This window comes from Ochrobactrum sp. PL_is483, from assembly GCF_055816855.1.
This window is the reverse complement of the sequence record NZ_JBVPGS010000036.1, coordinates 223,411-279,599: the sequence shown is the minus strand read 5'-3', so window position 1 is coordinate 279,599 and position 56,189 is coordinate 223,411. Positions and strand designations below refer to the sequence as shown.

The following is a 56,189-nucleotide window of genomic DNA, read 5'->3' as shown; positions in this document are numbered from 1 at the left end:
GGCGGTGGGGGTTCTCGACCGCTTGGCGAAGGGCTGGAAGCCGGCCGTATCGCCGCAACCCTCGCGGAACTTGAAATCGAGTGCCTCGAAGCCATGAGCCGGGCCGGTGTCACGGCGTCGGATGTCAGCCTGGTGCGCACAGCGGACCTGCGCTACCGGCGACAGACCAATGATCTGATCATTCCGTTGGACGACGGCGCCGTCACCGACGCTGCGATCGCAAGCCTCGTCGACAGCTTCGAACAGACCTATGAGCAGACCTACGGCAAAGGCTCGGCGTTCCGTGAAGCAGGGATAGAGTTGACGAATATCCGCATTGAAGCTTTCGGCAAGACGCGCCGTCCGGAAATTGCCCTGCGAACGCCGACCGAGGCGCCGACGGCGGGCAGACGCTCGATCTTTGAGCCGGTGGTCGGGCGCCGCATGGATTGCGCCGTCTACAACTGGCGTGACCTACCCACGGGGTTCACCGTGGAGGGACCAGCCGTCATCGAGCATCCCGAAACCTCGGTCTTCGTAGCGGCGAGCCAGGTCGCGCAGCTCGACAGCCATTCCAACATCACCATCGAGCAGCGGGAGGAGATCTGACATGGCCGCGACCGACAAGAACACCATCGATCCGATCACTTTCGAGGTCGTGCGCAACAAACTCCAGGCGATCACCGAAGAGCAGGCAATCACCCTGAAGTCTGTTTCCGGCTCGCCCGTTGTCACTGAGGCGACGGACTTCAACAACGGGCTCTACCTTGCCGACGGTTCGATCGTGACGATGGGACCACAGGTTCTTTTCCATACCGGGACGATGTCCTCGGTGATCCGCTCGATAAACGAGAACTTCTCGGAAAACCCCGGGATTGGCGAAGGGGATATGTTCATCCTCAACGACCCCTATCGCGGTGCGATTCACCAGCCGGATGTTTCCATCGTCGCGCCGGTCTTCCACAATGGCCGGCATGTCGCCTGGGCAGGCTCCTGCGCTCACCAGCTCGACGTCGGCGGGATGAGCTTCGGCTCCTGGGCGATCGGCGCCACCGAGATCCAGCAGGAAGCGATGCTGCTGCCTGGTATCCGGATCGTCGAAGGCGGCGTCCTGCGCCAGGACCTCTGGCAGATGATCATGGGGATGACACGCTTGCCCCATGTGCTCGGCCTCGACCTCAAGGCAATGATCGCGGCCAACAACGTTGCCGTGCGCCGGCTTGTCGAACTGATGGACCGCTATGGCGGTGATGTCGTCGACTCCATCATGCGCGAGGAGATCGCCAGCTCCGAGCGGCAGGTACGGCAGGTGCTGTCGTCCCTACCCGACGGCGTGTTCCGCGCCCGCGATTACATTGAGCACGATGGCCACGACAACGTGCTCTACCAGGTTTGCGTGACGGCCACCAAGAAAGGCGACCGGCTCACTCTCGACATGACCGGGACCTCGCCGCAGGCGCCGGGTTTCATCAACTGCACCGCCTCCGGCATGCGTGGGGCAGCGTTGACCGGACTCCTGCCCATTCTCGCGCCGCGTATCCGCTGGAACGAGGGCATCATGCGGGCCGTCGACTTCGTCGCACCCGAAGGCATTCTGTGCAACGCGACATGGCCGGCTCCGATTTCCTCGGGAACGATTTCGACGGCTTGGATCGTGCAGAACGTCGTGGTCGCGGCCCTGTCACGCATGGTCGCCTGCTCGCCGGAGCACCGCAATGAAGGCCAGGCGGTGACCAAGGGCCATATGATGGTGATGACGCTCGCAGGCAAGGACCGTGACGGTGCCCTATTCGGCACGTTCCTGCTTGACTCGACGGCCGGCGGCGGCGGTGCATTTCCGGACCACGACGGCCTCGACGGTTCTGGCGACTATTGTGTCCCGCGCCCCGCCATCGCCAATGTCGAGGCGAACGAAGGCAATGGACCGTTTCTTTACCTGTTCCGTTCCTTTGTTCGCGATACTGGCGGGCCGGGCCGACAGCGAGGTGGTGCGGGCACAGCCCTTGCCATCGTTCCCTATGGCACGGACGGATTGCAGGCGATGATGCTCGGCCATGGCGTCGAAGTTCCCAATTCGGCCGGTCAGTTCGGTGGCTTGCCGGGCGCGTGCGGTCGCAATGTCCTGCTTCGTGACGCCGGTGATCCGGCGACAATTGCCAGCCTTGCCGGAAACATCGCAGAGCTTCTGGATGCGGGCGTCGAACACCTGGGGCCGAAGCCGGGTCGGATGGGACTCAGCCAGCGCGACGTGCTCGGATACGCCTTCCAAGGCGGTGGTGGCTACGGCGACCCCCTGAAACGTGATCCAGCCGCGGTGCTGGCAGATGTCCTGAACGGTCATGTGAGCATCGAGGCTGCGCGTGAGCAATATGGCGTAATCATCGTGAACGATCAGGTTGCCGCTTCCGAAACTGAGGCTGAGCGCCATGCGATCCGGACCCGACGGCTTGGCGGCGACGCACCGCGAAGGCTTGCGAGTGCGGGCGAGATGCAGGCCGCGAACGGCAGGTTCAGGTGTGGCTGCGGCTGCGATCTCGGCCCTACCGACGAAAACTGGAAGGTGCGGGCGCGTTGCTATCGCGTGGAGCCCTCGTCCTATGGCCAGCACATTCGCACCCACGCGGATCTGGAACTGCGCGAACATGTCTGCACCGACTGCGGCTCCCTGCTTGAAGCCGAAACCGTGCGCAAGGGGGAGGCGTCACTCGTCACATGCCTGCTCGACATAACCGACAAAACTGACGCTGCGGCCTGACTGGGAGAAAGTTATGAATCGTTATCCTGAAAACGGCGCTGTTGTCGTCACCGGTGCGGCGCAGGGGATCGGCCGGCGGCTGGCGCTGAGCCTGGTGGCCGAGGGCGTCGATGTCCTGATCGCCGACTGGAATGCCGAAAAGGGCGAGGCCGTCGCGGTTGAGGCGTCACCTGGCACCGGTCGCCGGCTCTTCGTTCGAACGGATGTCGCCAGCGAGGAGAGCTGCCGCGCCACCATTCAAGCGGCCACGGACGCCTTTGGCGGCGTCTTCGGCCTGGTGAACAATGCCTCCATCTTTTCGACGCTTGAAATGCGTCCCTTCTGGGACATCCCAAGTGAAGAATGGGACCGCGTGCAGGCTGTCAACCTGAAGGGCGTATTCAATATGACGCGCGCGGCTCGCGAGGCCCTGGTGGCTTCCGGTGAAGGATCGGTCGTCAATATTGCGTCCTCGACCATTCATTTCGGACGGCCGAACTACGCCCACTATGTCTCGTCAAAAGCTGGCGTCATGGGCCTGTCCCGGGCAATGGCGCGCGAACTGGGCGCCTTCGGCGTGCGTGTCAATACGCTGACGCCGGGCCCAACGTTTACCGAAGTGGAGCGGGCAACCGTCACACCGGCGCAGAAGGAAGCGATGATCGAGCAACAGTGCCTCAAACGGGCCGGCGGCCCGGATGACATTGCGGACGCTATTGCATTTCTGCTCTCGCGACAGGCGCGCTGGGTGACCGGCCAGCTTCTGAATGTCGATGGCGGCATGATCACACACTGACGATCCGATGGCGCCCGGCGCCACACATTAACAGGAAACATTGTCATGGCTTACGTGACCGCATCCGATCGTATGCTGATCGGTGGCGAGCTGGTGCACGGCTCGACCGGGGAATTCGACGACTCCATCAATCCCGCGACCGAGGAAATCATCGGCCGCTCTCCGCGCGGCACACGCGACGACGTCGCCCGTGCAGTTGCGGCAGCGGAAGCCGCGTGGCCCACTTGGGCCGCGTTGACACCCGCAGAACGCGGGGGGCGCCTGCGAGCCTTCGGCGCAGCACTGAAAGCGCGGGCAGAAGAGATACTCCAAGTCGAAGTTGCAGATACCGGCAACACCATCACGCCGATGCGCGGCGATGTCGGCATGGCTGTGGAGAGCTTGGATTATTATGCAGGCCTCATCCATGAATTGAAGGGCGAGACCATTCCGGCAACCGCCGAGAACCTGCATCTCACGCTACGCGAGCCTTATGGAGTTGTCGCCCGGATCGCGCCGTTCAATCATCCGCTGATGTTTGCTGTCGCCCGCACCGCCGCGGCACTTGCCGCCGGCAATGCTGTCATTGTCAAACCGCCGGAAACCAGCCCTCTCTCTGCCCTCGTCCTGGCGGAAGTTGCGCGCGAGGCGTTGCCACCCGGCGTGTTTAACGTTCTGACAGGAACTGGCGCCACTGTTGGAGACGCGATTGTGCGCCATCCCGATATCAAGCGCATCGCTTTCATTGGCTCTCCTGTGACCGGGCGTGCGATCCAGCGGGCAGCCGCCGAGGTCGCGGTCAAGCACGTCACGTTGGAACTGGGTGGCAAGAACCCGCTGATCGCGTTTCCGGACATGGATCCCGACGTGATCGCCGCCGCCGCCGTTCGGGGCATGAACTTTACTTGGCAGGGGCAGTCCTGCGGTTCGACCAGCCGCCTTCTGTTGCACGAGGATATTCACGATGCCGTGCTGGCGCGCGTGGTCGAACGCGTTGCAGCACTGAAGGTCGGCGACCCCGCCGATCCGGCCTCCGATATGGGACCGCTGAACTCCCGTGTGCAGTACGACAAGGTGCTGTCCTTCTTCGAAACAGCCCGTCACGACGGTTCGCGACTGATGACCGGAGGCAAGCGACCTGCAGGGCGCGGCTTCGAAAAGGGTTTCTGGGTCGAGCCGACGGTCTATGCCGACATCAAGCCCGGCATGCGGCTCTGGCAGGAAGAGGTCTTCGGTCCGATTCTGTCGGTCGGTCGCTGGAAGACTACGGAAGAGGCCGTCGCGCTCGCCAACAGCACGGAATACGGCCTGACGGGCGCCGTCTGGACCAACGACATCAAAAACGCGCTCAACGTCGCGCGCCGCGTGCGTTCAGGTCATATGTGGATCAACGGCTGCTCCAACCATTTCCTCGGCGTTCCCTTCGGCGGAATGAAAAATTCCGGCGTCGGTCGCGAAGAGGGCATCGAGGAGATGCTGTCCTACACCGAAGCGAAGACGATCAACATCATGCTCGGCTGATCGGCCGGGCCGGAAAGAAGTCGATCTGTTTTCATAGACTTGCCAAGGATTACGCTCATGTGTTCGCCTGACAATCCGCATCAGCCCATCGCCGTCGCGATTACCGACACTGCCGAGGCGGCGCCACCACCATCCCCACAACTGATCGAGGACCTGGTCGCGGCCAACCATATCCTTTTCGATCAAGGCGTGGTTGATGGCTTCGGCCATGTCAGCGTCCGTCATGACAAGCGGCCGGACCGGTTCCTGCTTGCCCGCAACATGGCGCCGGGCCGTGTGAGCCGAGAGGATATCGTCGAATTCACGCTCGATGGCGATGCGGTCGACGCTGCTGGCCGCAAGGTCTATCTCGAACGCTTTATCCACGGCGAAATCTACCGTCGCCGGCCTGACGTCAAGGCCGTGGTGCACAGCCATTCCCACGCCATTGTACCGTTCAGCATCGCCAAGAACTTCCGCATGAAGGCCGTGTTCCACATGGCCGGTTTCGTCGGTCAGAATGTGCCGGTCTACGAGATCCGTGAGGCGGGCGGCGACGCGACCGACCTGCTTGTCAGTAACAACCATCTCGGGCGCGCGCTCGCCGAGAAGTTCGATGCCAGCGATATCGTGCTGATGCGCGGCCATGGTTCCACCGTCGTCGCCGACAGCATCCAGCGCGCGGTCTATCGGGCAATCTATGCTGAACTCAATGCCCGCTACCTGATGGATGCCAGCAAGCTCGGTGAGGTCGTCTATCTCACCGAGGGGGAATGCCGCGCGGCAGCCGAGAACATCGAAGCGCAGGTTCATCGGCCCTGGGACCTCTGGGTCGAGCAGGCCCGTGCCCGGCGCTCAGGCCGGTGAACAGGAGGAGGAACATCATGACGATGAAGGATCACGCGGCGGTCAAGAACGCCATGCAGCCGGACGATACGCCGGAACTGCGCAAACTCTATGCGGGCTTCGAACGCGAGCATCTGAAACCCCTATGGACGCAGCTCGGGAATCTCATGCCGATGCACCCCAAACCGAGGGCCGTGCCGCATGTTTGGAAATGGGCCAACCTTTATCCGCTGGCAAAGCGCTCCGGCGATCTTGTGCCCGTTGGACGCGGCGGCGAAAGACGAGCGCTCGGACTGGCAAACCCTGGCCTCGATGGCAACGCCTATGTGAGCCCGACGCTCTGGGCGGCGATCCAGTATCTCGGGCCGCGGGAAACCGCACCCGAACATCGTCATGCCCAGAATGCTTTCCGTTTCGTGGTGGAAGGCGAAGGAGTCTGGACAGTGGTGAATGGCGACCCTGTTCGCATGAGTCGCGGTGATTTCCTGCTCACGCCGGGATGGCATTTCCATGGGCATCACAACGACACCGACCAGCCGATGGCCTGGATCGACGGGTTGGATATTCCCTTTTCCTACCAGAACGATGTCGGCTTCTTCGAGTTCGGTTCTGAGCGGGTGACGGACTATGCGACGCCGCGTTTCTCGCGCGGCGAGCGCCTGTGGTGCCATCCAGGTCTGCGTCCGCTGTCCGGCTTGCAGAACACCGTCAGCTCGCCGATCGGCGCCTACCGCTGGGAGAACACGGACAGGGCGCTGACCGAGCAGCTCCTTCTGGAGGATGAAGGCCAGCCCGCTACGGTCGGACAGGGCCATGCCGCCATACGCTTCGTCAATCCAACGACCGGCGGCGACGTCATGCCGACCATTCGCGCCGAGTTTCACCGGCTGAGGGCGGGCGCGCAGACGCCACCGCGCCGCGAGGTGGGATCTTCTGTCTTTCAGGTGTTCGACGGTCGCGGCTCGGTTGTGCTCGGCGGCATGGAACACCAGCTGGATATTGGTGATCTGTTCGTCGTGCCTTCCTGGACACCCTGGTTCTTGCAGGCCGAAACGCGGTTCGATCTCTTCCGCTTTTCCGATGCACCGATCATGGAACGCCTGCATTTCGACCGCGTGTTCATTGAGGAAGAACCGAGATGAGCGCGAAAGAGCGGCCGCAAGACGAGCGGGAGGCGCTCGCCGCGCTCCGGGTTCGGCAAGGCAAGGGCGCACGGTATGATTCAGCCGCCGCCCCGGCTTCTGACCTTCTCCTGGCGCGAAGGGGAGCGGCCTATTTCGCCCGCAAGCTTAACGAACTCGACGACGTGGCGCTCGACGGCAGTTCGTCCCTGAGCGGGATCGGTCGTCGGTTGATTGTCGCTCGTGTCGGGTACGAGGCCCGAGCGATGGCGCGTATCGCAGAAGCCGCGCGCGAAGGACGCGGGGAGGAAAGTCTTGGTGACCCCGAACAGGAGCCCGACGACGAGGTGCTGGGCGCCTGCCTTCCGGCCCACGCGTTGCGCTACCTCTTCGAGCATTCCCAGGCGCATCTCAATGTCGAATGGCGTGATCTGACAGATGCGGCATGGGACCGTTCGGTCGTTTCGCTGACGGGCCGCCGGGTGACGCCGAGGCAGATGGTTCGCGAACGCGCCGTCACGCTTTGGCTCAGTGCCGTGGCTCTCGGAAATGGCGGCCGATTAAGCGACGTCCCGGGCGAGATCCACTCAACGAGCATCAGTACGAACCATCAACCGAGCTAACCACGCCTCGGCAGGCAATTCCATGGCGCCGCGCGGGCGCCTCAGACAGGAGAACATCAATGACGTCCCGCAAACTGTTTCCGTCTCCGGCGTTTCCCTCCATCGCTGTCCTTGGAGAAGAGGCAACCTATCCCGTTCATCGCATATTCTGTGTCGGCCGCAACTATGCAGAGCATGCCAAAGAAATGGGGGTGGAGGTCGACCGCGAGGCGCCTTTCTACTTTCTGAAGTCGCCGCTATCGACCGTGAGCAGCGGGCTGACTTTACCTTATCCACCGGGCACCGCAAATTTTCACTATGAGATGGAACTGGTGGTCGCCATCGGCAGGCCAGCCTTCCGCCTCCGCCCGGACGAGACTGAGCCTGCCATCTACGGCTATGCCGCCGGGCTCGACATGACGCGCCGCGATCTGCAGCTTGATGCGCGCGCCAAGGGGCGACCGTGGGATTTAGGCAAGGACTTCGAACAGTCGGCGGTGGTGTCGGACATCGTCAAGGCAACCGACTTCGGCGTTGTTGGAGAACAACGCATCCGCCTTGACGTGGATGGCGCGACTCGCCAGGACGCGCGTCTTTCCGATCTCGTCTGGTCTGTGCCCGAAATCATCGCGCACCTGTCGGGCTTCTACCATCTTGATGCCGGCGACCTCATCTTCACGGGTACACCTGCGGGGGTTGGAGCCGTTATGCCGGGCAATGTCGTCGTCGGGGAAATCGACGGTCTTCCCCCAGTGTCCCTGACGATCGGGGAGGCCGAAGCGTGATTCTGCACGGCTATTTTCGCAGTTCGGCAGCCTATCGTTGCCGCATCGCCTGTAACCTAAAAGGCGTTTCCTACGATACCGTCTCCGTCCATCTGCGGCGGGATGGCGGTGAACAGAAGGCGCCAGCTTACCGAACGCTCAATCCTCAAGCCCTCGTGCCGACCCTTGAGGTCGACGGTGCGGTTCTCACGCAATCGCTTGCGATTGTCGAATGGCTGGATGAAACGGTTCCCGAGCCACCGCTCCTGCCGGCGGATTCGATTGGCCGCGCCCAAGTCCGAGCCTTCGCGCTGGCGATCGCCTGCGATATCCATCCGCTGCAAAATCTGCGGGTGCTGGATTACCTGAGGACAGAACTCAATCAACCGCAGGAAGCACTCGACGCCTGGTGTCGCCGATGGATCGGCGACGGGCTTGCCGCTTGCGAAGCTCTGCTGACGAAGGCAGATCGTTCCGGGCCTTTTGCTTTTGGAGCGCGCCCGGGCCTCGCGGACATCTGCCTCGTCCCGCAACTCTATTCCGCAAACCGCTTCGGTGTCGACCTCTCGGCCATGCCGCGCCTCATCGAAATCGGACGTGCCTGCGATGCGCTACCGGCCTTTGCGTCCGCACATCCGTCCCGTCAATCCGACAGCGAATGAAAGAGAATTTTGCCCGTTGCGAAGGCACGGGCTGCTTGTGGAGGAAATACCATGTCCGAACAGCTTCCCATCATCATCGCCGGAGGTGGCATTGGCGGCCTTGCAGCAGCCCTCGGCCTCGCCCGCAAGGGGTATCGTTCCATAGTTCTGGAGAAGGCGCCACAACTTGGCGAAATCGGCGCAGGTATTCAGCTTGGGCCAAATGCCTTCCACGCTTTCGACTATCTCGGCGTCGGCGACATGGCGCGGCGCATGGCCGTATACATCGACAGCTTGCGCTTCATGGATGCAATGACCGGTGAAGAAGTCACCCGTATCCCGCTCGACGATACATTTCGCACACGCTTTGGAAACCCCTACGCAGTCGTCCATCGTGGCGAACTCTTCGGCGTCTTTCTGCGAGCGTGCCAGGAAAACCCGTTGATTGAGCTACGCACCGGGTCCGAGGTGAAGACCTATGATCAGGATGGCTCCAGTGTCACAGCATTTTTGGCCAATGGTGAAGCAGTTGTCGGTAGGGCTCTGATTGGGGCCGATGGACTCTGGTCGAACATACGCCGCAAGCTTGTCGGTGATGGCGCCCCTCGTGTTTCGGGGCATACCACTTATCGTTCCGTCATTCCGATCGAGGACATGCCCGAGGACCTGCGTTGGAACGCGGCAACCCTTTGGGCTGGGCCCAAATGCCATATTGTGCACTATCCCCTTTCCGGTTGGAAGACCTTCAATCTGGTGGTGACCTATCATAACGACGCAGCTGAACCCGTCGCGGGCCTGCCGGTCACGAAGGAAGAGGTTGCAAAGGGTTTCGCGCATGTGGCTCCGGTCGCTCGCCAGGTCATCGAGCGCGGCAAAGACTGGAAACTCTGGGTTCTTTGTGACCGGGATCCCGTGTCAAATTGGGTTGATGAGCGGGTTGCTCTGCTGGGTGATGCGGCACATCCGATGCTGCAATATTTTGCCCAGGGAGCGTGCATGGCCATGGAGGACGCCGTCTGCCTTGCGGCAGAGTTGGAGGAAAACGAAGGGAGCATCGAAGCCGCTCTGCTAGCCTATAACTCGAAGCGAGCACTTCGAACGGCGCGCGTTCAGCTTCAATCACGTGAGATTGGTCAACACATCTATCATCCCTCTGGCGCCCATGCGCGGCTTCGCAATGCGATGATGCGCGCGAAAACCGCTGAGGACTGGCATGATTCAGTTGCCTGGCTTTACGGAACGACAGGTCTCGACGGAGCTATCTCGTCAGAGATTATGAAGTAGTTGCACTGCTCGCCCGGCCGTTTTGACTTCACTGTCTTGCCCGAAACATCCAGCTGCCGAGGAGACCGCGTGAATATCTCCAGATTGTTCCGGGCATTTGTGATGAGATCATTTGTTGCACTTGAGGAGTTCGTGGATTCTACGCTCACTCATAGCTCCCAGGATATGCGTCGAAGGGGATAATATATTTTTCTTCTAGGCGTGAGCAGCTTATTCGTTGCGGTACGGCTGGAGGATAAGGCCGACAAGGGAGGAAACCAATGCGTCATCTATTGTGCGCCGGAATAGCGCTCGCAATGTTGTCATCTCTTTCCGCTGCAACGCGTGCGGAAGGGGTCGTGCTTCGCGCCATCTCGGCATTTCCCGCGAATCTCGAGTTTACCAAGCAATTCAAGGCATTTATCGATCGCGTGAACGAGAACGGCGAGGGCGTCGTCTCGATCCAGCTCGTGGGCGGCCCTGAAGTGATACCGCCACAACAACAGGATACGGCCCTGCGCAACGGGGTCTTTGATATCCAGATGGGGCCTGCATCCTATTACAACGGCACAGTGCCAGAGGCGGATGCGCTTTTCGGCGCCACGATCGGTCCCGTGGAGGCGCGCAGTAACGGAGCGACGGCACTCTTGAACCGCATATGGCGCAAGAAGTTGAATACCGAATTCATTGGCTGGCAAAGCGGCAATATCCCTTTTTACATCTACCTCGTCGATAAACCGAAATTTGCCGATAATGGAGCCCTCGATCTTACCGGCATTCAGATGCGCTCGACACCTGCATACCGCGAATGGTTTGAGAGCCTGGGGGCCAATAATGTCATGCTGCAAACCTCGGACATGTTCACGGCTCTCGAGCGGGGAGTCGTGAAGGGGCTTGGTTGGCCCGCGATCAGCTTCACCGACATCGGCGTTCACAAGTTTCTAAAATACCGTGTCGCGCCCCCGGTATGGCAACTTGATCTCGTCATCATGATGAACTCTGCGAAGTGGGATGGGCTGTCCGACGAAGCGAGAAACATTATCACTACTGCAGCGATCGAGCACGAGAAACAAACCCAGAAGGATTTCGCTGCCATCGCCGAGAAGGAGCTGCAAATTCTGCACGATGCGGGCCTGGGAACCGTTGACGTGCCTGATCCCGCTATGCACCGGAAGTCTGCACATGACCTTGTCTGGAAGCGGTTGGAGGAACGAGACGCGACCAATGCCGCCGCTTTGAAAGAGAAGTTATATCAAGAATAGACCGGCATCAGGGCGGAGGAAAAATTGTCATGTCCATAATTCTGCGAAGTGTGACGAAGGTGTATGACTGGCTTGTGTATTCCATGGCATGGCTTGCTGGAGGAGTCATTGTCGCGACGTTCATGGCGATCATCGTCGACGTAGTGTTGCGCAATGCCGGTGTAAAGGCACCAGCCTGGACAAGCGCTTTCTCCGAATATGCCATGCTGATAGCCGCTATGGCCGCCGCCCCGCTCGTCATCCGTGAGCGTGGTCATGTCTGGGTTGAGATCATCGCCACCGTTACTGGGCCGCGTTTACAGCGGATACTCGGTTTGATAGCTGTTCTGCTTTGCATTGCAATCTCGTTGGTGATGGCCTGGTACGCCACAGTAATGGCGTTCGATGCCGGCATGCGCGGAGAGGTCGATATTCGTTCTGTCATTATGCCGCGATGGTTCCTGTATTCGGTGCTCGCGGTCGGCTTCACCTTGTGCGCGACAGAATTTGCGAGATTCCTCATCCGAGGCGAAGATATGTACGTCCGGTCATCCGAGTTGCAGGAGGGCTTGTGATGGCATGGTACGAAGCTGGGGGCCTTCTCGTCGGGATAATCCTCGTTTTGATGGCTATACGGATGCCGGTGGCGATGGCATTTCTCGCGGCAAATCTGGTCGCAGCCCTCATCTTTATTGGCGGCGAGGTCGCAATTATGCAACTCGTCGCGAACGCAACAACATCCGTAACCACGTTCACGCTTGTGCCAGTCCCGCTTTTCCTCCTGATGGGGGAACTGTTCTTTCATACTGGTGTGGCTTTGCGCGTGTTTGACGCAATTGATCGACTATTGGGGCGGATTCCCGGACGGCTTTCCTATTTGACGGTGGGAGGCGGGACATTGTTTGCGGCGCTGTCAGGTTCGAGCATAGCCAACATTGCGATGCTCGGATCGACACTCTTGCCGCAGATGCAGGCTCGTCGCTACAAACCAGTTTTGTCGATGGGGCCAATTATCGCAACTGGCGGTCTCGCCATCATGATCCCTCCATCGGCGCTTGGCGTTCTGCTCGGAAGCATCGCCCAGATCGACATCGGCAAGCTCTTGATCGCCGGTATCGTGCCCGGGCTGCTGTTGGCGTCGGCTTATGTCGCTATCATTGCCTATTCCACATGGCGTGATCCGGAGGCCGCGCCGCGCTACGCGGTCGAGCCCTTGTCACTCGGTGCGAAGCTGCGTCTCGCGGCGACCAATGTGCTGCCGATGGCGGGCGTCATCTTTATGGTAGTCGGGCTGATCATTCTTGGTATCGCGACACCGTCGGAAGCTGCTGCCTTTGGTGTCCTGGGTGTCCTGGTCCTGGCAATCATCTTCCGATCACTGACATGGAAAAGCGTGCGCAAATCTGTATTAGGCACGGTGCGGGTCACCGGTATGGTGTTCCTCATCATCGTAGGTGCATCTACCTTCAGCCAGATGCTCGCCCTCTCGGGCGCTTCGAGCGGACTGATCGGGTGGGTGACGACGCTTTCTTTCCATCCACTGTGGGTTTTGGCCGGCATGCTGTTGATCGTTCTTTTGCTGGGTATGCTCATGGAATCCGTCTCGATCATCATGCTGGTTGCTCCGATCTTCTTTCCGTTGGCGGCCGGACTTGGCTATGATTCCGTCTGGCTGGCAATCCTGATACTCCTGATGTTGGAGATCAGTCTGGCGACCCCTCCATTCGGTATCGGTCTGTTTGTTCTGGCAGGCGTTGCGCCCCGCGATGTCACTCTTTCAACAATTGTGCGAGCATCATTGCCCTATATAGCTGCGGCGGTGCTGATCGCCTGCCTTCTTGTGGCCGTTCCCGAATTGGTGACGTTCCTGCCGGGCCTCATGGGTTGATGCACCTGGGTGCATCCTGCGCTGATGACCGCTGCGGCTTCCATGCAAGGCAAGATGTGGTGTTCTATGCCATCGGGTGGTCGCCAAGCCGAAGCGAAGGCGGCCCCCATTTTGCCAAGTCTGACGTTGCCACATGAAAAAGTCAGCGGTTCCCCCTAGTGCAGGTCACGATCGTAGACGAATTTCGGCATGCTCCAGTCGAAGCGCAAAGCGAGCAGCCGCAAAATCAATCCGGTTGCCATTGCTGCAAGCATGACGCCATCGTGATTGAAACCAACGGACAGCCCTAGGACATAAATGCCGCCTGCCACAACCGAAACAGTGGCATAGAGCTCGCTCCGGAACAGCAATGGAATATCGGCGCACAGGACATCGCGAAGCACACCACCTACGCATCCGGTAATCATACCGGACGCGATGACGATCAGGATTGGAAGATCCAGCGCCAGCGCCACATTGCAACCGATCACCGTGAAAACGACAAGTCCGATCGCGTCGAGCAGCAGGAATAGCTTACGCAGATGATGAACGAAACGAGCGATGACGATTGTCGCGAGCGCCGCCCCGCCAGTGATTAGCAGGTAGGACGGATGTTCAACCCATGACAACGGATGATGACCCAGAAGGACATCGCGGGCAGAGCCGCCCCCAAGGGCGGTCACGCAACCGAGCAGGCACACACCTACCCAGTCCATGCTGCGACGCCCAGCGGCAAGCGCCGCCGTCATCGCCTCCGCGACAATTGCGATCAAGTAAAGCGAATGCATGAGAAATGGCAGCTCTGCAGATAGATTCATGGCGAGTTCCCTGGCCCCCAATTATCCGGAGAGATGCTCAAGGCAACGCAGGCTCCAGAAAACGACGATTGATAAATATGCGAGACTATGACCTGTCTAAAAAGGATTGTCTCGCATTCAGTTATCACACGGGTTGCGGGTGCAGTACTGCAAGAGTTGACAGTGTTGCAGGATGGAATGCACGAATAACAGTTGCATTTCTATATATGTCGGCGCGCGCACCGCGATTTCAGGGTGATCAACGCTCCTGTCATGCTAAGCAGGCTGATAACACTCTGTTTTTTGAGCCGGATGCGATTTCGAGGGCTTCCTTGAGGATTTCACCTTCCATCGTCTTCTTGCCCAACAGGCGTTGCAACTCCTTCACCTGGTTCTGGAGCGCCCGGTATTCGGAAGCCGGAACAACCTCCTCTTCGGCGGCCGTCGCCGTCAGGGCACCTTGGGACGCTAACTTGCGCCAGGCGAACAACTGCTGCGGCTGTGTGCCATGACCACGGGCCACGATACCCACCGTCGCGTCCGCCTCGTAGGTTTCCTGGATAATGGCCAGCTTCTCCGCAGTGCTCCAGCGCCGCCGCCGTTCAGGCCCGGAAAGGACCTGCATCTTCTGGTGGTGATAGTCATAATACCAACATTACTCCTAACACTTAACAAGTGGGAGATCGTGGCCGGGGATTTAAGGGGCCGCTACAACCGCCGTATACATTATCTATTGAGACCCTCTACGAACCAGATTGGGCGCACCACGCGATGTTCCTTTGAAACATGCAATAGTCCATGGGTCCTTAAAGGAATCCGTCGAAAACGTCGGAGCTTTAGTTCAATGAGTTCACAACTGTGCATGGAAAGTAACTCGGTTGTAATTGCTTCGCCGTAATAACAACCGGCCTCAATTCCAGAAAATCCATTCCTGAAAGAGCCAAGTCGTGCAACATCTCGTTGCTGATGATGGTTCGGAGCCGTTGATAATACGGGTTTACTTACGCAAACTGTCCCGCCTTATCTGGCCCGGCGTTATCAGCCATTTATGATGCATGGTCGCGGTCATATGGCTCTGGCTGGAAAATCCGGTCAACTTCGCCACGTTGCCAAGCGGGATGTCGGTGTTCGACGCCAGTCGTTCAACCTCTCGCAGCCGCAGGCTCAGAACGAATTCGTGCGGTGCCTGACCTACGCTTTGGCGGAAGGCGCGGGTAAAATGGCTTGGAGAGAAACCGGCAACCTCTGCCAGATTGGCCAGGCTGATTTTCTCGGCAATATGGGCATTAATATAATCAGTCACCCGCGACATAATCTTTGGAGGAAAGCCGCCTTGCCTGCGCGGGACGCGTTGCTGTCCGATCTTGGAATAGCTGCGCAACAGATGCGTGGCGAAAACGGTGATAAGCGAATCCACATAGAGCTCATTCACAGCGTTGTGCCGCGCTCGCCTGAACTCGCTCTCGAGCATCTTGGCCAGCCGTAATGCAGTGTGATCGACATGGCCCGGCTGAAGGAGCTCCAGATCGATAGTGTCGTTGTCGAACTCGGCGATCGCCAACTGCTGCACCCGCTCCGGTGACAAGGCGAACAGAAAATTCTCCTTTGGAGTTTCCCACCCTGCGAATAGCTCTGATTGCGCCGGCACAAGTTCAAGAGTTCCAGCTGTCGCGCTGAACTTCTTGCGGCTATCGCTATTGAGTCCAACAATCCGACGCGGCTGTGGGCTCAACATGACGATGGCAAAATGGCTCGGAGCTATGAACGAAATAGCATTTGGCCCGGTTCGTGTCCGCGTGACACTTCCCGCCGGCGAGTGAAGCTTTGGCCCCCACACGTCTGGTACCATGCTAAGCATATTCATCCACTACCATCAGCTACCCTCCCCAATCTCGATTATGGTGCCAACAGCTTGCTTCCACCCCACCGAGTATCGTTACGTAGTTGTATACACGAAAAATACGATAAATGCATTCAACTTAATTGCACCGCAGCCCGGATTTCGCGATTTATCTGTTCTCCCATTCGACCAGAAAGCCGACCATTGCGCCCACCAATGGCGCCACAACGAACCCGGTCCAGAAACTATCGCCCGCCAGTTGAACAGCGGCAACCGAATAAGCACGGGTCGTGACGAACTCGCCATGGGTGAGATTGATCACCCCGAACAGGCCATAGATGACCGCCAAACCGATGGCGATCAACATCACGATGCTGACAAGTGTCAGGCTGTTCAGCTGTAAGCTGACAACAATCTCCTTGCTATTGTTCCGCTTGCCCATTTTTTGAGCTTTTCGCGCGGTTCAGGGTGGACGGCGACTTGTTTGCCTCAGTGGCGTAGTCGGCGGATGATCAACGCGCAGGTAGCTCCTACGGCCTATTGTGTTGAATCGCCGTATCGTCCGGACTTCCTGCGGCATCCTCCGGGATATCCTTCAAAAAGCTTCGGCCGGACTGCAGATGCTTGCCGAGCGTGTCGACGAATCCCTCGAATCGCTCTCGGCCCTTGGCTTGGGCTGCGGAATAGGCTTCGGGCGCTATGGGCGGGGTGACGGTGAGCCAGAAGCGCACGAACAGCGCAAGTGTTTCGGCCGAGATGCCGAGATCCCGCTCGATCCGGGCGACCTGTCGGGAAAGCCGGTCGAGGCGTCTGGCAAGTGCTGCCTCCTGCATCTGGGAATTGTCGGGCGAGAAAAAGGATTCGAGCGCCGCCTCGACAATTGAAGAGCGCGTTATTTTCTTGCGTGCGGCAAGTTCGGTCACCTGATCGATAAGGGCAACTGGCAGGGAGGCGTTGAGACGATCGCGCATGGCCGTTCCTTACAGTTCGATACCGTCATCGGGATTGAGGGAAGCCTGGCGGGCGATACCGCCCATCTGGCGGCGTATCGCCTGTCGCTGGCGGGCGTTGTCCTCCTGATCATCGTCGAGCATGATCCTGAACTCGTTTTCGGGAGCGGGTTCGGTCTTCTCGTGGACGATCTCGACATGGTCGGGGAGTTCGGGCTCACGCCGCAGGCTGGAATTGGCCTTGTCCTCCTTCTTCTTCCTGGCCTCTTCGGCGGCAGCGATCAGTGTTTCGTCCGGTTTGACCGGCTTGAGCACCGACCAGCCATCCGGCCGTGCGGTGACGACGAGTTTTGCGGGATCTGGCGGTGGCAGAATGCGTTCACTGAGACGCTGATCTTCAAAATACCGCGCCTTCTTCGCCCGGATCGGCGGCGTGCCGGCCACCATGACGATCTCGTCGTCGGGCGGAAGCTGCATGATCTCGCCGGGCGTCAGGAGCTGTCGGGCGGTCTCGGAGCGTGAGACCATGATGTGCCCCAGCCAGGGCGCAAGCCGGCTGCCGGCATAGTTCTGCATAGCCTTCATCTCGGTTGCTGTGCCAAGAGCATCGGAGACACGCTTTGCCGTGCGCTCGTCATTGGTGGCAAAGCTGACACGCACATGGCAGTTGTCGAGGATGGCGTTGTTCTGGCCGTAGGCCTTTTCAATCTGGTTGAGTGACTGGGCGATTAGGAAGCTCTTGATACCGTAGCCAGCCATGAAGGCCAGCGCGCTCTCGAAGAAGTCGAGCCGGCCGAGCGCCGGAAACTCGTCGAGCAGCATCAGGACGCGATGTTTGCGCTTTTTCGTATGGAGGTCCTCGGTCAGTCGGCGGCCGATCTGGTTGAGCACGAGGCGAATGAGCGGCTTGGTGCGGGAGATGTCGGATGGCGGCACCACGAGATAGAGTGTGGAAGGCTTTGCGTCGGCAATCAGGTCCTCGATGCGCCAGTCGCAGCGCGCGGTGACGGCCGCAACGACAGGATCGCGATAGAGGCCGAGAAAGCTCATGGCGGTCGAGAGCACACCGGAACGCTCGTTGTCGGATTTGTTCAGGAGCTCGCGGGCGGTCGAGGCGACCACGGGGTGCGGGCCGGCCTCGCCCAGATGCCGGGTGGCCATCATTCCATCCAGCGTTGCTTCGATCGTGCGACGGGGATCGGAAAGAAAGGCCGCGACACCGGCAAGCGTCTTGTCTTTCTCGGCATAGAGGACGTGGAGGATGGCGCCAACCAGGAGCGAATGGCTGGTCTTTTCCCAGTGGTTGCGCCTTTCGAGTGAGCCCTCGGGATCGACCAGCACATCGGCGATGTTCTGGACGTCGCGAACCTCCCATTCGCCGCGCCGCACTTCGAGCAGCGGATTATAGGCGGCCGATGCCGCATTGGTCGGATCGAACAGGAGCACGCGCCCATGCCTGCCGCGGAAGCCCGCCGTAAGCTCCCAGTTCTCGCCCTTGATGTCGTGGACGATGGCCGAGCCGGGCCAGGTCAGCAACGAGGGCACCACGAGGCCGACACCCTTGCCCGATCGGGTCGGCGCAAAGCACAGCACATGCTCCGGCCCGTCATGGCGCAGATAATCCCGGTCGAGCTTTCCGAGCACAACGCCGTCGGGGCCGAGCAGCCCGGCCTTTTCGATCTCGGGCCGCTCTGCCCATCGCGCCGAACCATAGGTATCGATATCGGCCGCCTCGCGGGCACGCATCACCGACATAGTGATGGCGATGCCGATTGCAAGGAACCCGCCCGAGGCCGCGATGATGCCGCCCTCGGCGAAGATGCGCGGGGCATAGGCGTCGAAAAAATACCACCACCAGAAGATCGCCGGTGGATAATAGACCGGCCAGCCCATCACCTCGAACCAGGCCGGGCCGAGCTGAGGCTGGAAGCCGAGCCGCCAGGCCACCCATTGCGTGCCTGACCAGACCGAGATGAGCACAATCAGGAAGACGATGGAGATCTGGCCCCAGAGGATTTTCGTGCCGGACATGAGAGGTTCCTTTCGTCAAAGGCCGAGATCGCGTTTGCGTCCCAGCGACCATTCGATGCCGCCGCCGGATTTCGCGACGCCGGTAATGTGCTGGCCGAGTTTGTCGTCGATCTCGCGTGACCAGGGCACGAGCTGGAAGCCCAGCCCGCCATCAGGACCGCGTCCCTCGATCATGGCGAAGCGCCCTGAGGTAAGCGTGATCTGGCGACTGTAGGTGCCGGATACGTATTCGCCGGCCTGCGCCGTCACATGCGGCATTCCGGTCTCGGCCGAAAGTTCAGCACCGACGGCATCGAGTTCGCGGCGGCGGAGGGTGCTCAGCAGATTTCGCTGCAGGACAATGCGCTGCCCGTCACGCCTGGCAAGGCCTTCGTCAGCGAGGTGCTCGGCACGGGCGTCCATGGCCTCGCGAACCTCCTTTCCGAAACCGCCGGTGGCGAGCGGCATGGGTTCACGCTCGACCAACCGGTGATCGAGCCACGTCGCGCCGGGTGCGGTGATCTGCTCGTTCAGATCGAGATGCGAACGGTTGGCGAGGATCAGGGTTGGACGTGGATCGTCCGGCCCGCCGAAGCGCCGGACTTCGACGATGCCGCCAAGATCGGGCGCGTGTTCGAACGCCTCGATGCCGCGCAGGCGAACATGATGGGCACGGCCATCGGTGCTGTCGATCACGGCATAGGCTTCGCCGGTCAGCTCGTCATGGAGCCCCTTGTCGATGAGCCGTCCGATAATCGGTGGTCCCTCGCGCGCCGCATCGATCACGAAGTCCGCGGCGCCGCGCTCGGCTCCGCGTTCGGCGAAGGCACGGTGCATGGTCTTGATGATGTCGCCGCGGGCACCCTGATCGCGCAATGTGCGTTCGGCTCCGGGCTCCACAAACCATTCGTTCATGCCCGCGTCGGTCGCGAGGCCAGCCTTTTCGAGATGGCGCAGCCGCGCGATCATCAGCCTGCGGATTTCGGGATCGTCGGGGCCTTTCACCTCGGGCCGCAGATCGATGTAGCCCAGTTCGTTGGCTTGCCGGGTGATCTCACGATCAAGCCGGGTCCAGCGGTCTTGGTCAACCTCTCGTGCGATGCCTGCACGGATCTCGTGTTCGGGCTTGGGGCCGAGCTCGAGATCGACCAGATCGCAGGCGCGGGAGACAAGGCCGCGACTGATGTAGTCGCGGGAGATAACTAGGTCGGCTCCCGTTTCGTCGACCCCGCGCACCAGGAGGTGAACATGGGGATTGTCGGTGTTCCAGTGATCGACGGCCACCCAGTCGAGCTTTGTGCCGAGATCGGCCTCCATCTGCTTGACCAGATCGCGGGTGAAGCCCTTGAGGTCGTCCATGTCGGCGGCGTCTTCGGGCGAGAAGATGAAGCGGAAGTGATGCCGGTCCTCTTCGCAGCGCCGGGCAAAACCGAGATCGTCGGCGCGATCGGTCTCGGCGTCGAACATGATCCCGCGCTCGCCGTCCCGGCTGACGCCCTCGCGCTTGAGATAGGCGAGATGCGCCGCCATCGGCGCTGCACGGAAGGCGCGGCCTTTGTGGCGGGCGATGCGGGCCTTGACGATGACGCGGCGGCTGGATGCGAACAATCGTGAGCGGCCGAACTTGCTGTGACCGCGCCCGAAGGTGGATGGGGCGGAACCGGATGAACAGCCCGAAGAGCGCGATGCGCCTGGAGAACGGGTGTGGCCTGCCTTCTGGGCGGCGCGTAGCACCTGGTTGACGAAGCTTTTGGCCTGCGGCGCGCGGGTGCACCGCGGCTTGCCAAGGCGGATGCGGAATTCGCGCTCGCTGTCGGTCATCGCCGAGCACCTCGCGCAGCCCGGCTGGCTCCTGCCACGCCGAGTCCTTGAATTCCTTCCCCAAAATCGTGCTTCTTGCACGCGACCAACCCGCCTGCCACGCAAAAGCCGAGCCTCGCCAGAGGCTTAGGGCGTTCGTGGCAGGCGCTTTTAACTTGCCCTACCGTTCGCACTATCGCTAACGCTGCCCTTCCTGCCGCACCTCCTTTCCGGCATTGCGCCACGATGCGAGGTTGCACGCTGCGTCTCATGGCCGGGCTCCCTGGGAAGTCCGCGCCGGAAACAGGGCGTCCGGTTGTGCGGGCACGAGCGGATTGTGGTGCGATGTCGATGCCACCAGTGTGCCGCTCACGTGACGCTCGCCGTGCAAGCCGGGCGCAGTTTCCGGGCTGCTGGCGGACACCGCGAAGAGGCCGGCTTCGCGCCAGTCGGTGACCGATGGCGAAGCATTTGCGAGATTATAAGGAAGCAGTTCCCCGCCGAGAAGAGGGACGAGTGCCGCGATATAAGCACGGGTTTCTGCTGGCAAGTCGCGGCCGGTCGAAACATATTCGTCGTAGCGCGCCGGCCCGGCATTATAGGCAGCGAGCATCGCGCCGATATTGCCGTATCGGTCGAGCATCTCGCGCAGATAGGCGGTGCCCGCGAGGATGTTGTCTCGCGGCGCAAACGGGTCGCTGCCGAAGCCGTAACGCAAGCGCAGTTCCGTCCACGTGTCGGGCATGACCTGCATCAGACCCATGGCACCGGCCGAGGATACGGCGGAGCGGTCGCCGACGCTTTCCGTCTGCATGACGGCGCGAATCCAGTGCTCGGGAATCGAGAAGCGCTCTGCGGCTTCCGTCACATGGGCCGCAAGCGGATCGCCTGTCGTTTGCAGGACGGATGGTGGGTTCTGTGCTCTCGCGGCCGCCGCCGATGTGGCGGCGAGGAAAAGGCCGGAAAGGAGAAGGAACGCAATGCGCCGGGCGGCGTGATGCCGCCCGAACATACGCGCCTGATGATGCCCGATGCAAGGCAGTGGCATCGCTCAGTCCTTTCCATCGCCTTTGGGGGGCCGGTTCCAGTGCAGTGACCAAGAGACGGCGTCGCTGCCATTCTGGAACAGGTTGGCGCGGATCGGATGCTGAAGGGACGGATCGTCGAGCAGCACCGAGAGATACTCGCCGGCTTTCTCGCCGGTGCGGGTCCATGCCGCGCCGATCTCCGGCCCGTCACCGTCGCCGCCGAGGTAGACGCGGTGGTTGGGCGCGTTCTCGACCTCCAATGGCTCGGCTGGAAGAATTGCGATTGTCCGGTCGAGGAAGAGCGTTTGGAGACGGCCGGAAAAGCCGAAACTCTCGCGGGTGAATTCGCCGATCTGTGGCATGGGTCTGGTCCTTTCTGTTGCGGTGACGGTGACGGCCGGCAAGCGGAGCGCCGGCCGACGGACGGGGCGCTTACCGCGTTGACGCCCGCCATTGGAAGCGCCCGTCGCCGTTCTCTTCGGTCCAGACCGGCGTGACGCGGGCGGTGATGGAGGAAAGCGGCAATGGTCCGAAATATCGGCCGTCGAGGCTGTCGGGAGCGTCCCAGTTCATCAGGAACACTTCGCCTTCGGCGAGTGTGCGGCAACCTTGCCAGGAAGGCAGGTCGCGATCGAAGCGGTCACGCGCCTGCGCTTCGCCATAGGCGTGATCGTAGGCAATGATCGTTGCCGCGTGGCGGCAGACCTTTGTGCCGGAAAGTGCGAGCACGCGTTTGATGAGCGGCACACCGCGCGGCAGGTAGCCGCGCGTGTCGAGGAAGATGGCGAGGTCGTCGGGCGGCAGCACCGCGACCAGATCGCCGACCTCGATCTCTGTCGCCGGGGTGACTGCGTGGAGCCCGATCGGCACGCTGGCCGATGCGTTCCAGATGAGCCGTGGCGCATGCCCGGTCCATGCCGGCAGCGCGATGAGCGCTGCACCGGCGAGCATCGCGCCCAGTGTGGCCTTGCGCGCGGTCATGGCTTGTCCCCGGCTGGCTCACGGCGCGCGGGGCCTCCGCCGTGCAGCGGCAGGACGGCGGCGATGCGCGCACGCGCAAGCGCAGCCATGTCGGCATCGAGCTCGCAGCCGATATAGTGCCGGCCGGACAGCCGGCACGCTTCTCCCGCGGCGCCCGATCCGGCAAACCAGTCGCCAACAAGGCCGCCTTCAGGACAGCTTGTCCGGATCAGGATTTCGAGGAGCGATGTCGGTTTCTCGGTCGGATGAATGGCGCGGCCGTGCGCATTGCGGATGTAGATGACCGATCGCATGATGCGCGGACCGCCGTCTTGGCTGATGTAATAGCCAGCGTCTATATGGCCGGTATGGGGAGGACGGCGTTTGCGGCGAACGGTGCGGGCGACCGCATCAGGAGTGGTCTGCACATCGTTGTAAATGTCGCGCCATGGCGTCTCGGCGCGATAGAACTGGACGGCCAGCTCATGCACGCGCTTGAAGCGGTCGGCGTGGAAACCGGAGCCATTCTGCCTCTCCCAGACGATTTCCTGTGCGTAGCGAAGACCTGCATCGGCAAAGCGGTCGGCCGTGGCCATGAAGCAGCGCAGCGAGCCGAAAACCCAGAGCGATCCGGTGCGGCCGAGGGCTGCCCGCGCAAGCGGCAGCCATCCTTCGACGCCCCGATCCCATGCAAGCGATGTGTCGCCATAAGGCGGATCGGCGATGATCATGCCGAAGGGACCGTGCGCGGGCATAAGCTCTCGGCAATCGCCGGCGAGGATCGTCATGACTGAATCCTCCGCCGTTTGAGCCAGGCGTTGTGCTGCGCAAGCGTATAGGCGTGCGGCTCCAGACCGACGGTCAGGCGATTGTGGACATGGCGCCAGTGATCGGGCGCAACATCAGCCGGATCGAGGCCGAGCGCCTCGATGGCGTCGATCGCCTGGAGAACCTTTTCCACCTGCGGCCAGCCGTCGAGGCGAAGCAGGATGTCGCCGCCGCGCCGCACGAAAGGCAGCGTCTGGTAGGCTTCCCCGGGTTCGACGACGCGCACGATGTCGATGCGCGAAAGCACCGTGCCATAGCCGTTCGAGGCCCAACGGACGAAGGCGAAGACGTGGCCGGGAGCGAAGCTGGCGATACGGCGAGCATAATCGATCCGTTGCTCGGCGACTTGATGACCGAAGCGCAGCCAGTGTTCGATCCGGCCTTCGCGCCAGGTGAGCTCCACATGAGTGAGATGGGGCGCGGCCTTGTATGCGGCGCGCACGTCGGCGGGCGGCCTCATGGCTTTGATCCTGTCGATTTGATGTTCAGCGCGTGCCGTGTCGACGGCGTTTGGCAGGCCAATCGCGGGCCGTTGCCGGTGCATCGCGACGGTAAGGCGTCGATGAGCGAGTCCACGCTTAACGGGGAATTCCGTTCAACGATTAAAGGAACGCGAGACCACGAGTTGAGGGACCGTTCAGTCATCTTCCGGCCCCCGTTCACGCTTTGCGAAAAGCCGAATATTTTGCGCGGTCAGACGACCGTCGGAGGCGTCGCCAGCGGCGTCGAGAAGCCGGTTTTCCCCAGGGCGCGCGCCTCTACAAAAGTTAGATTCAAGAGGGTTATATAAGTTAAGAGCCGGAATTCGTTTTTCAGGCCAAAGGCTTAACTGCTGTCCCTGCGTGCGAAGTACAGTGCTTGCTGCGTGCGAAGTACAGATAGTGGATGCGTTCGAAGTACAGGTGCCGTCCACACTTCTTCCACAGGCTTTCCACAGGCGCACAGGCTGGATACTGAGCAGCTCGCGGCCGTCCTCGATCTCGCGTGCCAGGCGATAGCCCGGCAGCGGCTGGCGCGCGATCAGCCGACGCATGTGCAGCGCGAAATCCGAAGGTCGTGCGAGCGACCCGGACTTCCTGTGAAGATGGGAAAACTCGAAGCGCCAGCCTTCCGGCTGGTGACCGGCATGTTTGCGGGCAACGCGGTAGAGCCAGCGTTCCAGTCCGCCACTGAGCCGGAAATAGGCCGGGTCTATCGCCAGCACCAATGTGCGGTCGATGACGCCGCGATAGAACCAGTCTGGCAGGACGAATTCCATGCCCTCGACGCGGCCGTCGTGCCGGGTGAGCATTTCCCATTCATTGATCCAGGAGAACTGATGCCGCCGCCATTGCTTGTCGTGACGGATGGTGGTGCGGATCGAGGTCGATTGCAGCCGGTCGAGCGCTCCCTTGAGCAGCTCGTAGGCGCGAATGCCTGTGCCGCGGCCGGTTGCGGTGAGAAGCTGGTAGGGTGTGAAACGCAGGAAGCGGGACGTGACGAGCCCGTGGTTCTGGGCTTCGACGATCTGGCTCGCGGCCCAGATGAGAACATCGGCGTCCCAGATGGTCGCCATGCCGTGTTCGGGCACTGCGAACACCTCGACTCGGACATCGCCCGATGCGTAGCGGATCGGAACGATCCTCTTGGCCTTGGCCAGCGAGAAGAACGGCCGTTCCATGAGATCCCGTTGATCGCGCGGGCTTGCATCGCCCGTTGCGATCACGAACGCATCGAGCTGGGCCCGCTCGGAGGCTGGTGGTCGATAACGCGACATATGGCCCGACCTCAGCGTGCGTAACGGCCGGAATGACCAGAAGATGTCAGGTCCTGCCTCTTGGCGGGCAGCACGCTGCCGCGCGGGTCCGAGGTCGAGGTGACCGTGCCCTTTTCGGCCCAGGCTTCCAGCTCATGGATGGTGTAGACCACGCGGCCGCCGAGCTTGCGATAGGATGGGCCGGTGCCATAGGTTCGATGCTTTTCCAGCGTGCGTGCGGACAGGCCGAGAAAGGCTGCCGCTTCTTTCGTGCGCAGGAAGCGGGGCGGTAAAAGAGCAGGATCGGGTCGCATGGGTGCCTCCGTGGTTTGCTGTGGAGCCGCTGGTTCGAAGCGGCGGACACAGGTCACGGTGGCGAAGAACGATCGCGCAGAGGGAGGGGGATTTCAGGGGTGCTAAATTCCCCCACCCTTGATCGGACAGGCGGCTACAATCGGCGGCGGAAGCGCAGGAGCTTGAGATAGCCGCCGCCGATCATCGCATCGCCATATTTGAGCAATTCGCTCACGGCGTCGCGCAAGGACGAGGTTTTCCAGTGTTCGGAAGCAACCCGCTCGACGCCATAGAGGACACCGGCGATCTCGCGCTGACTGGCATTATGCTGGCGTGCGTCGACCGCGCGGAACATGGATTTCAGGCGCCAGCGTTGCTGGTCGGTCATCCGCCTGTCGGCTGGAACCTTGTAGCCGAGGAATTGGCGCAGCAGCCGATCGAGCGCGGCCAGGCGATCCAGCCCGTCGCGGCTGATGGAAATGCGCGCTTCCAGCGGATCGTCCGGCCTGCAATTCGGATCGATGATGAGGTGCTGGTCGGGATTAAGGCTCCTGCGCAGAATATGCAGAGCCTCGGCGGCCGCTTTGGTTTCGTCGCCGAGAAATGTTCGGAGGGTTGCCTGGTCCTCCTCAACACTCCCGCCAGCAGCAGACAGGTGGAGCACGCCCGTATTGGCGTGTTCGCTCCAGAAGATCGGCTGGTCAGCGGCTGCGAGGCGAGGACGGGCGGCGAAATCGCAACCCCCAGCGGCGCTCCAGTTCCGCAGGTACAGGACGATCGAGCGCACCGCGCTCTTTCAGACCGGCATATTCCTTCTGATAGTTCCGGTTCCGCCTCAGGCATTCCCAGGCGATATCGTCGACACCTGCGTGATCCACGAAGTCGTAAGTCGACGCAACGCGCCAGAGTGATGTGTTGGGCTTCATGACACTCCTCCCGCTCAACAAGATACGTCAATCAGGACAGAGGATCGCGGCGAGTCGTCCACAGGGCAATAACCGCCCAGCGCAAGCCGCCTTGCGCTGGCGGCAATACGATCATTGCGGGCAGAAAAGGAATTCAGTTCGGCCGACCGAGCCGCAAGACCTTGTAGCCGTGCTCGCTCATCCAGTGCGCGCGCGCCAGATGGCTGTCATGGATCTTGCGCGCTCGTTCCGGCTCTGCCTCCGGGTCGATGCCGAAGAGCACTTCGACTGCCTCTTCCCAGCATGCCCCGTCGGCCTCGGCATCGAGCAGACGCACGTAGAGCTTGACATTCTGCCGGTCGTATTCGGTCAGCAGATCTCCGGTCGGCGCCTCGTCGAGAAAGGATAACGTGGTCATTCTACCTCCCGCTATTGGTGACGCATCCCCTAAAGCGATACGACATATAGCGCAACGAAGTGACGGGGAGACGGCAGAGAGCGACGATAGTTGTCGGAGAAGACGAGGAGCAAAAAAGGCGTCTCGTCCTACTTTTGCGTGTCCAATTGCGAAACATCGACCATCACTCCGATATGCGGGCCGGAATTGATAAAGACGATGCCTTCCGCTTCGAGCGCGCGACGCACCTGATCGGCGGTGCTTTCATAGACGCGCAGGCCATTGACTGACTCCATGCGCTTGAGCGCGGTGAGCGATATCCTGGCCCTGTCGGCAAGCATCTCCTGTGTCCAACCCAGCAATGCGCGCGCGGCTCGTGTCTGATGTGCGGTGATCATGCATGATCACCTCCCATCGGCACATAATCGGGCGCCACAACTACGGCTATAATAGTCGGAGTTGAGCCAAAATCCACCTGAAATGGACGGATCAGGTAGGGTTGCGTGGCGGTGCAACTCCGACTGATTCGGTCGCTTTATACCTGGAGCGATGACGGCTACCCTTCCCTGGGGTGAGTGTGAGAGGGGGCGGCAAAAGCTCCCTCTCATAGCCAGGTCTGCCGGTCGATCCGGTCTGGAGTCCCTGTTTCAGGGGAAGATTCGGCTCGAAACCGGAAAGGCCCGGCGGCTTTGGCCGCCGGGCCTGGGTTTCTGGTCAGAAGGGGATTTCGTCGTCGAGGTCGCGCTGGCCCTGACCGTTTTCGGTCTGCTTGGCCCGGCTGAGGAAGTCCACCGCCTCGGCGATGATCTCGCAGCCGTAGCGGTCATTGCCCTGCTGGTCGGTCCACTTGGTGTAGTGGAGGCGGCCGCGGACCAGGACCTTCATGCCCTTCTCGCAGTACTGCTGGACCGTCTTGCCGAGGCCGTTGAAGCAGGTGATGCGGTGCCATTCGGTGTCCTGAACCCGGTAGCCGTTCTCGTCGCGGACGACGTGGCCTTCGGAGTAGCGGGGACGCGAGGTGGCCAGGGTGAAGTTAGTGACGTTGGCGCCGCCCTGGGTGTTGCGGGATTCCGGGGACTGACCGATGTTGCCGGCGAGGATGACGATGTTCTGCATGGTGGTTCTCCGTTGCTTCGCGGAGGGACCATCCCTCCGATGATGCCCGGCCAAGGCCGTCGGGAGACATCTGCAAGTGCTGGCCAGCCAGCAGCCCGCCCCCAAGGCCCGGAGTGGAGCGGGCAGGCGCTTCAGCGCCAACACGGTCCGGAGCAGCGGGGGTTGCTGGTGGAAACAGAACGGACTTAGGGGATCAGTCAGGAGGAGGGATTGGTCTTTCAAAGAAGCCAAAGGACGAGGACAGCCAGCAGAGCCTTGCTCCTCATCAGCAATGCGAAGGATCAGCCTCCCCAGGTTGGCGGAAGCGTCATATTCACCGCGCGACCTGCTTCCTCCGTGGCTATCACTCGATCAGTGGCCAAGCGTTCAGTGGTGAGAGGCAATCGGGTTGCACCCTTAAGAGAGAGCCAGAATCGCTAAGCGGCCGCATCAGAAGCTGACGAGACCAAACGGAAAAGGTTGAGTGGTTCGGCCGGACCGAGACCAGAGTGAGCTCAATATTCTTGTGATATGGCAGCCACAGTCTGGAAGTGATTTCAGCAGCTCAGGAATTATCAACCTTGACGCATTCGACTGTTCAACGCAAGGTTTATCCACTGAGGCTCCCGCGCATTGGAGCGACGCGATGCACTTCAGACCAACTGTAGACCAGCGCGGAAATACTACCGGCGCTTATACTGCGGAAAGCAATAGGGGCCGCTCCAAGCGTTCGGCCGGCGCCGCGGTGAACCTTCATCTCTCAGCGCCTTGGTCAGCAGCGCACGGATTTGAGACAAGACGAAATTACCGTTCGGTTTTGCGCGCTCTGCTTCTTCAGTCAGTAGCCTCAGCAGCGCTGTTGTGCTTCGCCAAACCCGCCATTGCAGCCTGTGTTCTTGACGGTGATACTGTAACCTGCACCGGCAGTTCCGGCCCGCTTGTCATCCCGCCGCCGCCCGGTCCGTCAGTGATAGTTGACGTCTATGACTCGCTCAACGGTGGCATTAGCATAACCGGCCTACCCGACAGCTTCATCACCAACAATGGCAACATCAACGGCAATATAAACGTCACTGGCGGGGACAATTTCACTTTCGTGCAGAACGGCAGCTTCGGCGCGACAGCCATTACCGCGACGAGCACGGGAACCAACACGCTGTTCGTCAATCCTGGCCGTTCGGTCGGAGCCGTGACGCTGACAGGTCAGGACAATGTCATCGACAATAGTGGGGTGTTTAACGGCACCCTCAACCTGACAGCGACTGGCCAGAACAACATAACCAACCGGGCAGGCGCGCAGATCAACCAGATCACGCTCGATGCGCCGAACAATCTCATCAACAACAAGGGGACCATCAACAACGGGATTCTGTTCACCCAGGATGGTGCAAAGACCGTCAACAACTGGGCGGGAGGCATCATCAACGGCATAACCGCGACCGGGAACTCGTCGGATCATATTCGCAACGAGGGCCAGATCAACGGTGTCGTGTCATTGGGCGCCGGCAATGACTGGTATGTCAATCTCGGCGGCAGCGAGAACGGCAGTGTCGACCTGGGCGCCGGCAACGACACCTTCTACATGGAAGGGGGATTGATCACCAGTCCGGTCAATCTCGGCAGCGGCAATGACTGGGCCGCATTCCTGAATGGCACGATGTCGTCCGACTTTCAGGCGGGAGCAGGCGCCGACACGCTCCACTGGGCGGGCGGGACCATCACCGCCGGTGTGAACATGGGCGCTGACGACGATCACGCCTATTTCTATGACCTCAACCAGTCGCATCTGCTGACAGGTGAGAGGATCGCCGGTGGTACGGGCGCTGACACGATGACGTGGCGAGGCACTACCAGAGACGGGGTCTATCGCTTTGTCGAGTGGGAGTTGATTGAGCTCACCCGTGGATCGCAGATGATCTTCTCGGACTATTCCACGCTGACCCTTGGCGATGGCGGCACCGGAACGGGCACGCTCGCCATAGATGCCACCAGCCGGGTTTCAGCGGGGAACGGTACCCACACAGTTGCCCCGGCCACAGGAGGGCAGCTGGTCAACGTCTACAATGCCGGCGTGATCGACCTGACAAATGGTCCTGCAACAAGCACCGACCGTTTCGTCATCATGGGCAACTATATCGGCCAATCGGGCAGCCTCAACCTCCAGACTTATCTGGGGGACGACAATTCACCGTCCGATCAACTGGTGATCCGGGGAAATGGCGCCCGCGCGACGGGAGACACCCAGCTCTATGTGACCAATCTGAATGGGCCCGGTGCGCAGACATCGGGCAACGGCATCAGGGTGGTAGACGCTGACCTGGGGAGCGGTGCGACCACGGATGCTGGATCATTTGCCTTGGGCGCACCGGTAGGGGCAGGTATTTTCGAGTACGAACTGTTCTACGGTGGAATCGGTGGTGATGCCGCCGACAATGACTGGTACTTGCGCTCGCATATCAATGAGCCGCCATCACCTCCACCCCCGCCTCCTCCACCCCCACCTCCGCCGCCGGAACCTCCGCCTCCTCCTCCCCCGCCGCCGCCTTTGCCGCCGGCGCCGCCGCCGCCGGCTCCGCCACCTCCGCCGCCGCCTCCACCTCCACCACCACCGCCGGGGCCACCCCCGCCGCCGCCACCTCTGCCGCCGGCACCCCCGCCGCCAGCACCTCCGCCCCCACCGGGACCGGAGACACCGCTGATCCGTCCGGAGATACCCGGCTATGTGGTTGCTCCGGCCATGGCGCAGCGCATGGGAATTGCCGCGATTGACAAGTTTCATGCCCGGCAGGGCGACGAATTTCTGTTGAATAGTTTCGGGACGACGCCCGGCGCATGGGGAAGATTTTTCGGTCGATCATCCGATCAAAGCTGGTCTCCCGCGATCGGCGGCATGGACTTCGCGCTTGCGCCGAGCCTGGATAGCCATATCTGGGGTATCCAGGCAGGGCTCGATCTGCTGGGCCGGGAGACCGATAGCGGCGCGCAAGATCGCCTGGGCGTATTCTTCACCCATACACAAGCCAGCGGTGATACCTTCGGCAATACTCTAGGCGTGCTGCAGAGCGAATCCGGTAGGGTCAACCTGGAAGGAAACGGTCTTGGCGTCTACTGGACCCACATAGAGCCGCAGGGCTGGTATCTGGACGCCGTGGCCATGGCTACCTGGCTGCGGGGAGGCGCGACATCGGATCGAGGCATCGGTGCTGATATCTCGGGCAGTTCGGTTCTTGCCTCACTCGAAGGGGGCTACCCTTTTGTGCTGAGTGATGACTGGACGCTTGAACCACAAGCGCAATTGATCTGGCAGCATATCGACCTGAACGACACGAGCGATCCGTTTTCAAGCATCGACTACGATGCATTTCAGAGCGTGACCGGAAGATTGGGTATGCGGCTTGAGGGCAACCTGACGGTGAACGACGTTCCGATACAGCCGTTCGTCGATGTCAATCTCTGGCATGACTTCTCCTCAAGCAGCACTGTCACGTTTAACGACAGGCCGGTGCGGACCAATCTGAACGGTACTTCACTGGAGTTCGGCGGTGGCGTAGCCGTACAGGCCTCCGAAAACGTCAGTGCCTTTGGCGCCTTGAGCTATAGCACCAACCTCAGCGGGTCAGGTGCTGGCGGCTTTGGTGGCAATTTTGGCCTGCGGATCAAATGGTAGTCATGAGGCATGGCTGATCTGACGGCGTATGTCATCGACGGTCATGACATCCGGATTCGTCCGGCACCGCTGGAGCGGTCCTGGATGGATCAAAGCGATCAGCGATTTGCCTATAGGTGCCTGCCGCTGAACATAGCCAATGCTCATGGCTGGGAGATTCTGTGTCCCACGGCTTTCTCTGCCATCTGGGACAGGCAAAAAGGTGTTGATGCCATCGGTGTGAGGACAAAACGGGACGGTGCTCCGGCACCTGCCATCAGCCACTTTGGCACCGGCATATTGACCTTTCATGTCCCATGCCTTTTCCGAACGGACCCGGGCATGGACCTGTTCGTCACTGGTCCCGTCAATCGGCCCAAAGATGGCATCGCGCCTTTGTCTGGGATTATCGTAACCGCTGTTTCGGCCCCACATTTTCTCGCGCTGTTTGATTTGCGAAGGGCTTTTCATGGATGGATGAAGGAGTTTCCCCATGGGGCCTACGGTGGAGTTTCTCACCCCTGAGAAGAGTATTAGCGGGGGAAGCAATAAATGGACGCCGGAATTCAAGGCCAGACTGGTCTCAGAAACGCTTCGGCCTGGTGCCCGTGTGGTTGATGTGGCGCAGCGTTATGGTGTTCGAGCAAACAGATTATCTATGTGGCGAACGCTAGCCAAGCGCGGTCAACTGGTTTTGCCAGCACCGGAAGACGGAATAGAATTCGCAGGGTTGGTGATCAGCGAGCCCTTGGCGGAACAACCGGGCTCTGACACCAGCTGCGTGGAGATATGCATTGGTTCCGTGACAGTACGTCTTGAATCGGGTGCGCCGATTTCGCATATTGTTGCAGTTGCACGTGGACTCGCAGTCTCATCATGATATTTCCTTCCAATCGGGTGCGGATCATGGTGGCGACAAAACCTGTCGATTTCCGCAAAGGCCATGACGGCTTGGCTTCGTTGGTGAAGAACGAATTACGCAAGGATCCGTTTACAGGAACTGTATTCGTCTTTCGCTCGCGCAAGGCCGATCGGCTAAAACTGATCTACTGGGATGGCACAGGTATGGTTCTGGCTTATAAGCGTTTGGAAGCCCATACGTTCAGCTGGCCAGAGATCCAGGATGGGCTGATGTCGTTGAACCATGCACAGTTTGAGGCTTTGTTTGCTGGGCTTGACTGGCGACGTGTGCGCGCAGTGGAGGTGAGAGCGCCGATTACGGTTTAATAGCTATTGAGCACCTGTCTCATAGCTGCGGCACGATGACTCTGACAGCATAATCCTCAAGCATATCAAGGCCGGATTTGGTAAGTTTGGCCCATGCTGGATGCCTCTGATCTTCCCAATGATATTGCTGAGTTGAAGGCGCTTCTGATTGCAGCAACAGCGCTCGGTCTTCGTAAAGATGATCGCATTGCGCGGCTGGAGAAGCTGGTTGCAGCCTTCAAACAGGCAGCTTTTGGACGTAAGTCAGAGAAGATTAATCCTGAACAGTTTGATCTTGCCCTGGAAGATCTGGAAACAGCCATTGCGGCGATCCATGCAGAAGATGAAGCGGATACAGCTTCCACCAAGCCTGCATCAAAGCCACGTGCCATCAATCGCGGTTCTCTTCCAAAGCACCTGACGCGCATTGACGAAGTGATCGAGCCGGAAAGTCTGATTTGCGCCTGCGGTGGTTGCATGCATTGCATTGGCGAAGATGTTTCTGAGCGACTGGATGTGATCCCTGCGCAGTTTCGCGTCATTGTCACGCATCGTCCCAAATACGCATGCCGCGCTTGCACTGATGGTGTTATGCAAGCACCCGCTCCAGCGCGACTGATCCCGTCAGGCTTGCCGACAGAAGCAACAGTCGCGCATGTGCTGGTTTCCAAATATGCGGACCACCTTCCGCTTTATCGGCAGGCCCAGATTATGGGCCGTCAGGGCATCGACATAGATCGCTCGACACTGGCTGACTGGGTGGGACGGGCAGCCTTTGAGCTGCGCCCTGTCTTTGATGCGCTCATTGCTGATCTGAAGCGATCAAACAAACTCTTCATGGATGAGACACGTGCACCGGTTCTTGATCCGGGATCAGGCAAAACCAAAACCGGATATTTCTGGGCTTTGGTGCGGGATGACCGACCATGGGGCGGCAATGCCCCGCCCGGTGTTGCCTTCACTTATGCTCCGGGACGATCTGGGCAATATGCCGAACAGATATTGAAGGGCTTCAACGGTATCCTGCAAGTGGATGGCTATGCAGGCTACAATCGACTGGTCACGCCAGATCGTATTGGTCAGAATATACAATTGGCTTATTGCTGGGCTCATGCGCGCCGTAAGCTTATTGAGACTACGCGCACAGGCTCGTCCCCGATTGCTGAAGACGGTGTAAAGCGGATCGGCGAACTCTATAAGATCGAGACTGAATCGCGTGGTCTCAATCCAGAAGCCCGGCTCGCAGTTCGTCAGGCACAATCAAAGCCGCTGATCATCGATATGCAAACATGGCTTGCGCATCACCGCGCACGCGTATCGGCAAAAGCCCCATTGGGCGAGGCGTTGAAATACATCGCTAAATACTGGGACGGCTTATGTCTGTTCCTGTCTGACGGTCGCGTCGAGCTGGATAACAACAGCGTCGAAAGAACAATTCGGCCAATAGCATTGAGCAGAAAAAATGCATTATTCGCAGGCCACGAAGCAGGCGCTCATAACTGGGGCATGATCGCTTCACTGATCGAAACCTGTAAACTTAATTCAGCTGATCCGCAAAAATGGCTGACCAGCACGTTAACTGCAATCGTCAATGGACATAAACAGAGCGAAATTGGACAATTGTTGCCATGGAATTATCTCGGCAAGGTCTGATTGCAATGCCACACAATATACCGGGATTTCTGGTAAAACGAAACGAAGGACATACCAGAGGCAAAGTAATGACCAGAGAAGAAATCCTTAGCTATTCTCAAGCTGTTTGCGATGGCCTTCGCGAGGATGAAGACGGGGTGAGACGTGAGGTTCTGACCCACGCAGGAAATAGGTGGTCGCTTGGCGTCATTCACACCCTGGGCGTTTACGGCAGGCTTCGGCACGCAGATATTGGAAGACGAATGCATGGCGTCACCCAACGGATGCTAACTCGCACTCTGCGCCAACTCGAAAGAGACGGCCTCGTCACGCGCTACGATCTCGTAGAGATGCCGCCGCGGGTAGAATACGAACTAACAGAATTGGGAATGGGTCTTCTAATTCGTATGATTCCGCTGTGGACATGGGTCGTCGAAAACTCGGAGGAGTTTCGAAAGTCCCGCGAGGGCTTTGATTCGCGTCTGCCAGAGAAGCCGTCCTGGCAGACGCCTTGGAAATCTTGACACAGACGCCGTCGCTCAGTGATTGCCGTAGAAATTGGTACGACCCTGCTGACGATGGAGTTTCTGACAAAGCTTGACGGGGAAGCGAGATTATAGCGCTTCCCCATCGCTCCGTTAAGCCCCGTCACTTGGCCGTCAGGTTAGCGTTGATCCAATCGGAAACATCAGTAACCTTGATGCCTTCACGTACGTTGAACGTGCCGGCCTTGTCCCATGACATGCCACGCCCGATACCGAAGGCCGCTCTGTACTTACGCATCATGTTTTGGGGGTCGTTTGCCAGTTCTTCCATGAGAACCGGAACCGTCCATTCGGAACGGCTGAAGGGTCGGTTCAAACCCGCCTCAAGCTTGTCCGCAAGCTGGCCATAGGTGACCGTATCGCCCGCCAGGAAGACAATCTCGTTGGTGATGGTCGGCTCATAGAATACGATTTCCGCAGTGAGCACGCCGATGTCGTCAGGCGTCGTCACCGTGACGGCATTATCGAAGCTGCCAAGGGCTTTGACCGCGCTTTTTTCAAGATCGACGACACCGAACTCAGGCTCGAACAGATAACTCATGAACATGCCGGTGGAGATGATCACCCATTCGGTCTTGTTCTGCGAGCGAAGCAGTTCACGCACATCGAGCTGCGCGTCGAAAATGTCCTGTGGACCACCTCGACCGATTGCTTCGAAATCAACACCGAACTGCCAGGGGAAATAGCGCGGGATTCCTGACTGCAAAGCAGCCTTCGCAAGCTTCATCGGCGTATTGATCCCAGCCGCATATCCCGTGCAGCCGATGACGGTGTCATACTGCGAGAACAGAGATGCCAAATCATCAATCGAGCTCTTCACCAGATCGCCTACGACGATCTCAACCCCCAAGTCTCGAATTTCAGCGATGTCGCGCTGCTTGGCTGATGAGTCAGACTCTATGGCGGTGGCTCGCAACAAGACACTTATCGTTGCGCCATCAATGTCCTTTGCGCGACGGGCCAGATTGCGCAGGACCGGCATGCCGAGTTCTCCAGCTCCTAGCACGAGGATATTCCGGGACTTCACGTTTGAAGCTGTTTGATCCATAGTTTTCAATCCTTCAAAAATTCAATGTTGCTACTACTTGGCAAGGAGCGAGCACGAAGAAAAGAAGGCACACGGATGATACTGCAGCAAACCTGAGGGCGGACAAGGACGAACTGGATCGGCGGATGGGATGTCCGATGTTGGCGCATTCAAGCAATCAAATTCACGGTGGCAGTTATCGGAACAGCCTGTCGCGCTTAGTTAAATGTGATAGGCAAACACCGCTTTCGGATTATCGAAACCGACTGGTCACCCTACACCTTCACAATGAACTGGCAGTTCACGCGGCCGGGGCAAAGAATAGATTTCGAGGAGGATGAGCCTTTCTGTCATTTCTTCCCGGTCGGGCGAGGCCATCTCGAGAGTGTGATGCCTGCGATCCGCAAGCTCTCCGAGCATGCCGAACTGGAGGGAGAGCATCAAGCTTGGTCCTCAAGCAGGAACGATTTCAACACCAACCTAAATGATCCTACCTCGGATGCCGTGCGCGATCGCTGGCAGAAATCCTATTTCAAGGGCATCTGTCCCTCCGGGAAGCCTGGGACAGAAGGACATCGCAGCCGGCTTAGGCTACGACCATTTACGCCGGTACGATCAACCTAACCTATGTGGCGGCGCTTTACGCGCCGCCCTCGAACTTGATGACCGGGATGCCGAGCTTGCGGGCCTTGTCCGCGAGGTTCTCCTGGATGCCCGTGCCCGGGAAGACGATAACGCCGACCGGCAGGACGTCGAGCATGGCGTCGTTGCGCTTGAAGGGCGCCGCCTTGGCGTGCTTGGTCCAATCGGGCTTGAAGGCGACCTGAGGAACCTTGCGATTGTCGGCCCACTTAGCCGCGATCAGTTCTGCGCCCTTCGGCGATCCGCCGTGCAGCAGCACCATGTCCGGATATTTGGCGTGGACCTGATCGAGCTTGGCCCAGATCAGCCGATGGTCGTTGAAGTCGAGACCGCCGGTGAAGGCGACCCTGGGACCGGCGGGCAGCATTACCTCGTTCTCCGCCCGACGCTTGGCGGCGAGGAAGTCACGGCTGTCGATCATGGCCGAGGTCAGGTTGCGGTGGTTGACCATCGACCCGGAGCGCGGCCGCCAGACCGTTCCGGTGTGGCGTTCGAACTGATCGGCGGCGACGTCGCGGAAGAGCTCCATGCTGTTGCGCCGCTCGATGAAGGTCTGCCCCTCTGCCGTCAGCCGCTCCAGCTCGACGGACTTCACCTCCGAGCCGTCCTGTTCGCGCTGGCTGTTGCGCTGGGCGAGCTCGTTGTCGTCCAGCTCGCGTTCGATGCGGGCGGTGGCGCGGTGGAAGAGATTGACGGTCGACCAGAGGAGCTCGTCGAGGTCGGGTTCGAGGCGGGTGTCGGCCAGGGTGGTGATCAGGGCGTCGAAGATATCAGCGACAGCGCCGGCGACGGCATTGCCTTCGGGGAGCGGCCTTGCGTCCGGTTCATCCTGGAACGGACGGTAGCCATAGAGCTGGAGCTCGGTGAGGATGTGATCGGTAGGGGATGAGGAGTGGAGGGGCTCGAAACCTGCAACTTCGTAGTCGGTCATGGTGTTCGCCTTTGTCGGACTGACCGCGCCCATCGCGGCCTTCGCAGGCGACGAAGCCCACGGGCGGGACGGGCTGGCAGCGCTCGCGCTCGCGCGAGGGCCTTGATGGCCGGGTCCGGCTAATTTGCTTCGCGATGCAAAGGCGGGGCTCGTCCCCGCCGGCGGAAATTAGCCGGACGCGGCCATTGCCTAACCGGCCCGTTTGTGGGCCGATCGCCCTCTCAGAAGGCCGTGGGCGGCGGCCTCTCCGACATCACATGGTGACATTCTGATCGATACGGCAGGTCGGGTTGCTCCGCGCCTCTTCCCCGGCGGGACCGACGCATCCTCACGCCGCGAGAAACCGGCTGACGTCTTCAGGAGCGATCTGAACCCGCAAGTCCGCCCGCAAGGCGTCGATGCCGAACTGGCGCAGATCCTCGTTGAAGTCCCCGAGCACCGGCGACAGGACAATCGCCTCGATCCCGACGCTCCTTGCCCGCTCGACCAGGCTGTCTCGCGCGCCATTTCCCGCCGGATCGGAATCGCGCACGATATAGAGCCGCCTTAGCGACGGCGGGAACAGGATGGCGGCAAGGTGCGCCGCCGAGAGTGCCGCCAGCATCGGCATGCGGGGAAGACCCGAGCGGGCCGACAGCACGGTCTCGATGCCTTCGCCGGCCGCCAGGACGTCCTGCGCCACTCCGAAACGGACGCCGTGCCCCAGGAGATCGCCCATCGCGCGCCGAGGCGTTTCGACAGGGGCTTTGTCGCTGCCGTCGGGCAGGAGCCAGGTGCGATGGACGCCGGTCAGGGCGCCGTCAAGGTCGGTGACGGACGCGATCATCGCGGGCCAGGTCTCGGTCGGGCCGCCGTCTTCTGGACGATAGTAGCAACGCGGGTGTAAGCGGAGGCTGCCGGTTTCGTGCAAAGCCGTAATCGCACGGTTCCGTAGATGCGTTTCCACGATTGTACCGGCAATCGGCTGCGCCATGGCGAACAGACGCCGTGACGCCTCCGGCGATCCGGCCGGCGCTTTCCCCGGGCGGGAACGGGGAACCGGATCAGGCTCGGGCCTTGGCAGGCTGAGGAAGAGGCGGGCTTCTTCGGCCACGTCCTTGAAATCGACAAGGCCGCAGCTTTCGCGGATGACGTCGAGCAGATCGCCGTGTTCACCTGTGGCGGCGTCGGTCCATTTACCGGCAGCACCCTTGCCGGTTTCGGGGCCGATCAGGCGTACGAACATGGAGCGACCCGCCGTGTTCTGTACGTCCCCGACCAGCCAGTAACGTCCGGCGCGATGGCCGTTCGACAGATAGCGCCTGCACACCGCCTCGGCCTGCTGGCCGAGGCGGATCGCCAGTTCGGAGGCGTTGTGTCGGGCCATTTACGCCGCCTCCCGTTCCCCGACGCGCTGAACGGGATAGCGCTCGAGGACTTTGGCGAGGATGGCAGGGCCGGAGCCGTCGATCGGCACGAACATCCGCAGCTTCCACGAGATGATCTCGTGGAAGAGGCCGTAGGCCCGCAGCCGGTCCCGCATTGTATCGGTGAAGCCGGACAGCTCGATGCGGTTGGCGCCCATGACGCGGCTGCGGCGAAGCTGTAGGCCCTCTGTGAGGTCGAGGATGGTCTTGCCGTCCATCAGAGCCGTGAAGGCCTCGTTCGGCGCCAGCGTCGACGTGCCTGTGGCGAGTGCACCCGCGACCCAGGCGGGCGAGACGCGGCGACCGACGATGCGCTCGCCGTCATCGGTCTGGAGCCGATAGACGCGGGTCGATTCATTCGGCAGCCGTTTCCAGATCGGCAGCAACAGCCCGCTGACGACGTGGATGGTGCTGTCGACGAACTCCGGCACCTCGGCCACTTCCGCGTTCCAGGCCGAGGCGAAGTCCGACGGATCGGCTTCGACCCAACGGGTCTCGCCCATCATCTTGACCGGCACGTTATGGGCCTCCATCGGCCGGATCAGGCGGACTCGCCGCTCGATCTCGCCGTCATCCAGCATGACGCTGGTGGTCGGGATCTGGACAGCGGCGCGGCCTGAGCGCTCGTTGATCAGCAGCTTCGCGCGAGCGTCGCTGAGGTGATCGAGCGCCTCGGCAAGCGTGAGCGGGCGGTTGCGCTCGCGCTGGGTGATGGTCAGCAGCCGGGCTTCGGCGCCGGTGCCGGGATGGACATGGATCGTCTGTCGGTCGGTGACGACGAAGCTCTCGGCGCGGAGCGTTTCCAGCCCGACATCGTAGCTGCCGCTGGCGATGGCCCCTTCGATCTTCGCGTTGAGAAGCTGTTCGAAGGCGGTGAACAGCACGCCCTGCAGCTCGATGGTCAGCGCCAGGAGGCGGTTGAGGAAGGTGGTGATGGGCGGCAACTCATCCTTGATGCCGGTATCGTCCATCAGCTTGAGGCCGGTGGCGTCCTCGAACATCTGGAGTGAGCAGCCTTCGACCTTGCCGCGCACGAGCAGGAGATAGAGCTGGCGGAGCGCATCGCGGGCGTAGTGTGATTCCAGATTGTCCTCGGGCCGGAACAGGCCCTGACCGCCGGTCTGGCGCTGGCCGCGGGTGATCGCGCCCAGCGTGTCGAGGCGGCGGGCGATGGTCGAGAGGAAACGTTTCTCGGCCTTCACGTCGGTCGAGATCGGCCGGAACAGGGGCGGCTGCGCCTGGTTGGTCCGGTTGGTGCGCCCCAAGCCTTGGATGGCGGTGTCGGCCTTCCAGCCCGGTTCCAGCAGGTAGTGGACGCGCAGCCGCTGGTTCTTCGCGCCGAGATCGGCGTGATAGGAGCGCCCGGTGCCGCCGGCGTCGGAGAAGATCAGGATGCGCTTCTGATCGTCCATGAAAGCGGCGGTTTCGGCGAGATTGGCCGATCCCGCCCGGTTCTCCACAACGAGACGATCAACAGCGCCAGGGCTGGTCTTGCGAACGATGCGGCGCGAACGCCCCGTCACTTCCGCCACAACATCCGCTCCAAACCGCTGGACGATCTGGTCGAGCGCGCCCGGTACGGGCGGAAGAGAAGCGAGCTTCTCGATCAGACGGTCGCGGCGGGCGACAGCCTCGCGGCTCTCCACCGGCTGACCGTCACGAAAGACGGGTCGCGACGACATATTGCCCTCGGAGTCGGTGAAGGGCTCGTAGAGTTGTACCGGGAAGGAATGGGCGAGATAGTCGAGGACGTACTCGCGAGGCGTTATGTCAACACGGACGTCGCTCCATTCCTCGGCCGGAAGCTCGGCCAGGCGGCGTTCCATCAAGGCTTCGCCCGTGGAGACGATCTGGATCACGGCGGCATGGCCGTCTTCCAGATCGCGCTCGATCGAGCGGATCAGGGTCGGCGTCTTCATGCTGGTCAGCAGATGGCCGAAGAACCGCTGCTTGGCCGACTCGAAGGCCGAGCGTGCGGCGGATTTGGCCTGCCGGTTCAGCGTGCTCGAGCCGGTGTCGCCGCCGGTGATGTTGGCGGCCTGCATGGCGGCGTCGAGATTGTTATGGATGACGGCGAAGGCGCCGGCATAGGCGTCATAGATGCGGGTCTGTTCCGAGGTGAGCTGATGCTCGACGAGATCATATTCGACGCCGTCATAGGAGAGCGATCGGGCGGTGTAGAGACCCAGCGCACGAAGGTCGCGGGCGAGCACTTCCATGGCCGCGACACCGCCGGCCTCGATCGCCTCGACGAACTCCGCCCTGGTGGAGAACGGGAAGTCCTCGCCGCCCCAAAGGCCGAGCCGCTGGGCGTAGGCGAGATTGTGGACGGTGGTGGCGCCGGTGGCCGAGACATAGACGACACGGGCATTCGGCAGGGCGTGCTGAAGGCGCAAGCCTGCACGGCCCTGCTGCGAGGCGGCGACATCGCCGCGTTCACCCTTTCCGCCCGCGGCGTTCTGCATGGCGTGGCTCTCGTCGAAAATGATCACTCCATCGAAGTCGGAGCCCAACCAATCGACGATTTGTTTGACGCGGGAAACCTTCTCGCCGCGCTCGTCGGAGCGTAGCGTGGCGTAGGTTGTAAATAGGACGCCTTCCGACAGGCGGATGTCCTTGCCTTGCGGGAAGCGAGACAGCGGCGTGACCAGCAGGCGCTCCATCCCGAGCGCCGACCAGTCGCGCTGGGCGTCCTCCAGCAGCTTGTCCGACTTGGAGATCCAGACCGCCTTGCGGCGCCCTTGCATCCAGTTGTCGAGGATGATCCCGGCCGACTGACGGCCCTTGCCCGCGCCGGTGCCGTCACCGAGCATGAAGCCGCGGCGGAAGCGCACGGCGTTCGGCGCATCGTCCGTCGCGGCCGAAACCAGGTCGAAGGTCTCGTCGACCGTCCAGGATCCGGCGAGGAAGTCCGCATGGGCTTCGCCGGCATAGATGACGGTCTCAAGCTGGGCGTCCGACAACAGGCCGTCGGTGACGAGGTTGGCGGGAAGACGCGGCCGGTAGCTCGGCTTGGGCGGCGCCACCGAGGCCATGGCGGCGGACTGCACCAGCTTGGTCGGGTGAGCCTGAGAACCGGGAATACGGATCGCCTGCAATCCGTATTCTTCATAAATCGCATCCGTGATCCGGCCGCCTTCGGCCGGCGTCCAGTCCACGGCCTCGTAGGCGAGCTCAACGCCTTCGGGCTCCGCGAGAGCGCGAGCGGGAGCGGATGCGGCGGCGCGCGCGAGATAGCCGCGAACGGTGCGCGGCGCCGTGGGTGCAGCGATCGGAACCGAGACCGAGGCGTCGACCGGCAGGCGCGCCGGGACATGTTCGCCGATCCAGCCGATCAGGGTGGCGACATCCGGAGCAATCCCCGGCGAGACTGGAAACGCGGCCGGATCGTCGGCAGGCAGCTTGTCGATGACGGTAAGGCGGGTGTCGATCGTCGTGCCATGCTTGGCATAGATTGAGCCGTCGATGGAGGCCGTGAACACGACGCGACCATGCTCCTGGAGCCGGACGAAGGCGTCCCGCCAGGCCGGCGCATCGGGGGCGAAGTTGGAGCCGGTGATCGTGACCAGCCGCCCGCCATCAGCCAGGCGCGCCAGCGCCGAGGCTACATGGCGATAGGTGGCATCCGCCATCCGACCGGAGACATTGGCCATGACCGAAAAGGGAGGGTTCATCAGGACGACGGTCGGGACGATGCCTAGATCGAGGTGATCATTGATCTGGGCGGCGTCGAAGCGGGTGATGGGAACGGCCGGAAAGAGGTGGGAGAGAAGATCGGCGCGGGTGTCGGCCAGCTCGTTCAGCACAAGTGATCCGCCGGCGATCTCGGCCAGGATGGCGAGCAGGCCGGTGCCGGCCGAGGGTTCCAGAACCCGGTCGGCGGGCGTGATGGCGGCGGCGTTCGCGGCGATCAGCCCGAGCGGGATCGGCGTCGAGAACTGCTGGAAGGCCTGGCTCTGCTCGGAACGGCGCGTGTGAGTGGGGAGCAAGCCGGCGATCCTCGCTAGCAGCGGCAGGCAGGCCGCCTGAGAACCGGCTTTACGGAACAGCGCCTTGCCGTATTTGCGCAGAAACAGAACGGTCGCCGCCTCGCAGGCTTCATAGGCGGTCTTCCAGTCCCAGGCGCCGGCGGCGTCGGAGGCGCCGAAGGCGGTTTCCATCGCGCCGCGCAGGGCGGCGGCATCGACGCGCTGGCCGCGCTCGATATGGGGAAGAAGGAGAAGCGCTGCATGGTGAATGGCGGAAGGTGTATCGACCGCAGGGATATCGGAGACATCTGGAAGGCGGGCGGCGGCGGAAGCATGGGTCACGGGATGAGCCTCGGGAGAGCGGGAACGGGTCGAGCCGCGCAGCGCTCTCTCTCGACCGCACCGGCTCAAATCCGTCCCGGCCACCCTCTGGCTTTCAACGGAGCGGGCATGGCCGAAATGGAAATCGCGTCCCGCCGTGAAGCGGGACGCTCGAAACCATCATGCTCGGGCCTCGTTCTTGGCTCCATCGGGCAGTTCATGCAGGCGATAGACGGTGGTTCCGGCGATCTCAGGCATCGGATTCGCCTGCGTCCAGCACCTCGGCGAGCCAGCCATCGGTATAGGTCCAGGCGATGGTCTCGCTGGTCGCCAGATCCAGAACATGGGCACCGCCGCCGAAGGCGTTGATGCGGGCTTTCGAGGAGGTGTTCGCGTATTGAAACCCCCATCTGCCGCTCAGCCGGAATTCCCTGGCGCAGAGTTTGACGAACTGGATCAGGCGTTCGGGATCGCCGGTCCCGTCATCGCGCATCCAAAGTTGAGTGCCGCCGAATTCGGGCTCGATGGACAGCAGGAAGCCATCAGAAGGCGGCTCTTCCGTTGCCCCGTCTTTGGACAGGCGAATGTAGAGCTCGAGCGCACGGGCTGCATTTTTGGGCGTGCGGACATTGAGCAGGCAGGAGAAGTGGGTGAAATAGTCGGGCATGTCAGGCTCCAGAAAGGACACTGCCCGGCGGGTGGCCGGGCATGGATTGGGGATGTGGTTGGAGGTCAGGCGGCCTGGAGGAGTGCCGCACGGGCAGGCCCGCGCCAGACCTTGTCGACGAGCCGGCCTTCGAGAACACTGGCGGCGAATCGCAGACGCCGCGCCGCGTCGGCATTTTCCAGACCTGTTTGGGCAATGGCCTCGCCCCGCAGGCGGCTGGCTTCGGCTATGACCATGCGGGCCTCGCCGTCGGACTTTACTGGCTCACACCACCGGATTCCCTTCGCGCCGATTTCACCTGCCGCGACAAGCCGTCCTTCGCGATCGATGACGGTGACGACGCGCGGCAAAAACCGAACCGCGTCCCCCGCACTGCTTTCGATATCGTCGTGTGCGATGCGGATTTCGGTGGCGATGATCGCGTCTTGCAGCGAGCCGCACTCGCCGAGACCGACGGTGCGATCGAAGGAGATCGGTTCAGCCTCGGCATCGTCGTCAACGAAGGTGGCTGTCCCGCTCACGGCGACGCGAAGGGGGAAGCGGGCGGCGCTGCGCAGGTGAGCGACCAACTGGTTGAGTGCGATCTTTTCGACAGGTGTGAAGGTGGCGGCGTGTGGTGTGCTGTGTCGCATGAGGATGACTCCGTGACAGGCGGCGGAAGCCTCTCTCCCGACCCTCGTCCCATCACGGCCGTGACCTCCGCCCTCTCACTCTTCTGGCGATGGTTGCCGAAACGATTGCTTCGGTTCCTAAGGGCGTGGTGGCGCCGGCCGCGCACCCATTTAGGCCCGGGCGTGAGGCGCTCCGGGCCGTTGATGTGAGGCGATTGAGCCTCACTGGAAGGGATCGATTTCGAGCTGGATCATATCTTCGTCGCCATCGAACTCGGAAGCGACCATGGCCGCGTGGGTGCCGTCTCCGGCCTGGAACACAACGATCGAGACCATCAGGGTGGCGGCGAGGCTGGCGGCGAATGCAGTGGCATCTGCATAGGACATGGTTCCGGCTCCTGTCTTCTGGAGGCGGGGGACCATCCCCCGCACGACAGGCGCCCGAAGTGTCCGACCGGATCGGCAATCACCCTCGTGCGTTCGGGCATGTCCCGAATCCGCGAGGGCGGCACGCTCGCGTAAGCCGACCCTTCACGGGTTGATTGATGAGGAGCCGGATCGGACCAAGGTTAGCGAATGGAAGCGGGGGATGGTGTTTCGCATCTGACCGGGGCCGGTAACCCCTTATGTAGATGCAGCGTTTCGCCAGCCCTGGCTATACACTGATCTTACTGCAAATCGTGTTCCCTCGCTTGCGGAGTGTGACGCGGACCTAGCGCCGGCCGCTGAGTACAAAGGCGTCCTGGAATTGGCGAGGGCATGATCTGGAATAGCCATGCCAGACCTGCTGGTAACAAAAATGGCCCGCGGTCTTTCGACGGCGGGCCAGGTGGCAGGATCGGTTGGTCAGGCGGCAATGCGCCCTTCGACGACATCGGCGCCAATCTCGTCGGCCGTAATGTCTTCGAGACGCGCGCGCCTGTGACCGGCCTTCGCCAGCCAGAGCTCGGCGGCATCCCGACTTTCCGCGAGATGCAGAAGTTCAACGTTATCGCCGATATCTTGCAAGACGCGGACCTGCCCGACCTGCGGGCGTTCGACGACGCGGAAGGTCAGGCTACTATCGATGCCGTAGGTCCGCATGATCGTGACGAGGATGATGCCACCCTGGCCGAAATTGCCTTCATGCAGCGTGAAGCATGGCGGACTTGAATAGGTCGGCCGCTCGCGGGCGGGTTCCTTGCGGACAAGGCGGCCGACGCCATTGTTCCGCTGCCATGCGGCGAGCTTCTTGGTGAAGCGCGCAGGCGGTTTGGGCTCTCCATTGGCATAAGCCACCAAGGAGCCAAGTGGGGCGATGTCGAAAACAAGTGAAGCAGACACGGGTGTGGTCTCCAAAAGATTGACGGCCCGGCAACTGTCGGGTCCGATGGATGAAGTGGGAGAAAGCGAGGCGGCCGGGACCGCCCCGCAAGTGGTCATTCGGCCGCGATCAGGTGGGCCGTTTCGACATCGTCACGGTCGGCATCGTCGTCACCGCCGGCGAGGAAGTCCGGCAGGGCATCGACGTCGTCCCGGTCGGCGCCACCTGGTGACGCCGGTGCCTCGTCGAACAGGCGCAACGGCTCCGGCAACCAGCCGGTGTCAGCGAGCAGGCGCTCGGCCTCCTTGGCCATGTCGCCCTTCTTCAGATGCTCGATCAGCGAGGCGGCACGCTCCCCGGCGCCCTCTCGGACGGCTTCGAGAATGCGGGGCTTGGTGACGCGGCCAAGGTAATTCTCGACCGTCGGACGCCATCCAGCGACCACCACCATGTCGAGACCCGTTGCGCGGGCAAGCCGGTCGGCGTGGGCCAGTCGCTGATCGAGGCCATGCTGGGAGATGCCGCTACCGCTGAACGGGTTTGGCTTCTCGTAGAGCGCATTGACGCCATAGGCGACGCAATGGGCGAGCAAAGCCATGCGGCTCGCATCGTCGAGCGCGGCGATCCAGTCCCACAACGCATTGTCATCGGTCGGCAGGTCCGCCTTCCATTCCTCGTAGCGCGTCTGGATTGCCTTGGCCGATAGGCTGTCCTTGAGATCCGCGCCCTGGGCGCTGAAGAAGTGGTGGCGGACATTGACCTCCAGGCAGCCGTTTGGACGGGAATAGTTGTAACGCTCCGTCACCAGCCGGTGCAGCAGTGCCGTCATGGCGACATTAGGATTGTTGGCCACGGCGTCATGCAACGCCAGCGTCCGATGCGCCGTCAGCTCCGAAACCAGCCGCTCAGGCAGCGGCTTGATGACCTCGGTCTCTTCTTCCTCCGGCTCGGCCGGCTGGCCGCCGACGATGATAACCGCACGCTGTGCGTCGGGAATCGAAGTCGACGGATCGAAGGAAGCGCTTTGTGCACCCTCCTCACCGTCCACGGCCATGGGCGCCTCGTCCTCGGCACGGACATAGCCGCGATCGACAGACAGGTGGCCTTCGCGATCGATGCTGATGAACACGCCGGCGCGGGCGATCTCTGCCGGATCGTAGACGACGGGACGATCCTCGAAAGCGGCGAGCGCGGTCTCGATCTCGCCGATACGCTCGTCGACCTCGTCGGGATATTCGTCGGCTTCGGCATATTGGGCTTCCAGCGCTTCATATTCCGCGGTCAGGGCATTGAAGCTCGCTTGTTCCTCCTCGGTCAGTGGAGCCGTGGTGCCGATCAGCCGGCGCAGGTCGTGGCCGTAGCCATAGGGGACCTCGACACGGGCATCGACCCACTTCCAGCCCTCGGCGCCGATCGCTTCGGCTTCCGCCTTCAGCTTGTCGTCGGTGAGTTGGTCGAGCAGAGCGACATCCTGCAGCCAGCCGCCATCGTCGGACTGAAAGAGGTCGTTCAACACGATGCCGCCAGCGGCCTCATACGCGTCGATTCCGACGAACTGCGCGCGCTTGTCCGATGCGCGAACCGTGGTCTCGGTCAGCATGCGCCGGATCTGATGAGGTTCTTTTAACCAGGAATCCTTAATCGCCTCCCACACCTGTTCCTGGCGGGCATGGTCGGGATTGACGGTGAAGGCCATGAGCTGTTCCAGCGTCACGCCATCTTCCGCATAGAGGTCGAGCAGCGAAGGCGCGACGGATACCAGCCGCAGGCGCTGCTTCACGACATTGGCAGAGACGAAAAAAGCAGCGGCGATCTCTTCCTCTGACATGCCCTTAAGGCGCATGTCCTGAAAGGCGCGATACTGATCGAGCGGATGGAGCGGGGCGCGCTGGACGTTTTCGGCTAGGCTGTCGTCCTCGAGCAGAATGTCGCTGCCGGCTTCGCGAACGACGCAGGGCACAGGGGCCGTTTTCGCCAGGCGCTTGGCCTTGACCAGCAGTTCCAGCGCCCGGTAGCGGCGACCGCCGGCGGGGATCTCGAACATGCCGGTCTCCTTGCCGTCGGCATCGACGACAGGGCGGACATTGAGACCCTGGAGCAGGCCACGGCGGGCGATGTCCTGCGACAGCTCCTCGATCGACACACCAGCCTTGACCTTGCGGACGTTCGACTGGCTGAGGACCAACTTGTTGAAGGGGATGTCGCGTGAAGACGACAGAGTGATTTTCTGAGCAGCAGTGGCCATCGTGGTAGTCTCCGCGACGGGCGCCGAGAGCCTCTCTCTCGTCTCCAACCCGTCACGAAAACCCCGTCATTCCTCTTACTCTCTTTAAGATGATTTCGCCGGCTGATAGGTCTGGCAGGAAGTTTTGAGACACGTAAGACAATCGAAAGAAGGGGGCGGCATGTCGTCCATCACCTCGGGAAGCACCAAACAGTATGGCGACAGCCGGAAACTGGCAGCGCGGGCTCGGCTAAACAGCGAATATACGATAGCCGAAATCGGTTGGTTCGAATGGGTGGCGCAGAACCTGCCGATCAAGGAAGCAGATCGGATACTCGATATCGGCTGCGGCCCAGGTTGGTTCTGGCAAGCGGTTGCCCAGCAGCTACCGGCTGGGATCAGCCTGGCGCTTGCCGACCTGTCGGACGGCATGGTGGAGGAGGCGATGGACCGGTGCCGGCCGTTGCCATTTGCTGAGGTGAATGGTCGGCGTGCCGATGCGGTGTCGCTGCCGTTCGCAGATCACACATTCGACGGCGTGATAGGTATGCACATGCTTTCGGGATCAGTGTCACGGATGTGTCGCCATGCTGCGTCGGAATGAAAGGGGCAACCGATACAGGTCGACTTTGGCGGCGCCGGATAGCCGCGCAACCTCGGCGACGACGGCTCCGAGGCCACCGTGGCGCAACCCTTCTTCCATGCAGGCCAGGACCGTCTTATCGTCGCCGGCCTCCAGATAGACAACGCGATCGGATGAAAGCCCTGCCTGAGCCAATGCGGGCGCGAAAAGGTCGGGACGCGTGATGCACCAGAGAACTTTTCCGGATGTCCTGGCGGCTATGCCGGCGGAAAACAGCGCGGCGGCAGCACCATCGACGGCGCCGTTTCCGCCGCCGGCCACCTCATGAAGCGCGCCGCGTGCCAGGCCGTCGCCGGGCAGTCGCGAGTCCATCTCGGCGATCCCGAAGGGGAGCACCCGATCTGACGCGCCGGCTTCTGCCTTCGATCTTCTCGAACTGCGCACGCAAAGACTCTATGGCGGGCTCGGGCCGCAAGCTCGTTCCTGACCTCCGATGGCGGATTGGGTTTCATGTTCTCTATTTGTTCTTCCTTTTAAGCGGGAGAGTCAAGAAAGATTCATCGACCCGTTCGATGGCAGGCTTCGACTTTTCGCCCCCAACAGAAGTGGGCGATCGTCCGGTAGGCTCGCAGCGCTTGGGGGTTCCCCCGCAACTGATCAGCCTCCACTCACCATCTGAAGGCCGCCGCGCAACACTCCGACAGGCATGGGCGGGACATCTTCAGCGATTAGAATGCTCGTCGCACCTTCCGGACCGAGATCGATGTCGTATCGACGCCCGGGCTCGTCAGTCGTGCTGATCAGACGCCGGCAGAGAAGATCGGCGAGAGCAGGATCCTCGACCGCGCAGACGATCTGCCGGCGATCCAGCCGCAGCGCTGCAAGAACCTCGACGAGGTGGAGAGCCCTGAAGTCGTCGATGTGCTGAACAGGGTCATCGAGAAGAAGGGAACGCAGGGGCGTCCAGGCCCGCGCCAGATGGACCGACAACAAGAATGCCAGGCCGGCCGCGCGCCGCTGGCCGCTGCTGAAGACGAATTGGGGATTGAGGCCGTCTCCGACCTTCAAGCTCAGGAACCGTTTTATGTCGCCTCGGATGCTGTAGTCGATGGTGCGCCAATCGGCGTGAGGTCTTAATCGCTGGTAGAGCTCATTGAGCAGCGGACTGATCTGCGCCAGCCGTTCATCGATGATCTCGGCGCTGACACGTTTGACCGAACGCTCCATGTCGCGGGCGTGCGATAGTGCAGTTTGAGACTGGCCGACGGCATCCGCGAGGTTGTTGAGTTCTTCGCGCAAGCCTTCGATATTCTTCTCGATCGACGCCATGCGGGAGACCGACTGGGATGCCTCGAGTACGAGCAACGCTCTTTCGAGCTCAATCAATCTATCGCGCTCGGCCTCGACATAGCCTTCGAGCGCATCAGGGTCGCTGAGGAAGCGTCGGTCGATGTTCCAACGCTCGAAGAGGGCGGCATGAGTTTGCTCGGCCGCGCGCAAATTGCGTTCCTCGGCCTGGTGGGCTGCAAGATCGGCCTCAGCTCTCGTAAAGTTGGCTGAAGCCTCTCGCGCCTCGTCGCTGGCCGCGCCCAGTGTGCTGCGCGCTTCTTGAACACCCGAGGATAGGCTCGATATCCGCCGTCGCGCCGCGGCCAGACCGGCCGCGAATTCCTCGGAGGTTCGGTGGGCGGCGCAGAGTGGGCAATGGTCGTCATGGACGCCAAGGCGCTCGCCATGCTCGACGAGCATCGCGAGGGAGGCGGCCACAGCATCGGCATCCTCTTCTCGCGCCAGTAACGCTTCGGCCGCGGTGACTGCCTCAAGAGCGATGTCCTTTGCTTGCCTCGCCGCGTTCAACTCGGCTATCGCGGATTGGCGAGCTGAAACCGCTTCGGGGGCATTGAAGGTTTGCTGGAGCGTGAGGAGTTCTCGTCCGTCTTCGATCGCCTCTGCGATCCGAGCCGTGCGCGCCCGCCCCTCTGCCAGGGCGGCGCGGGCGGCCTCAAGGCGCGCGACCATTTCTGTCGGCGCGTCTGGCACGGCGGCGCCTATGACCGCCAACGCGGCCGAGACGTCACCGGATCGGCTGAGGGTGGCCTGGATTTCGGACTGCTGTGTCAGGCGTTCGCCCAACCTCGTGCGTGCGGTTTCATAGGCCGCTTCGTTGCGGGTGTGAGCGGCATCGGCCGCCGCGACGACCTCTTTGGCTTTAGCGGCCGCCTCCGATCCTTCGAGTGCCCCGAGGGCGGAGCGGACGAGATCGAAACGCTCCGTCTCGGAAAGATCCAGGCTCAATGCCGCGATCCATTCGTCTCGAATGATGGACGTTCGGGTCAACTGGCGTAGCGCGTCGTCCGGCGCAGGGCCGCTGCAGAGAACTGCGTGGATTTCCTCGGGAGAATGATCCGCGCCGCTTTCGCGCGTCCGAGTGATCGTGAATGGCTCGCCATCGTCTCTAATGAAGGAAGCTGTGACGTAGTACGCCTTCGGTATTCCCGAGCCGCGCCACCAGAGATAGTCGGCGAGGCTCTCCTTGGCTGCCTTCTCCACGGTGTATTTCTCGATCAAGCCGGTGATGGCGAACTCGACGGCGTCGCATAGGGTGCTCTTGCCGACGCCGTTGCGGCCAGTGATGACGGTGAAGCCGCTCCCGAAGTCTATCCGCACCTTGTCGCGGAAGCCCCGGAATCCGCAAACCTCTACATAGTCGAGCTTCATGATTTCGCTCCCAGGATGCGGGCGACGTCTGCTGCCGGCGTTTCGTTGAGGAACGCGGTAACAGCGTCGGCGGGAACATCCTTCAATCGGGCGCGAAGGCGGTCTTCGAAGTTCGAAGCGCCCAACATTGGTTGCGAGCGGATCGCCATTAGCGGGAGCAATGCTCTTTCCACGTCCTCGGCCGTCGTCACCGCAATGCGGGCGATCTTGCGGGTGAGCGTGAAGTCCTCTTCTATCCGCTCGATGGCCCGGGCCAGCGCGGGCGCGCGCTCAGCGGTGAGGAACACCGAATACACGTTCCATGCCTTTGTGCCGGCTCCGCGCAAGGAGGCGGCGTGCCGCGCCAAGGCTCCCTTTTGGCCAGCCTGCCAACCGGCCATGAGCGCTTCAGCGGTCTCGAAAATATGGACGAAGCCCATGACGGCGGCGCTCTCGAAACACGTCACCGGGCCGTTCGGGCCAGGCCATGACCACGTTTCGTACTGCGCATCCCGGAGCACGATTTCCGCTTGAGTTGAAATGTCCATTAGATGTTCAACTCCGTTCTAGCGCCGTTCAGATCGAACCAGGCTCCGGTAGCGTCGGGTCGAATGAGGTCGCCGCTTCGTCCACCCCTGACGACATTGCTCGGGAGGCCGAGATCAGTAGCACCCACTGCGACAACTATATCTGACTCTACAGCGGCGGGGGGTTCGATGAACCGTGTCCTCAGGGAGCCAAGCACCGCCTCAGCTCCGTTGATCACCCGGATTCGGCGTCCGTTGAGATCATAACCGTCCGGGCGCTGCGTCGCACCGGCCTGACGGAGCAACAGGTGGAAGTATCCCAAGGCCTCAACGTTACCGGGTCGGATCCGAGTAGCGGGTTGCCCGACGGGAACGCCTTCGGCGTCCCTACGGAGTCCATATAGGGTCTCGCTGTCGTAGTCGGCGACGTCGAACCAGGCGGGATCACACTGGATGCCGGATGCCTCGATGGCGGCTCTGCCGGCAGCCAAGACTTGGCGTAGGTAGTTCGTCGAGAACGCTCGCCTCAGTTCATCAAGCACATCGGCGCCGGATTCGCGGACGTGCTCGAAATGCACGTTGTCGGCATGCGCGATTTGCCAGAGCTGCGGCGCTTTCTCTTCCAGCGTATCGGTCGGCGAAAGGTCCACGACGGTGACAGAGAGCGGCTGGACGTCAATCAGCGCTCCACCGATCACGGCATTCAGATATTCCCAGTCGGACCAAAAGCCGATGACGAGAAGGTCCTTCTGCCGCAGATTGGCTGCCATCCATGTCTTGCTGCGCTCGATGCGGGCGGAGATGACCGGGTCATCGAGCTGAGACGGCGCCCAGACGGTTGATCCACGATCGCGGTGCGAGCAACCATGAAACTTCAACAGAGGGGCTTGGTGGACCGCGTCGACGATGGCCTCGTCGCCATCGAGAGAGCCCCTGAAGTCGGCGCCGTAGTCCCAGGCCCTTCGCTCAATGAGCGTGTCGTAATTGCTTGATATGCCTGCTGCGGCCGCTCGCGTGAGCAGGAAGTCCGCGATCGCTGCGTGGCCGGCGTTTGACGGACGAACAAACGAGCCCCACGGGACCAAGTGATCGATGAAAATGGACTGGAGGGTGTTCGTAGCGGCGAAGTGCTCGGCCAGCGCCTCCAGGTTTTCGCGCAGTCCGACATCGCACCCGGCATCCACCTCGAGCCGGTACTTGTCGAAGCAGTGCTCCGCGACTGTCTTTGCCGACGGCAACCTGCTCGGCGGAGCCATCGAGAGGCCCGCCCCGCACACTACCAGCAGGCGGCCAGCATTCATTGAAGCGAGAAGTCGCGCTAACGTCTCTGGACTCAAATCCCATTACCCCCCAAACGCAATTTCTTATGGCTTTGTGCTCCCGCGCCTGGCGGGCTTTGGGTCTCCTGAGCGAGCAAGGTCGCCAAGATGTTGTATCCTGACCGGCGGTCGCGACGGCAACTTGACGGTAAGCTCCAGCTTCCCGCCGATCGCCTCCACGTAGCCGCGTAGGGTCGACAGGTACATGTCGGCCTGCTTCTCGATCTTGGAAACCGATGGCTGCTTGATCTTGAGGGCGGTCGCGACGTCTTCCTGCGCCTTTCCGGCGATCTGACGAAGCTCGCGAAGGCCCTCGACCTCCTGCTTGAGGTCGTGATAGCGCGCTTCGATCTCCTGCTGCTCGTTCGCAGGAAGGTCGGCGATGATATCGATCATGCCCCGCGCCATCTCAATTTCCCTTTGCGGTTTTCAGCTTTCTAGATGCCCGGAGAATCTGAAACCCGGTTTTGCGACCATACGCCGAGAGAAGACTTCCGACTTCCGCGGGGTCTGTCACCAGCGACGAGCAGGGCTGCCGGACGATGTGGATCGACGGCGAATGCTGCTCGCCATTCGTCGGCTGCTTCAAAGCTCAGTTCCTTCATGTTGGAGTGCTTCGAACCTTTGAACGCGTCGGCATAGAGCCGGCCAAACTGTGAGCCGCAGTCGGTCAACAGCTTGGTGACGGTGATACGAACCTCGCGCTCGTAGGCCAATCCCTCAGCTTCGAAGGCTGCACGGAACTAGACTTCCGCAAGATATAGCTTTCAAGCTATAAGGCGTCAACGGCAAAAATCCGCGGTGCTGTAGGAGAGGCGGAAGTCGATCGTCGGCAGCTTTCCGCCCAGGCGTCGAGGTCAGAAACAGCATAGCGGACGTAACGGCCGAATTTGTAGAATGCCGGCCCACTGTCGAGCGAGCGGTAACACTCGAGCGTATGGGCATCGAGTGCGAGATACTTTGCCGCCGCTTCTGTATCGACAAAGCGGACAGGACCGGCCTCGTCGACATGGACGGCGCGTGTGAGAAGTTGAGCGGAGGGCCACTTCGCCCGATTGTTCGGTCGTGCCATGGGGTGTTCCTTTCTGATTCAGGGAGTGTTTACGGAGCTGTCGGATGAGGCCTATTCGGCCGCCTCCGTCGCCTCGGCGCGTCGCGTACCCGGCGGGACAGCCCGGTTGTCACCAGTCCGGTGCCTGAATGGACGATAGTTTCCGAGCTTAGTCCTTGAGGTGTACTTGCCATCTTCAAATCCGGGAGGCGGTGACGCCGGTTCCTGGAAGTCCGGAGCCGTTATGATCGGGGCGACGGCCTCCTCTGTCGTGTCACATCCGGCGGAAGGGTGAACGGGCGGAGGAACGATCGCACCGATCCCTGTGACCGAACGCCGATTTGCGGCCACTGCGTCGGCGGCCATTCGGACAGGATCGTCTTCCGTGTGGACGTACCGCATGAACTGCGTGACCGTCTTATGCGCAGTCAACGCCATGCCTACCTTGATGGGCGCTCCCGAGTTGGCGATGTCGGTGGCGGCACGGTGGCGAATGCCATGCGTGCCGACATGAGGGACGCCGGCGCGCTGAAGAATGCGTCGCCAAGCCTGGGAATAGGTGTTGTCGGTCATCCGCACAGAAGGGTCGAAGATCGACGGGCAAACGAATGGCGAGTCGCCGAAGCGCGGGGCTTCGCTCAACAGACGATAAGCTTCGGCGCTGAGGGGCTTGGTCATCACGCCGGTCTTGCTGTCCGGCCACGTCACCTTTCGCTGCTCAAGATCGACCCAATCCCATTCGAGAGCAAGGATCTCGGACATGCGGGCGGCGAACTCAAATTGGAGGCGAATCGCGAGGACGATGAAGGGATGTTCCAAGCCCTGTCGATCGGCTTGATCGAGATAAGTGTATAGCTTGCGCAACTCCTCGTCGGTGATGAAGCGTGTCGATCCCTTCTCGGCGTACTTTTGGACATGCCGGCAGGGGTTGGAGCCGTCTGGACGATACCCCCAGAGCTCTGCGAGGTTGAACATCTTGCGCAGGAGGGCGAGCGTCCGGTTTGCGATGATAGGCCGATCAGCCATTCCGGTCATGAACTCAGAGATATTGGCACGCGTGACCTCGTGGACCTTCAGGCGCCCGAGCCGCGGGACGATATGGTTCTTGATATTCGTCTCGTTCCCTTCGACAGTTCTCGGCTTGTTGTGGAGCTTAGAATACTCGTCTATGAACTTTGTGCACATCTCCTTCATGGTCGGCGCCGTGCGAGCCGCAGTCTTTTCGGCGCCTGGGTCGCGGCCTTGCCGGACCTCGGCGAGCCAATCCTGAGCGAGATTGCGCGCCTGGTCGACGGTCAGTTCGCCAAACCGACCCAGGGCGGGTTTCCGACGGACACCGGAGTTGCTCACATATTGCAGCATGAAGATCTTGCCGCCGGCGGGCGTGACTTTCAGCATGAAGCCAGGTACGATCGTATCCCGGAGTTCATAGTCGCGGTCCTTCGCAGTTGCGGCGTCGACTGCGGTCTTGGTTAGCTTGATTTTGGCCATCTATTGTCTCCAACGCACAAAAATTCAGGAGCCGAATAGGGGCATTTAAAGGGACGGCTCCCGGCGATTGCCGAAAAGCATGGAGCATTTTGAAAGCCACCAAGATCAAGCTAAATCATTGATCGTAGTAGATTTTCGCAAATGCGGATACATAACGGCGGGGTTGAGACTAGGCGACTTTTGCGGGCTCAAAATCCGGTTCCGAAAGGAGTGTCGGTTCGATTCCGACCACCCGCACCATTCTCATCAATCAATAATGGTGGAAAACTGCGAAGGCATTCAGCACACCTCCGCAGCAGGCCGTCTCAGCGCTTCAGCAATTGCTTCATTTCACTGCCATTCACGCCATATTTGCTCTCGGCAATGGAGCAGACCTTCTTATCCGGTACATTCTGATAGCGCAGCTTTGCGCTCTTATAG

Annotated in this window: 55 protein-coding genes, 1 tRNA gene and 3 pseudogenes (2 of these 59 only partly in view); 22 read left to right on the top strand and 37 right to left on the bottom strand. The window is 61.2% G+C overall.

What is annotated here, in order from left to right:
- The 13 genes from AC0TNJ_RS13065 to AC0TNJ_RS13005 form a co-directional block, all read left to right on the top strand.
- On the top strand, positions 1-588 hold the 3' end of the coding sequence (locus AC0TNJ_RS13065; RefSeq protein ID WP_473767942.1) for a hydantoinase/oxoprolinase family protein. 1,518 nt of this gene lie to the left of the window's left edge; 588 of the gene's 2,106 nt are visible here — the last part of the coding sequence; the start codon falls outside the window, past its left edge; it ends in the stop codon at positions 586-588.
- Position 589: 1 nt separating this feature from the next.
- Positions 590-2,734, top strand: coding sequence for a hydantoinase B/oxoprolinase family protein (locus tag AC0TNJ_RS13060; RefSeq protein WP_473767943.1), 2,145 nt, complete (start codon positions 590-592; stop codon positions 2,732-2,734).
- Between the two features lie 13 nt (positions 2,735-2,747).
- Complete coding sequence (locus AC0TNJ_RS13055; protein ID WP_151572790.1) at positions 2,748-3,509, top strand: SDR family NAD(P)-dependent oxidoreductase; 762 nt, start codon at positions 2,748-2,750, stop codon at positions 3,507-3,509.
- A gap of 45 nt (positions 3,510-3,554) precedes the next feature.
- Positions 3,555-5,009, top strand: a complete 1,455-nt coding sequence (locus AC0TNJ_RS13050) for an aldehyde dehydrogenase family protein (RefSeq protein WP_473767944.1) — start codon at positions 3,555-3,557, stop codon at positions 5,007-5,009.
- Between the two features lie 57 nt (positions 5,010-5,066).
- Positions 5,067-5,855: a class II aldolase/adducin family protein gene (locus tag AC0TNJ_RS13045; protein ID WP_473767945.1), complete on the top strand. Its 789-nt coding sequence runs from the start codon at positions 5,067-5,069 to the stop codon at positions 5,853-5,855.
- 17 nt (positions 5,856-5,872) lie between these two features.
- Positions 5,873-6,976: a cupin domain-containing protein gene (locus tag AC0TNJ_RS13040; RefSeq protein ID WP_473767946.1), complete on the top strand. Its 1,104-nt coding sequence runs from the start codon at positions 5,873-5,875 to the stop codon at positions 6,974-6,976.
- On the top strand, positions 6,973-7,578 hold the full coding sequence (locus tag AC0TNJ_RS13035) for a maleylpyruvate isomerase N-terminal domain-containing protein (protein WP_473767947.1): 606 nt from the start codon (positions 6,973-6,975) through the stop codon (positions 7,576-7,578). Before AC0TNJ_RS13040 ends, AC0TNJ_RS13035 begins: the two co-directional genes overlap by 4 nt.
- Positions 7,579-7,637: 59 nt before the next feature.
- Positions 7,638-8,342: a fumarylacetoacetate hydrolase family protein gene (locus tag AC0TNJ_RS13030; RefSeq protein WP_473767948.1), complete on the top strand. Its 705-nt coding sequence runs from the start codon at positions 7,638-7,640 to the stop codon at positions 8,340-8,342.
- Complete coding sequence (maiA, locus tag AC0TNJ_RS13025; RefSeq protein WP_473767949.1) at positions 8,339-8,983, top strand: maleylacetoacetate isomerase; 645 nt, start codon at positions 8,339-8,341, stop codon at positions 8,981-8,983. The genes AC0TNJ_RS13030 and maiA overlap by 4 nt, the downstream gene beginning before the upstream one ends.
- A 51-nt stretch (positions 8,984-9,034) precedes the next feature.
- Positions 9,035-10,246 (top strand): 3-hydroxybenzoate 6-monooxygenase, encoded by a 1,212-nt coding sequence (locus AC0TNJ_RS13020; RefSeq protein ID WP_473767950.1) that lies wholly within the window; start codon positions 9,035-9,037, stop codon positions 10,244-10,246.
- Positions 10,247-10,506: 260 nt separating this feature from the next.
- Complete coding sequence (dctP, locus tag AC0TNJ_RS13015; RefSeq protein WP_473767951.1) at positions 10,507-11,487, top strand: TRAP transporter substrate-binding protein DctP; 981 nt, start codon at positions 10,507-10,509, stop codon at positions 11,485-11,487.
- A gap of 29 nt (positions 11,488-11,516) precedes the next feature.
- A complete protein-coding gene (locus AC0TNJ_RS13010) occupies positions 11,517-12,041 on the top strand; it encodes a TRAP transporter small permease (RefSeq protein WP_473767952.1) in 525 nt (174 codons plus the stop codon).
- Complete coding sequence (locus tag AC0TNJ_RS13005; protein ID WP_473767953.1) at positions 12,041-13,354, top strand: TRAP transporter large permease; 1,314 nt, start codon at positions 12,041-12,043, stop codon at positions 13,352-13,354. The genes AC0TNJ_RS13010 and AC0TNJ_RS13005 overlap by 1 nt, the downstream gene beginning before the upstream one ends.
- Before the next feature lie 155 nt (positions 13,355-13,509).
- On the opposite strand, the gene AC0TNJ_RS13000 is transcribed toward AC0TNJ_RS13005, so the two are convergent.
- The 19 genes and pseudogenes from AC0TNJ_RS13000 to AC0TNJ_RS12910 all read right to left on the bottom strand — a co-directional run bounded on the left by AC0TNJ_RS13000 (position 13,510) and on the right by AC0TNJ_RS12910 (position 27,993).
- Positions 13,510-14,151, bottom strand: coding sequence for a trimeric intracellular cation channel family protein (locus tag AC0TNJ_RS13000; RefSeq protein ID WP_473767954.1), 642 nt, complete (start codon positions 14,149-14,151; stop codon positions 13,510-13,512).
- 253 nt (positions 14,152-14,404) lie between these two features.
- Positions 14,405-14,755, bottom strand: a pseudogene (locus AC0TNJ_RS12995) (transposase); the annotation flags it as partial.
- Between the two features lie 372 nt (positions 14,756-15,127).
- Positions 15,128-15,865 (bottom strand): helix-turn-helix domain-containing protein, encoded by a 738-nt coding sequence (locus tag AC0TNJ_RS12990; RefSeq protein ID WP_473767955.1) that lies wholly within the window; start codon positions 15,863-15,865, stop codon positions 15,128-15,130.
- Positions 15,866-16,139: 274 nt separating this feature from the next.
- Positions 16,140-16,412, bottom strand: coding sequence for an ABC transporter permease subunit (locus AC0TNJ_RS12985; protein ID WP_473771373.1), 273 nt, complete (start codon positions 16,410-16,412; stop codon positions 16,140-16,142).
- Positions 16,413-16,500: 88 nt separating this feature from the next.
- On the bottom strand, positions 16,501-16,941 hold the full coding sequence (locus AC0TNJ_RS12980; protein ID WP_473771372.1) for a CopG family transcriptional regulator: 441 nt from the start codon (positions 16,939-16,941) through the stop codon (positions 16,501-16,503).
- Positions 16,942-16,950: 9 nt separating this feature from the next.
- Positions 16,951-18,951 carry a conjugal transfer protein TraG gene (locus tag AC0TNJ_RS12975; RefSeq protein WP_473771371.1) on the bottom strand — a complete coding sequence of 667 codons (2,001 nt, stop codon included), beginning with the start codon at positions 18,949-18,951 and terminating at the stop codon, positions 16,951-16,953.
- Positions 18,952-18,966: 15 nt separating this feature from the next.
- Positions 18,967-20,751, bottom strand: coding sequence for a relaxase/mobilization nuclease domain-containing protein (locus tag AC0TNJ_RS12970; protein ID WP_473771370.1), 1,785 nt, complete (start codon positions 20,749-20,751; stop codon positions 18,967-18,969).
- Between the two features lie 247 nt (positions 20,752-20,998).
- The gene (locus AC0TNJ_RS12965) at positions 20,999-21,778 is read right to left on the bottom strand and encodes a lytic transglycosylase domain-containing protein (protein ID WP_473771369.1); all 780 of its coding nucleotides are present in this window, start codon (positions 21,776-21,778) and stop codon (positions 20,999-21,001) included.
- A gap of 3 nt (positions 21,779-21,781) precedes the next feature.
- A complete protein-coding gene (locus AC0TNJ_RS12960; protein WP_473771368.1) occupies positions 21,782-22,120 on the bottom strand; it encodes a DUF736 domain-containing protein in 339 nt (112 codons plus the stop codon).
- A gap of 70 nt (positions 22,121-22,190) precedes the next feature.
- Positions 22,191-22,739 carry a S26 family signal peptidase gene (locus AC0TNJ_RS12955; protein ID WP_473771367.1) on the bottom strand — a complete coding sequence of 183 codons (549 nt, stop codon included), beginning with the start codon at positions 22,737-22,739 and terminating at the stop codon, positions 22,191-22,193.
- Entirely contained in the window at positions 22,736-23,506 is a 771-nt protein-coding gene (locus AC0TNJ_RS12950; protein WP_473771366.1) for a DNA-methyltransferase, read from the bottom strand. Before AC0TNJ_RS12950 ends, AC0TNJ_RS12955 begins: the two co-directional genes overlap by 4 nt.
- Complete coding sequence (locus AC0TNJ_RS12945; protein WP_473771365.1) at positions 23,503-24,006, bottom strand: DUF2840 domain-containing protein; 504 nt, start codon at positions 24,004-24,006, stop codon at positions 23,503-23,505. Before AC0TNJ_RS12945 ends, AC0TNJ_RS12950 begins: the two co-directional genes overlap by 4 nt.
- Before the next feature lie 177 nt (positions 24,007-24,183).
- Complete coding sequence (locus AC0TNJ_RS12940) at positions 24,184-25,302, bottom strand: replication initiator protein A (RefSeq protein WP_473771364.1); 1,119 nt, start codon at positions 25,300-25,302, stop codon at positions 24,184-24,186.
- Between the two features lie 11 nt (positions 25,303-25,313).
- Entirely contained in the window at positions 25,314-25,595 is a 282-nt protein-coding gene (locus AC0TNJ_RS12935; protein ID WP_473771363.1) for a helix-turn-helix transcriptional regulator, read from the bottom strand.
- 134 nt (positions 25,596-25,729) lie between these two features.
- On the bottom strand, positions 25,730-26,362 hold the full coding sequence (locus AC0TNJ_RS12930) for a DUF2285 domain-containing protein (RefSeq protein WP_473771362.1): 633 nt from the start codon (positions 26,360-26,362) through the stop codon (positions 25,730-25,732).
- Positions 26,277-26,501 (bottom strand): transcriptional regulator domain-containing protein, encoded by a 225-nt coding sequence (locus tag AC0TNJ_RS12925; protein WP_473771361.1) that lies wholly within the window; start codon positions 26,499-26,501, stop codon positions 26,277-26,279. The genes AC0TNJ_RS12930 and AC0TNJ_RS12925 overlap by 86 nt, the downstream gene beginning before the upstream one ends.
- A 133-nt stretch (positions 26,502-26,634) precedes the next feature.
- Positions 26,635-26,898 carry a DUF2285 domain-containing protein gene (locus tag AC0TNJ_RS12920; RefSeq protein ID WP_473771360.1) on the bottom strand — a complete coding sequence of 88 codons (264 nt, stop codon included), beginning with the start codon at positions 26,896-26,898 and terminating at the stop codon, positions 26,635-26,637.
- A 128-nt stretch (positions 26,899-27,026) separates the two neighbouring features.
- Positions 27,027-27,275 (bottom strand): helix-turn-helix domain-containing protein, encoded by a 249-nt coding sequence (locus AC0TNJ_RS12915; RefSeq protein ID WP_473771359.1) that lies wholly within the window; start codon positions 27,273-27,275, stop codon positions 27,027-27,029.
- A gap of 316 nt (positions 27,276-27,591) precedes the next feature.
- A complete protein-coding gene (locus AC0TNJ_RS12910; protein ID WP_473771358.1) occupies positions 27,592-27,993 on the bottom strand; it encodes a single-stranded DNA-binding protein in 402 nt (133 codons plus the stop codon).
- Positions 27,994-28,717: 724 nt separating this feature from the next.
- Between AC0TNJ_RS12910 and AC0TNJ_RS12905 the strand changes: the two genes are divergently transcribed.
- The 6 genes from AC0TNJ_RS12905 to AC0TNJ_RS12880 all read left to right on the top strand — a co-directional run bounded on the left by AC0TNJ_RS12905 (position 28,718) and on the right by AC0TNJ_RS12880 (position 34,980).
- Positions 28,718-31,639 (top strand): autotransporter family protein, encoded by a 2,922-nt coding sequence (locus tag AC0TNJ_RS12905; protein ID WP_473771357.1) that lies wholly within the window; start codon positions 28,718-28,720, stop codon positions 31,637-31,639.
- A 9-nt stretch (positions 31,640-31,648) separates the two neighbouring features.
- Positions 31,649-32,143, top strand: a complete 495-nt coding sequence (locus tag AC0TNJ_RS12900) for a DUF6065 family protein (protein ID WP_473771356.1) — start codon at positions 31,649-31,651, stop codon at positions 32,141-32,143.
- Positions 32,112-32,498: a transposase gene (locus AC0TNJ_RS12895; RefSeq protein ID WP_473771355.1), complete on the top strand. Its 387-nt coding sequence runs from the start codon at positions 32,112-32,114 to the stop codon at positions 32,496-32,498. The genes AC0TNJ_RS12900 and AC0TNJ_RS12895 overlap by 32 nt, the downstream gene beginning before the upstream one ends.
- Entirely contained in the window at positions 32,495-32,845 is a 351-nt protein-coding gene (tnpB, locus tag AC0TNJ_RS12890) for an IS66 family insertion sequence element accessory protein TnpB (protein WP_473771354.1), read from the top strand. Before AC0TNJ_RS12895 ends, tnpB begins: the two co-directional genes overlap by 4 nt.
- 93 nt (positions 32,846-32,938) lie before the next feature.
- On the top strand, positions 32,939-34,477 hold the full coding sequence (gene tnpC / locus AC0TNJ_RS12885; RefSeq protein WP_473771353.1) for an IS66 family transposase: 1,539 nt from the start codon (positions 32,939-32,941) through the stop codon (positions 34,475-34,477).
- Positions 34,478-34,545: 68 nt separating this feature from the next.
- Complete coding sequence (locus AC0TNJ_RS12880) at positions 34,546-34,980, top strand: winged helix-turn-helix transcriptional regulator (protein WP_112441464.1); 435 nt, start codon at positions 34,546-34,548, stop codon at positions 34,978-34,980.
- Positions 34,981-35,104: 124 nt separating this feature from the next.
- Here AC0TNJ_RS12880 and AC0TNJ_RS12875 read toward each other — a convergent pair whose 3' ends face one another.
- Entirely contained in the window at positions 35,105-36,049 is a 945-nt protein-coding gene (locus AC0TNJ_RS12875; protein ID WP_473771352.1) for an aromatic alcohol reductase, read from the bottom strand.
- 207 nt (positions 36,050-36,256) lie between these two features.
- Between AC0TNJ_RS12875 and AC0TNJ_RS12870 the strand changes: the two genes are divergently transcribed.
- Positions 36,257-36,652 (top strand): DUF6065 family protein, encoded by a 396-nt coding sequence (locus AC0TNJ_RS12870; protein WP_473771351.1) that lies wholly within the window; start codon positions 36,257-36,259, stop codon positions 36,650-36,652.
- Between the two features lie 16 nt (positions 36,653-36,668).
- Here AC0TNJ_RS12870 and AC0TNJ_RS12865 read toward each other — a convergent pair whose 3' ends face one another.
- The 8 genes from AC0TNJ_RS12865 to AC0TNJ_RS12830 all read right to left on the bottom strand — a co-directional run bounded on the left by AC0TNJ_RS12865 (position 36,669) and on the right by AC0TNJ_RS12830 (position 48,122).
- A complete protein-coding gene (locus AC0TNJ_RS12865) occupies positions 36,669-37,601 on the bottom strand; it encodes a DUF2493 domain-containing protein (protein ID WP_473771350.1) in 933 nt (310 codons plus the stop codon).
- Positions 37,602-37,929: 328 nt separating this feature from the next.
- The gene (locus AC0TNJ_RS12860) at positions 37,930-38,967 is read right to left on the bottom strand and encodes a DUF7146 domain-containing protein (protein ID WP_473767956.1); all 1,038 of its coding nucleotides are present in this window, start codon (positions 38,965-38,967) and stop codon (positions 37,930-37,932) included.
- Positions 38,968-43,317, bottom strand: coding sequence for a strawberry notch-like NTP hydrolase domain-containing protein (locus tag AC0TNJ_RS12855; RefSeq protein WP_473767957.1), 4,350 nt, complete (start codon positions 43,315-43,317; stop codon positions 38,968-38,970). It lies immediately after the preceding gene.
- 229 nt (positions 43,318-43,546) lie between these two features.
- Positions 43,547-43,963, bottom strand: a complete 417-nt coding sequence (locus AC0TNJ_RS12850) for a hypothetical protein (protein ID WP_473767958.1) — start codon at positions 43,961-43,963, stop codon at positions 43,547-43,549.
- Positions 43,964-44,028: 65 nt separating this feature from the next.
- Positions 44,029-44,595 carry a hypothetical protein gene (locus tag AC0TNJ_RS12845; protein ID WP_473767959.1) on the bottom strand — a complete coding sequence of 189 codons (567 nt, stop codon included), beginning with the start codon at positions 44,593-44,595 and terminating at the stop codon, positions 44,029-44,031.
- Positions 44,596-44,796: 201 nt separating this feature from the next.
- Entirely contained in the window at positions 44,797-44,961 is a 165-nt protein-coding gene (locus AC0TNJ_RS12840) for a hypothetical protein (RefSeq protein WP_192798561.1), read from the bottom strand.
- Between the two features lie 459 nt (positions 44,962-45,420).
- Complete coding sequence (locus tag AC0TNJ_RS12835; RefSeq protein ID WP_473767960.1) at positions 45,421-45,897, bottom strand: hypothetical protein; 477 nt, start codon at positions 45,895-45,897, stop codon at positions 45,421-45,423.
- A gap of 95 nt (positions 45,898-45,992) precedes the next feature.
- Positions 45,993-48,122: a ParB/RepB/Spo0J family partition protein gene (locus AC0TNJ_RS12830; RefSeq protein ID WP_473767961.1), complete on the bottom strand. Its 2,130-nt coding sequence runs from the start codon at positions 48,120-48,122 to the stop codon at positions 45,993-45,995.
- Between the two features lie 160 nt (positions 48,123-48,282).
- Between AC0TNJ_RS12830 and AC0TNJ_RS12825 the strand changes: the two are divergent.
- A pseudogene (locus AC0TNJ_RS12825) lies at positions 48,283-48,660 on the top strand (class I SAM-dependent methyltransferase); the annotation flags it as partial.
- Between the two features lie 72 nt (positions 48,661-48,732).
- Here the strand turns inward: AC0TNJ_RS12825 and AC0TNJ_RS12820 are convergent.
- From AC0TNJ_RS12820 to AC0TNJ_RS12785, 8 genes and pseudogenes are all read right to left on the bottom strand, one after another.
- Positions 48,733-49,159, bottom strand: a pseudogene (locus AC0TNJ_RS12820) (ImuA family protein); the annotation flags it as partial.
- Positions 49,160-49,341: 182 nt separating this feature from the next.
- The gene (locus AC0TNJ_RS12815) at positions 49,342-51,402 is read right to left on the bottom strand and encodes an ATP-binding protein (RefSeq protein WP_473767962.1); all 2,061 of its coding nucleotides are present in this window, start codon (positions 51,400-51,402) and stop codon (positions 49,342-49,344) included.
- The gene (locus AC0TNJ_RS12810) at positions 51,399-51,929 is read right to left on the bottom strand and encodes a hypothetical protein (protein WP_473767963.1); all 531 of its coding nucleotides are present in this window, start codon (positions 51,927-51,929) and stop codon (positions 51,399-51,401) included. Before AC0TNJ_RS12810 ends, AC0TNJ_RS12815 begins: the two co-directional genes overlap by 4 nt.
- Positions 51,929-53,164 carry an SIR2 family protein gene (locus AC0TNJ_RS12805; RefSeq protein WP_473771349.1) on the bottom strand — a complete coding sequence of 412 codons (1,236 nt, stop codon included), beginning with the start codon at positions 53,162-53,164 and terminating at the stop codon, positions 51,929-51,931. Before AC0TNJ_RS12805 ends, AC0TNJ_RS12810 begins: the two co-directional genes overlap by 1 nt.
- Before the next feature lie 108 nt (positions 53,165-53,272).
- Positions 53,273-53,623: an XRE family transcriptional regulator gene (locus tag AC0TNJ_RS12800; protein WP_473767965.1), complete on the bottom strand. Its 351-nt coding sequence runs from the start codon at positions 53,621-53,623 to the stop codon at positions 53,273-53,275.
- Positions 53,624-53,664: 41 nt separating this feature from the next.
- A complete protein-coding gene (locus tag AC0TNJ_RS12795) occupies positions 53,665-53,943 on the bottom strand; it encodes a hypothetical protein (protein WP_473767966.1) in 279 nt (92 codons plus the stop codon).
- A 56-nt stretch (positions 53,944-53,999) separates the two neighbouring features.
- Positions 54,000-54,299, bottom strand: coding sequence for a helix-turn-helix domain-containing protein (locus AC0TNJ_RS12790; RefSeq protein WP_473767967.1), 300 nt, complete (start codon positions 54,297-54,299; stop codon positions 54,000-54,002).
- 51 nt (positions 54,300-54,350) lie between these two features.
- Positions 54,351-55,769, bottom strand: a complete 1,419-nt coding sequence (locus AC0TNJ_RS12785) for a tyrosine-type recombinase/integrase (RefSeq protein ID WP_473771348.1) — start codon at positions 55,767-55,769, stop codon at positions 54,351-54,353.
- A 157-nt stretch (positions 55,770-55,926) separates the two neighbouring features.
- On the opposite strand from AC0TNJ_RS12785, the gene AC0TNJ_RS12780 reads away from it, so the two are divergent.
- A tRNA-Leu gene (locus tag AC0TNJ_RS12780) sits at positions 55,927-56,009 on the top strand.
- 65 nt (positions 56,010-56,074) lie between these two features.
- On the opposite strand, the gene AC0TNJ_RS12775 is transcribed toward AC0TNJ_RS12780, so the two are convergent.
- Positions 56,075-56,189 carry the 3' end of a hypothetical protein gene (locus tag AC0TNJ_RS12775; RefSeq protein ID WP_473771347.1) on the bottom strand. Its footprint extends 224 nt past the window's final position, so only the last 115 of its 339 coding nucleotides appear in the window; the start codon falls outside the window, past its right edge; the stop codon is at positions 56,075-56,077.

What these genes read in the sequence shown, in the direction of transcription:
- AC0TNJ_RS13060 (WP_473767943.1), top strand. Translation starts at nt 590, where the DNA reads ATGGCCGCGACCGACAAGAACACCATCGATCCGATCACTTTCGAGGTC.
- AC0TNJ_RS13055 (WP_151572790.1), top strand. Translation starts at nt 2,748, where the DNA reads ATGAATCGTTATCCTGAAAACGGCGCTGTTGTCGTCACCGGTGCGGCG.
- AC0TNJ_RS13050 (WP_473767944.1), top strand. Translation starts at nt 3,555, where the DNA reads ATGGCTTACGTGACCGCATCCGATCGTATGCTGATCGGTGGCGAGCTG.
- AC0TNJ_RS13045 (WP_473767945.1), top strand. Translation starts at nt 5,067, where the DNA reads ATGTGTTCGCCTGACAATCCGCATCAGCCCATCGCCGTCGCGATTACC.
- AC0TNJ_RS13040 (WP_473767946.1), top strand. Translation starts at nt 5,873, where the DNA reads ATGACGATGAAGGATCACGCGGCGGTCAAGAACGCCATGCAGCCGGAC.
- AC0TNJ_RS13035 (WP_473767947.1), top strand. Translation starts at nt 6,973, where the DNA reads ATGAGCGCGAAAGAGCGGCCGCAAGACGAGCGGGAGGCGCTCGCCGCG.
- AC0TNJ_RS13030 (WP_473767948.1), top strand. Translation starts at nt 7,638, where the DNA reads ATGACGTCCCGCAAACTGTTTCCGTCTCCGGCGTTTCCCTCCATCGCT.
- AC0TNJ_RS13020 (WP_473767950.1), top strand. Translation starts at nt 9,035, where the DNA reads ATGTCCGAACAGCTTCCCATCATCATCGCCGGAGGTGGCATTGGCGGC.
- dctP (WP_473767951.1), top strand. Translation starts at nt 10,507, where the DNA reads ATGCGTCATCTATTGTGCGCCGGAATAGCGCTCGCAATGTTGTCATCT.
- AC0TNJ_RS13010 (WP_473767952.1), top strand. Translation starts at nt 11,517, where the DNA reads ATGTCCATAATTCTGCGAAGTGTGACGAAGGTGTATGACTGGCTTGTG.
- AC0TNJ_RS13005 (WP_473767953.1), top strand. Translation starts at nt 12,041, where the DNA reads ATGGCATGGTACGAAGCTGGGGGCCTTCTCGTCGGGATAATCCTCGTT.
- AC0TNJ_RS13000 (WP_473767954.1), bottom strand. Translation starts at nt 14,151, where the DNA reads ATGAATCTATCTGCAGAGCTGCCATTTCTCATGCATTCGCTTTACTTG.
- AC0TNJ_RS12990 (WP_473767955.1), bottom strand. Translation starts at nt 15,865, where the DNA reads ATGTTGAGCCCACAGCCGCGTCGGATTGTTGGACTCAATAGCGATAGC.
- AC0TNJ_RS12985 (WP_473771373.1), bottom strand. Translation starts at nt 16,412, where the DNA reads ATGGGCAAGCGGAACAATAGCAAGGAGATTGTTGTCAGCTTACAGCTG.
- AC0TNJ_RS12980 (WP_473771372.1), bottom strand. Translation starts at nt 16,941, where the DNA reads ATGCGCGATCGTCTCAACGCCTCCCTGCCAGTTGCCCTTATCGATCAG.
- AC0TNJ_RS12975 (WP_473771371.1), bottom strand. Translation starts at nt 18,951, where the DNA reads ATGTCCGGCACGAAAATCCTCTGGGGCCAGATCTCCATCGTCTTCCTG.
- AC0TNJ_RS12970 (WP_473771370.1), bottom strand. Translation starts at nt 20,751, where the DNA reads ATGACCGACAGCGAGCGCGAATTCCGCATCCGCCTTGGCAAGCCGCGG.
- AC0TNJ_RS12965 (WP_473771369.1), bottom strand. Translation starts at nt 21,778, where the DNA reads ATGCCACTGCCTTGCATCGGGCATCATCAGGCGCGTATGTTCGGGCGG.
- AC0TNJ_RS12960 (WP_473771368.1), bottom strand. Translation starts at nt 22,120, where the DNA reads ATGCCACAGATCGGCGAATTCACCCGCGAGAGTTTCGGCTTTTCCGGC.
- AC0TNJ_RS12955 (WP_473771367.1), bottom strand. Translation starts at nt 22,739, where the DNA reads ATGACCGCGCGCAAGGCCACACTGGGCGCGATGCTCGCCGGTGCAGCG.
- AC0TNJ_RS12950 (WP_473771366.1), bottom strand. Translation starts at nt 23,506, where the DNA reads ATGACGATCCTCGCCGGCGATTGCCGAGAGCTTATGCCCGCGCACGGT.
- AC0TNJ_RS12945 (WP_473771365.1), bottom strand. Translation starts at nt 24,006, where the DNA reads ATGAGGCCGCCCGCCGACGTGCGCGCCGCATACAAGGCCGCGCCCCAT.
- AC0TNJ_RS12940 (WP_473771364.1), bottom strand. Translation starts at nt 25,302, where the DNA reads ATGTCGCGTTATCGACCACCAGCCTCCGAGCGGGCCCAGCTCGATGCG.
- AC0TNJ_RS12935 (WP_473771363.1), bottom strand. Translation starts at nt 25,595, where the DNA reads ATGCGACCCGATCCTGCTCTTTTACCGCCCCGCTTCCTGCGCACGAAA.
- AC0TNJ_RS12925 (WP_473771361.1), bottom strand. Translation starts at nt 26,501, where the DNA reads ATGAAGCCCAACACATCACTCTGGCGCGTTGCGTCGACTTACGACTTC.
- AC0TNJ_RS12920 (WP_473771360.1), bottom strand. Translation starts at nt 26,898, where the DNA reads ATGACCACGTTATCCTTTCTCGACGAGGCGCCGACCGGAGATCTGCTG.
- AC0TNJ_RS12915 (WP_473771359.1), bottom strand. Translation starts at nt 27,275, where the DNA reads ATGATCACCGCACATCAGACACGAGCCGCGCGCGCATTGCTGGGTTGG.
- AC0TNJ_RS12910 (WP_473771358.1), bottom strand. Translation starts at nt 27,993, where the DNA reads ATGCAGAACATCGTCATCCTCGCCGGCAACATCGGTCAGTCCCCGGAA.
- AC0TNJ_RS12900 (WP_473771356.1), top strand. Translation starts at nt 31,649, where the DNA reads ATGGCTGATCTGACGGCGTATGTCATCGACGGTCATGACATCCGGATT.
- AC0TNJ_RS12895 (WP_473771355.1), top strand. Translation starts at nt 32,112, where the DNA reads ATGGGGCCTACGGTGGAGTTTCTCACCCCTGAGAAGAGTATTAGCGGG.
- tnpB (WP_473771354.1), top strand. Translation starts at nt 32,495, where the DNA reads ATGATATTTCCTTCCAATCGGGTGCGGATCATGGTGGCGACAAAACCT.
- tnpC (WP_473771353.1), top strand. Translation starts at nt 32,939, where the DNA reads ATGCTGGATGCCTCTGATCTTCCCAATGATATTGCTGAGTTGAAGGCG.
- AC0TNJ_RS12880 (WP_112441464.1), top strand. Translation starts at nt 34,546, where the DNA reads ATGACCAGAGAAGAAATCCTTAGCTATTCTCAAGCTGTTTGCGATGGC.
- AC0TNJ_RS12875 (WP_473771352.1), bottom strand. Translation starts at nt 36,049, where the DNA reads ATGGATCAAACAGCTTCAAACGTGAAGTCCCGGAATATCCTCGTGCTA.
- AC0TNJ_RS12865 (WP_473771350.1), bottom strand. Translation starts at nt 37,601, where the DNA reads ATGACCGACTACGAAGTTGCAGGTTTCGAGCCCCTCCACTCCTCATCC.
- AC0TNJ_RS12860 (WP_473767956.1), bottom strand. Translation starts at nt 38,967, where the DNA reads ATGGCCCGACACAACGCCTCCGAACTGGCGATCCGCCTCGGCCAGCAG.
- AC0TNJ_RS12850 (WP_473767958.1), bottom strand. Translation starts at nt 43,963, where the DNA reads ATGCCCGACTATTTCACCCACTTCTCCTGCCTGCTCAATGTCCGCACG.
- AC0TNJ_RS12845 (WP_473767959.1), bottom strand. Translation starts at nt 44,595, where the DNA reads ATGCGACACAGCACACCACACGCCGCCACCTTCACACCTGTCGAAAAG.
- AC0TNJ_RS12840 (WP_192798561.1), bottom strand. Translation starts at nt 44,961, where the DNA reads ATGTCCTATGCAGATGCCACTGCATTCGCCGCCAGCCTCGCCGCCACC.
- AC0TNJ_RS12830 (WP_473767961.1), bottom strand. Translation starts at nt 48,122, where the DNA reads ATGGCCACTGCTGCTCAGAAAATCACTCTGTCGTCTTCACGCGACATC.
- AC0TNJ_RS12815 (WP_473767962.1), bottom strand. Translation starts at nt 51,402, where the DNA reads ATGAAGCTCGACTATGTAGAGGTTTGCGGATTCCGGGGCTTCCGCGAC.
- AC0TNJ_RS12810 (WP_473767963.1), bottom strand. Translation starts at nt 51,929, where the DNA reads ATGGACATTTCAACTCAAGCGGAAATCGTGCTCCGGGATGCGCAGTAC.
- AC0TNJ_RS12805 (WP_473771349.1), bottom strand. Translation starts at nt 53,164, where the DNA reads ATGGCTCCGCCGAGCAGGTTGCCGTCGGCAAAGACAGTCGCGGAGCAC.
- AC0TNJ_RS12800 (WP_473767965.1), bottom strand. Translation starts at nt 53,623, where the DNA reads ATGATCGATATCATCGCCGACCTTCCTGCGAACGAGCAGCAGGAGATC.
- AC0TNJ_RS12790 (WP_473767967.1), bottom strand. Translation starts at nt 54,299, where the DNA reads ATGGCACGACCGAACAATCGGGCGAAGTGGCCCTCCGCTCAACTTCTC.
- AC0TNJ_RS12785 (WP_473771348.1), bottom strand. Translation starts at nt 55,769, where the DNA reads ATGGCCAAAATCAAGCTAACCAAGACCGCAGTCGACGCCGCAACTGCG.